The organism is Vibrio sp. 10N.247.311.47, assembly GCF_041467535.1.
GTDB lineage: Bacteria > Pseudomonadota > Gammaproteobacteria > Enterobacterales > Vibrionaceae > Vibrio > Vibrio crassostreae_C.
Genome location: NZ_JBFSUR010000007.1, coordinates 115,344 through 173,014, shown reverse-complemented (window position 1 = coordinate 173,014; position 57,671 = coordinate 115,344). Strand labels below are relative to the sequence as shown.

Here is a 57,671-nt window from a genome sequence, read left to right as displayed (position 1 = left end):
ATGGCCAGATCATTAAAAAGCTATTGGGCGTGATTAATGAAATGGTATGGAAAGATGAGCTTGCGATGTATTTTGATGGTGTGAATGGATGATGAAGTCTCTAATACAAACCTTGTTTATGCTGTCAGCTCTTTTAGTGATTAGCCTTTCAACCATGGCTGAAGATCTGTTTACTGCCAGTAATACAGAGACGAGTATTCAAGTTGAACTGTTTGAGTTTGAAAACCCAGAACAACAGCAGCGCGCTATTACATTGGCAAAAACCCTACGTTGCCCGCAATGCCAGAATCAAAACCTGATTGAGTCGAACTCTCCAATTGCAAAAGACTTACGCCTCGTTGTATTCAATATGGTGAAAGCAGGGAAGAGTAATAGTGAAATTACTCAATATATGACGGAAAGATTTGGTGAGTTTGTACTTTATAAACCGGCAATGACGGCTTCAAATCTATTACTTTGGTTGCTACCGAGCCTATTACTTCTCTTATTTATATATTTATCAGTAAAAAGTGTTAGGAAGAGCTCATAAAAATTGTGTATTACTGTTTACCAACTGACCTGTATTTTGTAACATTAACCGATTATAAAGGCTAAGCACTGCTATATAAGGATGTATCTGTGGATAACGTAATCTCAAATTTAAAGAAAGAGTTCCATACTCATGTCCAGTCAGATAAATGGGCAGAGAGATACAGTGCTAAGTCGAGCATTTCTACGCTTACGCAAGAAGAGCTAACCGAATTAGAGAATGCTTGGGTGCAACTTGTCATCTGGAAGCAAACTCAAGTAAGTTGAGCGTTCTGTAAAAAAGTGTAGTTTTAGCCGCAACTGTTTAATTTATAACCCCATGTTGGTCATCCCAATGTGGGTTTTTTTCTTACTTGAAAAATAATTGTTATATTATAACAATTTGTACAAGGTCGACCTTGAAAAAAATTGTTAACAGCCTCATAGTGTCTATCATTAGATAGTTAGCTACAAAATATTGCCTAGACATATAATGTAGCGTCGTTAAATACATCGAATTTTCAAGTGAGTATAGCTATGGCGGAAGTGCGTGCCAGAATAGATTTCAAAGTAGGGGTAACAAGCAGTATAGATGCTGAACTTCTGTCTTTTCATGGATTGAAAACAGATAAAGAGCATGTTGCTGTGATATTTAAATCAGCAGACAAGACACAAGACATACCTCTTGTTCGTATGCACTCTGAGTGCCTGACTGGTGATGTTTTCCATTCTTCTCGCTGTGACTGTGGCGAGCAGTTAGACGAAACCATTAGAATTATGGGTGAGACGGGTGGGGTGATCCTTTATCTTCGCCAAGAAGGTCGTGGTATTGGCTTGTACAACAAAATCGATGCGTACCGTCTGCAAAGCGAAGGCATGAACACCTATGAAGCCAACAACCACCTAGGTTTTGGCGATGACCTACGCGATTTTACTGAAGCTGCTGAAATGCTACGCGCCTTAGGTACTACAAAAATCCGCTTAGTCACCAACAACCCTAAGAAGATCAATGAGCTAAAATCTTTTGGTATTGAGATTGAAGAAGTGGTGAATACCTCTGCTCATATCAAATCGGGTAATGAAAGCTACCTGAAGGCAAAAGTCTCACACGGTAAGCATAATCTGGATATCTGATTAGCCTCTTTGTTACGCTTAACATAAAAATGTTTAAAGACCTCACATATGTGAGGTTTTTTTGTATTTATCTTGCAATAAAATTGTAAGTTTGTATTATTTCAATCCGTAGTGCAAATGATAATGGTTTGCACTATTACTACGAATAATAATTTAAAGCTCAACAAGGATGCTTCATGACCATTAAATCTTTAGTGACAAAAGCCGTAACTTCGTCACTCCTTTTTGCCTCTGCTTCTTCTTTCGCAGCAGTAACTCAAGATCAAGTTGTAGAACATTACGCAGATATTGCGCATGCAGTGTTTGCAGATTCAGTAATTACAGCAAAAGCGTTGAACTCTTCTATTGATACCTTCTTAGCTTCTCCTTCTGCTGGCAACTTCGAACAAGTAAAACAAGCTTGGCTTGAGTCTCGCGTACCATACCAACAGTCAGAAGTTTTCCGCTTCGGCAACGCTGTTGTTGATGATTGGGAAGGCCAACTGAACGCATGGCCACTAGATGAAGGCCTGATTGATTATGTTTCGACTGATTACCAATATGAACTTGGTAACGAAGGCGCTAGCGCAAACATCGTGGCTAACAAGACTTTCCAAATTGGTCAGACTACCGTTGATGCAACCAACATCACCCCTGAGCTAATCGCAGACTTGAACGAGATCGGTGGTTCTGAAGCGAACGTAGCGTCTGGCTACCACGCAATTGAATTCCTACTTTGGGGCCAAGATTTAAACGGTACAAACAGCGGTGCAGGTGAGCGTGCTTACACTGATTTCGTTGTTGGCGCTGAGTGTACTAACGGCAACTGTGACCGTCGTGGCGCATACCTAAAAGCATCTGCTGAGCTACTTATCCAAGACCTAGAATGGATGGAAAAGCAGTGGGCTGAAGGCGAGAAAGGCAACTACCGTCAAGAGCTTCTTTCAGAATCTAGCGAGAATGGTCTTCGTAAAATGCTGTTTGGCATGGGTTCACTGTCTCTAGGTGAGCTAGCGGGTGAGCGTATGAAGGTTGCACTAGAAGCAAACTCTACTGAAGACGAGCACGATTGTTTCTCTGATAACACGCACAACTCTCACTACTACAACGAGCAAGGCATCTACAACGTTTACACGGGTCTATACAAGCGTGAAGACGGTACTCTGCTTTCCGGCCCAAGCTTGTTCGACCTAGTAGAGCAAAAAAATGAGCAAGCTGCGAAAGAGATTCAAAAGCAGTTTGACCTAGCACGTGCACAAGTAGGCGAATTAGTAACGTCTGCAGAGAAAAACAACCAGCACTTCGATCAGCTAATCGCTGCTGACAACGCTGCGGGTAATGCACTAGTAAACAAAACAATTGTTGCGCTAGTGTCTCAAACAGCGGCTATTGAGCGTGCTGCGGGTGTGATTGGCATTGATAGCCTAAACCCAGACACAGCGGATCACGAGTTCTAAGAACCCGAGCCGACACAAATGTAAGGGCTCTGATTGAGCCCTTAATTGTTTGATCCTCAAGAAAGCCACACCCACATAAAAACTAAAATCAAAAACACAGCAAGGCAATGTATGAAGTCGTATCTCTCAGCCTCACTATTAACCGCACTGTTTTTCGTATCTCCATTACACGCTCATGAAACCTACTCTGGCGGCAAAACGACCGTGAAGAAAGAAGGAGCGAACGCTTTTTCCCTTCCCGCAGCCAATCTACCAATGAGTAAGCGCTTGGATTTCAGCGTAGGTAATAGCTTCTTTAGAAACCCTTGGGTTCCTGCACCGTCATCAACCGATGCTCGTGATGGGTTAGGACCACTATTTAATACTAACGGCTGTCAAAACTGCCACATCAAAGATGGTCGTGGTCACGCGCCAGAAGAAGGAGATGAGAACGCAGTATCCATGTTGGTTCGTTTAAGCATTCCGGCTGAAACGCCTGAGCAGCGACAAGCCTTCATTCGAGATGGTGGAATTCCAGAGTCGACGTACGGCGGTCAGCTACAAGATTTTGCGCTTCAAGGTGTAAAACCAGAGGGCAAAGTGAACATTAGCTACACGGATGTTCCTGTTGAATTCAAAGACGGCACCGTCGTTACTCTGCGTAAACCCACTTTAAATATTACTGAACTTGCTTTCGGCGAGATGCATCCTAAGACCGAGTTTTCAGCTCGAGTGGCGCCGCCAATGATTGGTCTTGGTTTGCTTGAAAGTATCCCACAAGAAACGATTCTTGGATTTGCAGAGCAGCAATTGGCAGACAAACAGGGCGTGTCGGGTAAAGCCAACTATGTTCTTGATGTTCAAACCAATGAAATGGCGCTAGGTCGTTTCGGTTGGAAAGCCGGGCAGCCAAACTTAATGCAGCAAAACGCGGCGGCATTTAACGGTGACTTAGGCCTGACAAGCAGCTTATTTCCGAATGAAAACTGCACATCAGCGCAATCAACCTGTGATGATTTTCCAAATGGTGGCGAGCCAGAAGTCAGTGACAACATCTTAGATTTTGTTGAGTTCTATTCGCAGCATCTCGCGGTACCTGTTCGTCGTAATGTCGATAACCCAGCGGTTGTTCAAGGTAAAAATCTGTTCAAAGAGATTGGTTGTCAAAGCTGTCACCAAGCTGAAATTCGCACAGCAGAACGTGAAGGCTTACCTGCGTTGTCTAAACAGCTAATCAGCCCATATACCGATATGTTACTGCACGATATGGGAGAAGGCTTAGCCGACAATCGCCCAGAGTATCTAGCAAACGGTCAAGAGTGGCGCACCACGCCATTGTGGGGATTAGGCTATACCAAAGAAGTGAATGGTCACACCTTCTTACTTCATGACGGTCGTGCGAGAAATGTTATGGAAGCTGTGCTTTGGCATGGCGGTGAAGCAGAAATGGCGAAACAAAACGTTTTAGATCTTAGTAGCAGCGAGCGTGAAGCACTATTGGCGTTTTTAAACTCGTTATAAGCTGAGTTGAATTCAGTTTAGTTAACGGCTAATGACTTAAGAAAGCCGCTATTAAACCACTTGGCACCGCTGAACTTGTAGCAATACGAGGCCAGCGGTCGTTTCGCATTTAATGAACTCATATAATTAAAAGAAAAATTAGGAAGTAAGGTAACAGCATGACACATAAATTTTTGTTAATGCCTTTGTCGGCATTAATTATGGCAGGCTGCCAATCATCGGGTGAGCAAGCCGCTTCATCTGAGGTTAACGGTGTGTCTTATCAAGCAGACACGACCGACCACATCAGTCGCAGTGTCTATCAACAAGAGTTTGATTCAGCGGTGCTATTCGCGAAGCAATCGAGCGAATTAGAAGCTCTGATGCAAGGTTACTGTGAAACGGATAACGTTGAGTTAGACGCTTTGAAAGATCAATGGCAGATCACAATGAACAGCTGGATGGCACTACAAGGCCAAGAAAGAGGTCCAACAGCAGCGCTTGAAGAGAGCTGGAATGTTCAATTCTGGCCAGACAAAAAGAACACGACGGGTCTTAAGATGCGTCAGTTAACTCAGCAGAACAAAGCTTGGACTCAAGACGAAATCGCGCAGCAGAGTGTGACGGTTCAAGGGCTAGGTGCGTTGGAGTGGTCTCTGTACGACGAGCAATCTCCATTACTGCAAGACAAAGCGTCTGGTTGTCTATCTTCACAAGCGATCGCACAAAACTTGGCAATGAAATCGGCCTCTATTGCTGAGGCATGGCAGGTTAACCCTTGGTTAGCGCTAGACGAGACTCGTTGGGAGTCTGAATACATCGCTTTATTGACCAACCAACTTGATTACAGCATGAAAAAGCTGAGTCGCCCGATGGCGAAAATTGGTCATCCGCGTCCTTACTTCTCAGAATCATGGCGTGCACAAACCTCGATGACTCAACTAAAAGCCAATGTAGCAGCACTTCAGAATTTGTACCTTGCCGGTGGCAATGGCCTAGACGGCTTGTTGAGAGAGAAGGGCTTAAACGACGTAGCTGATCGCGTTGCTGACCAGTTCACATTGACGCTAGATACTTGGCCTACAGACTCAAGCTTGTTTGAGTTATTGCAGAGCAAAGAGGGCTACCGCGAGGTGCTGACTCAATACAACAAACTAGAACGTTTGAAGTACCTGATTCATGAAGAAGTGGCGATAGAGCTTGGCGTGGTAATAGGATTTAATGCTACCGATGGTGACTGATACTACGCGAAGAACGCTACTCAAGGCTGCACTGGGTTGTGCAGCTGTTCCATTGCTTCCGTTTGGCTGCGCTAGCCGCTCTGGTGCTGTGAGCTCATCTAGTGAGCCTCAATTAATCGGTTGTGCGCTGAACGGGCGAGGCCAATATTCAGCGGTTGTGGCTGACGAATATGGAATGCCATTGAGTCAACTGCCGATCCCAGATCGTGGTCATGGCGTCGCAATCTGCCCAACCTCATCACATGCGGTGGTTTTTGCCCGTCGTCCTGGTGACTATTTTATGGTGTTTGACTACAAAAACGGTCAGCAGATCAAAATGGTGGTGAAAGGTAACAACCGCCACTTCTATGGTCATGGCGTTTACTCATTAGACGGCACACTATTGTATGCCACTGAAGGGAAAACCGACACCAGTCAAGGCGTGATTGGCGTTTACGATGTCGCGCAAGGCTATCGTAAGGTCGAAGAGTTCACTGGTTTCGGTATCGGCCCACATGAAGTGATCATCATGCCGGATGGTAATCTCGCGATCGGCGTTGGTGGCGTTCATACTGATGGTAGAACACCGAAAAACCTCGATTCGATGCTGCCGAGCTTGAGTTATGTTTCTCCTGAAGGTGTGTTACTTGATCAGGTTGAATTGTTGGATAAGAAGCTGAGCATTCGACATTTAGCCCATGATGGTGCTGAAACGGTACTTTGTGGCCAGCAATATCGTGGTGAACCAGATGAGTATCCTTCGCTATTGGCGATGCATACTAAAGGCGGCCAGTTTGAATCACTTAACGCAGAGCCAGAGCAATGGGCAAGGTTCAATCACTATATCGCCAGTATTGCGGCGTCAGATGATTGGATTATTGCGACTTCGCCAAGAGGCAACTGCTACGGTATTTGGTCTAAAGAAACCAAAGAATTAGTAGAACTGTCTGCATTATCTGACGCTTCTGGTGCTGTGCTGCTTGATGGTGAGTTTCGATTAAGCTCTGGGGCGGGAAGTGTGGTAAGCCAGAGCAAGCCTTATGAGAAATCAACTCAGCAATCATCGGTCCAGTGGGATAACCATTGGAGTTCAATCTGATTTATAAAGCCTCTTAAAAATAACATGCTTACTCTCATTTCTTTGCCATACTTATGAGATGGTTGGTGATGGAGTTAAGCATGTTCGCAAAATACTTCTGTGGATTATTAGTTCTAGTTTCTGTGCACGCATGGAGCTATACGAGTTCTGACGAGAGCCGATTTATTCCGGCTGATTCAGAGCTCTCTTTTATGCTGATTTATCCAGAGCTTACCCAGAGTATTTATCAAGACTCATCCCTGCCTATTCTTTGGGACTCACCTGAACTTGTTAAGGCGTTTGAATTTCAATTGTCGCTTCTCGAACAAGCTCAAATGGCACCACTCTTCGATCGACAACTCAAGCAAATTCGTCACTATCAATCCCATGCTCAATGGCAAGAGTTGGACATATTACTCACCGATACTTTTATCTACTACCTGAGCTACGTTGAAAATGCGCCGCTTGCCGGTAAAGAGTGGTACTTCTCGGGCAAGCTGCATTCCAAATTACCTGCGCCTTCTCCGCATATTCTGATGAGATTAAAAAGCAGCGTTGCCAATGATTACTTATTGGAGATGGTGTTGTCTTACGCGCCGCCTGTTGGGGATTTTGACCAATTCAAAGCAACCTATTCGGTGTTAGAAACCGCCTCTGAACTCAATATTGAACGATATAGACAGAAAGGTTTGAAGCGCTTGGGTGACGAGCTTTCAGACAAAACGGTTCTTGTTGAGCGCATTGCTTTGGTTGGTGTTGATACCTCGATGATTGCGGTCGATTTACCCGAGTTCGATCGAGATCTGCAAACGGCGATTAAATCATTTCAGCGCATGCACGGCCTTACAGACGATGGGATCGTCGGGCCAGATACGATCAAATGGATCAATATGAGCTTTGATGCTCGATTGACTTCATTGGCTCTGAATGCCGAGCGTGTTCGTTTGTGGCCTAGAGACAGAGACTCTCTCATCGTCGTCAATGTCCCTAGTTTTGATATGAAGTATTGGGAAGATGGTGAAGAGGTCTTTGAGTCCAAAGTTGTCGTGGGCAGAAAGTCGCGAAAAACACCGCTTTTAGAGATAAATCTCGATTCGGTCATCCTAAACCCGACTTGGAATGTGCCATGGAAAATCATGGTCAAAGACATCTTGCCTAAGGTGAAAGCGGACGAAAGCTATCTAGATACACACAACTTCCAAGTGATTGACGGTTGGCGCACTATGGAGACGGTCGACACCACTGAGATCGATTGGCAGACCATCAATTTCAATTCTTTCCCATATCGAATGCGTCAGCAGGCAGGCTCGCGTAATGCATTAGGTTTGTACAAGTTCAACACACCTAACAAGCGAGCGATCTATCTGCACGATACGCCAAGCAAAGGTCTGTTTAATGACGACTTCCGTGCTTATAGCTCCGGCTGCATACGTGTTGAACATGCAGAGGAATTGGCTGAGTTGTTGTTTGCTACCAAGGTAAGGAAAGTACCGAACCAAAATGATGATCTTGCTCCGAATACTAAGGTGCGACTCAAGAAGCGAATCCCCGTACATATCATTTATCAAACCGTATTGTTTGAGGAAGGGGGCATACAGTATCGTGGTGATATCTACCAATATGATAAAGAGGGCGGTTGATTGAAATATGGTCAAGAAAGGTGATCTTGACTGAAAAATGACAACCAAGCTTCTATTGATAAAATTATAATGAGTATCAATAACTAACCGTGCAAAGGTTACAAATACTAACGTTTTGCACGGTTTTTGTACGTTGACGCAGCAAATTCCATTATGTATCGTGCATTTTTCGTTCGATCTAATTGGTTTTTTTGCTGTATGTCTCAAAGTTTATTTTCACGCCGTCAGTTTCTGACTTACGCTGGTGGTACTGCTGTAGTCGCCTCTCTTACTCCTTCTATCGCTTTCGCTTCATACCCGGATCAACCAAGAACGATTAGCATGAACAATCTTCACACTGGTGAACGATTAGAGACTTGTTATTTCGATGGCACTAACTATGTTGGTGACGAGATGGCACGCCTTAGCAAACTGTGCCGTGACTTCCGCCGCAATGAGATTCATCCAATGGATAAGAACCTGTTTGATCAGATCACTCAGATTCAAAATGTACTGGGTATTCAAAAAGAAGTTCAAATCATCTCTGGCTACCGCTCTCCAGCAACCAACGAAGCGTTGCGCTCTAAGTCGAGTGGTGTCGCTAAAAAGAGCTATCACATGCTTGGTAAAGCGATCGATTTTCGTATCGATGGTGTTGATTTAAAGGAACTGAGAGACGTAGCTAAAAGTCTGCAAGCAGGTGGTGTTGGTTATTACGCTCGTAGTAACTTCATCCACATTGATACTGGTCCAGTTCGCAGCTGGTAGAGCTAAGCTGAGTTATTGAGTGATACGGTAGGCACTTGTCAAAGTAGACATCCAATGTCATAGTTTGCCCAAATTTCAGTTTGTTCTAATAATTCGGTTTATTGCTGCTCAGTTTGTTGCTGTTTAGTTTGTTATTGTTGGGTTTGTTGCCAATAACATAGCGATATTCGAGTTGTTCACCAGATTCGCTCTTTAAGGTTTGTATATGTCTCTTAAGTATCAAGTTGTACCTGTTACCTCTTTTTCTCAGAACTGCTCGATTGTGTGGTGTGATGAAACCATGGAAGGCATCGTTGTCGATCCGGGCGGTGATGTTCAACAACTCGCGGCTATCATTGAAGAACTCGGTGTTAAGGTTGTGAACTTGGTACTGACGCACGGTCACTTAGATCATGTTGGCGGTACGGTACCACTTGCTGAGATCTTGAAGGTTGAAATTGTGGGCCCGCATAAGGCAGACAACTTCTGGCTACAAGGTCTAGAGAATCAAAGTCAGATGTTTGGTTTCCCACTGTGTAAAGCTTTTGAACCAAACACTTGGTTAGAAGAGGGCGACAAAGTCACTTTTGGTAATCAAGTGATTGATGTGATTCACACGCCGGGCCACACGCCAGGTCACGTTGTATTGTTCAGTGAGCAAGCTCGTTTAGCGTTTGTGGGTGATGTGTTGTTTAACGGCGCAATTGGCCGTACTGACTTCCCACAAGGTGACTTCAATACGCTTATCGCTTCAATCAAGACTAAGCTTTGGCCACTAGGCAGTGACGTAACATTCGTTCCGGGCCATGGTCCTGAATCGACATTCGGTCGCGAGCGTGCATCAAACCCGTTCGTCGCAGATGAAATGCCTCTGTACTAATTAAATCTTTGATTTTCCAACCGATTATTTGTGTCGATTGATTGAAAATGAAGCTTAGCTTTTGTCCTGAAAGCTAAGCTTTTTTATTGTGTGTGAACTTACTGGTAAACCTTAATCAGAAAGACGTTCAGCGGCAGCCAAGTAGCGTCGAGCCAGCCCCACAAACTCTTCTCCACTCATATTCAAATCATGGGTTGATATGAAAATGTCATAACCGTGGAAGCCCCTTTGATATTTCATTCTGTTGGCAAGCATCGCCTGCAATCCAGAATAGTTTTTAATCACCGCGTTTGGACTGTTTGTCTCATTCGGTGAATCAAGGTTGTCCTGTGATTGGTTATCGTTGAAATTCACGTTGTCGGTATTCTGCGACTCTTTGTATTGGCTTAGTTCGACACAGCCACTTTCAGTACAACGCGCATGGTAATGCGATGAGTCGAGAACCATATCCTCAAAGTTGGACTCTTTGCCTGCTTGTTTGGCTCCTAAGTACAAAAGTGCTCGTTGGCTGAGCAATAATTCACAAGTTATTTTAGGGCAAATCGAATCGAGGTAGGGCGAGTAATCTTTTACTTTAATTCCGACCCAGGGCAGAGGTTGATGCCAACCATCTTGTTCATAAGTGCAAAGACCAATTTTTTGGATGTTACTCCATTTTAAAACCCAACCCCCTTTGTAAAAGTGCTGCTGAAAATGAGTCGGGGTAAGTGTGAACATCACTCGGCTGCGCAGCATCAAATAGTAGCCAGTTCCCAGAAGCGCAATACTGCAAAAAGCACCCACGATCAGTAACTTTGGATTGTCACTGTAGAGCGAAACGATCAAGCAAATGAAGCCTAAAATAATGGCGAGGATACGGTACGAGCGAGTGAATGAAGGCAAAGAGAAATTACTAAGGTGACGAGTGTCCATAGGTAACACCAAGTTTTCATATTTTTGTCTGGATGGATAACCAGTGTATATGACCCTGAATTGATAAGTCGATGTTTAAATAATAGACGCTAGTAGACAATATCGGTATTTTTCGTCGACTTTCGACGCTTCACTCTACAAATAGCTCCTGTTTTTTGGTATAAATCGCGCTTCAAATTTTCACCACTGCGAAAAGAGCAGTGAACTGGAGAAATATTCAATGAGACTTGCTCATAAGCGTAAGGTGCAGGCTAAACTGCAGAAACGCACTAAAGCGGCTGTAGTTAAAGCAGTGGCAACGCCGAAAAAAGCGAAGCCTGTCGCAGAGAAAGTTGTAGCAGAAAAAACTGTAGCAGCAAAACCAGCGGTAGAGAAAGCAGTAGCAGCAACTAAAGAAGTTGCAGTAGCACTGACTCCTAAGCAACAACAAGTTCTAGACATCGTTGTTAGCAATGCTGAAGGCATTAACCCTAAAGGTATCGGCCTAGAAGCTGGTCAAGAAGACGCGAAAGCAGCTTCATGGGCAACAGGCGCATTGAAAAAACTTCTTGAAGAAAACCTAGTAGCGAAAGAGCAGCTAGCAGGTAACAAGGTTATCTACAAAGCTATCTAATCCTGTGGGATTACATTCGCTTCGTTAAGTTTTTAAGCCTCGATTTTCGAGGCTTTTTTGTATCTGGCACATTATGCCAAGTCCGAGCCCAAATCCAAGCCTAAACCTAGGCTCTATAATCTCAATTCCAATTCGATATACGGCTTAACTGATTAGTGTTGTCTCGTGTCAGAGCTTCGAATCAGCAAGCACTAAATTAGGGCGTTAGCTAGGTAGATCAAGAGAGCAAAGCCTTGATTTTTTTCCCTAAAATACAGCAATGAATAGAGCTTCATCACGAAATGGCAATCAATTGTTAAGAGTATTTAATTATTAATACTTAGGTATTTATCAATACGCATTGCCTTGGTGAATATCCAAACTCCTTTGAAATCGACACTATTCAATCATCTCCTACGTAGTTCTACTTAATCCTTTGGTCTAATACGTAACTTTGTTAACGCCATGCGTGCGTGCTCTCCCTGATATCTTGTTGCCTCATCACGGTGCACTCTTATGTTGAATCATAAAAAATGCTCATAGAAAGAGTGTTAACCCAACAAAGGACGTGAACATGAGTCTCATTTCTAACTCCCTCACACGAGTTTTTAAAAACGTTGCAGTAACTGCTGCGGCTTGTTTAGCTTTGGTCGCTACTGGTGCTACAGCCGCTGATAAGGTTTACCGTTTAAAACTTGCGGAAACTTGGGGACCAAACTTCCCAGTTTTCGGTGATGCAACCAAAAACATGGCGGCGATGGCTGAGAAGATGTCGAATGGTCGACTGCAAATCAGAATCGATTCAGCAAACAAACACAAAGCACCTCTTGGCGTTTTTGACATGGTTAAGTCTGGTCAATACGACATGGGTCACTCAGGCTCTTACTACTGGAAAGGTAAAGTTCCAAACACTCTTTACTTCACTTCTATGCCTTTCGGTATGACGCCAGCAGAACAATACGCGTGGTTCTATCACGGTGGTGGTATGGAGTTAATGGAGCAGGTTTACTCTCCACATAACTTGATGTCTTTCCCTGGTGGTAACACGGATATCCAGATGGGGGGTTGGTTTCAAAAAGAGATCAACAGCGTTGAAGATCTACAAGGTCTGAAAATGCGAATCCCGGGCTTTGCAGGCGAGATTCTTGCTGAGCTAGGTGCTAAACCGACGAACATTGCCCCAGGTGAACTTTACACGTCTCTAGAGCGTCGCACGATTGATGCACTAGAGTGGGTAGGTCCATCGCTGGATTTACGAATGGGCTTCCACAAAATCGCGCCTTACTACTACACAGGTTGGCACGAGCCGGGTTCAGAGCTTCAATTCCTAGTGAACAAGCGTACATGGAACAAGCTGCCTGAAGACCTACAAGAAATCTTACGTGTTGCAATGCGTACTGCGGCTTACGACATGTACACACAAGCAACGCACGAAAGTGGTAAGAACTGGGTTTCAATGAAGACAGAATACCCAGATGTACAAGTGAAAGATTTCCCACCAGAGGTTATGTCTGCTCTGAAAGAAGCGAACGATCGCCTACTGGCTGCACATGCTGAGAAAGATGAGCTAGCAAAAGAGATTCAAGCTTCACAAGCAAGCTACCTAGAGCAAGTACGTTCATGGACGGATATTTCACATAGAGCTTATCTAAATAGCCAAGCGAAATAATCGACAGTTGTTGAACTGAATCTAAATGAACCCGAAGCTTTTCTTATTGAGTATTTAAGAGTGAATAAGCCGAGGGTTCATTTAAAACATAATAACTAAGCAGGATAAATCCTGTATTACGCTCAAGAACCTTTTCTACGTCCTACAGCTCGTTACCTCAGCTGCGCGATGTCTTTTCAAATTCCATGGAGTCGGGAATGCGAAGTCTAATTTATATTGAACGCCTGTTTAATCGTATCGGTGACGCACTGGGATGGCTTTCCAGTATGTTGTTTATTCTACTTATCGCCAACGTTGTGTATGACGTTGTCATGAGATATGCCTTCAACGATGTCTCTATCGCTTTCCAAGAGATGGAGTGGCACCTCTTCTCAGCCGTTTTCCTATTAGGTGTTCCTTATGCCATCAAGGCTGGTGGTCATGTGCGAGTGGATGTGTTCTACGAGCAACTGAGCTTCAAGGCACAAGCGATTATTGACCTGCTCGGCACGCTTATCTTTCTACTTCCGTTTTGCCTGCTGGTGGCTTGGTTTGGTATCGATGTTGCCAAAGAGAGTTATGAACTGGGTGAAACCTCAGGCGATCCCGGTGGCCTGCCGTATCGCTGGATCATCAAAGCTATGATCCCGCTGTCATTCTTTTTGATGGCACTCAGTGGCGTAGGTTTGATCCTGCATTCACTGAATAAGATTTTTAATCCGCATCTTATCCATGCAAACAATATTCATACAAAAAACAAGTAGAGGCTGAACATGATTGGAATAGTAATGTTTTTCGTAGCCTTGTTTGCGCTTTTACTTGGCTTCCCAGTGGCGTTTACCTTTGGTGGTATCGCGTTAATCTTTGGTGTTTGGGCTGAGGGCATTGAAATGTTTGCCTTCATGCCATATCGAATTCAATCCATTATGGAAAACACGGTTCTGATGGCCGTTCCATTGTTTGTTTTTATGGGGCTCGTTCTACAAAAGACCAAGCTTGCTGAGCAGTTGCTTGAGTCTATGGGGCGACTGTTTGGCGGCGTTCGTGGTGGTATCGCGATTTCAACCGTATTAGTAGGTTCACTACTTGCGGCTTCTACTGGCGTGGTTGGTGCTTCTGTTGTTGCTATGGGACTTATCTCCCTACCTGTAATGCTCAAGTACAATTACGACAAAGGCTTAGCCTGCGGCACTATTTGTGCGTCTGGTACGCTAGGGCAGATCATTCCACCCTCCATCGTATTGATTCTATTGGGTGATGTTCTAGGTGTTCCTGTAGGCGACTTGTTCCAAGCGGCGATTTGGCCGGGCGTGATGCTGGTCGGCGCGTACATCGTTTATATCTTGATATACGCAAAGCTACACCCTGAAGCGGCTCAACCTATTGAACGTGATGACTCCATCAGCCGTAAGCAGGAAGTGTTTAATGCACTGAAAGCGATTCTTCCGCCTCTAGCGTTAATCATTGTTGTACTGGGCTCTATCTTCGCAGGTGTTGCTACGCCAACAGAGTCAGCCGCATTAGGTGGCGCGGGTGCGATGATACTTGCACTGCTTTACGGTCAATTTAGTTGGTCGATGGTGTACGAGGCGTCGAAAGAGACGGTGAAAGTAACGGCGATGGTATTTGCTATCTTGTTGGGTGCAACGGCATTCTCAATGGCGTTTACCTACACTGGTGGCGACTATCTGGTTGAAGAGTGGATGCTACAACTGCCAGGTGAAAAATGGGGCTTCCTGATCATTACCATGCTGGTGATTCTGATTCTGGGTTTCTTCATCGACTTCGTAGAGATCTGTTTCATCATCGTGCCGATCATTGCGCCAGTTGCTGAACTGATGGGCATCAACATGACATGGTTCGCTATCCTTATTGCGATGAACCTACAAACTTCCTTCTTAACGCCGCCATTTGGTTTTAGTTTGTTCTATTTAAAAGGCGTAGCACCGAAAGGCGTGACGACTAAGGACATCTACCGAGGTGTGATGCCGTTCATTCTGATTCAAATCCTCGTACTTGGATCACTTCTCGCTTTCCCATCTTTCTATGGAATGTGAGTGAAGCCAAGAATGTGAATGATATGTTTCGACGGCTATCTATAAATTGCTAAAGTAAAACGGCTTATTGATGTTCAGTAAGCCGTTTTTTGTGAGGGAAAGGAATGCCTCTAAAAGCCAAGCTGATTTTGCTGACGTTGCTCCCGTTGCTGCTGGTAACGGCGAGTATTAGTTGGATCTCGCTGCACCAGACTAAGACGTTAGGCGCTAAAGAAGTCGAGATCTTTAGAGACAGCCTAATCAAGTCGCGTGAAAACGCCCTCAAAGACACGGTTGATCTCGCGTTCGACGCCATAGAACACGTCTATAACGATCCAAATATCCAAGAAGCCCAAGCCAAAAAAAAAGTTCGAACCATATTGTCTAAACTTAGATATGGCTCTGATGGGTACTTCTTCGCATACGATCGCCTCGGGACCAACTTGGTTCATCCAATTCAGCCAGAATTGATAGGCCAAAACCTACTCCAACTGCAAGATGAAGATGGCGATTTTCTGATAGAGGCTCTGTTAAGAGAAGCGCAAACCGGAGGCGGGTTTCACCAGTATTTGTGGCAAAAACCGTCGACGGGTGAGGTGGTGTCTAAGCTGAGCTACGCCGCTTGGTTAGAGCGTTGGGACTGGATGATTGGCACCGGCTTGTATATTGAAGACGTACACCAAGAAGTGGCTTCGATGCAGGCTGCGATAAATAAGAATATTGAAACCACGTTCTTTTCGATTGTGGTGATTTTGAGCGTAACGGTCGCGGTCATCATCGTGCTGACCTTGGCTATTAACATGCATGAACATCGGATTGCTGATAACAACTTAAAGGAGCTGGCGCATAAGACGGTGATGTTCCAAGAAGACGAGAAGAAGCATCTAGCGCGTGAGTTGCATGATGGTATTAACCAATTATTAGTGTCGAGTCGTTGCCATTTGGAACTGCTCGGTAATAAGCTACAAAATGAAGACCTTAAAGCACATTTGAATAAGTCGCAGCATTCACTGATGCGAGCGATCGAAGAAGTGAGGCACATCTCGCATCAACTTCGTCCAAGTTCATTGGATGACATAGGCTTAGAAGCGGCATTGTCTTCATTACTGTTAGATTTTCAGGCGCACTCGGGCATAGAAGTCGAGACCATGTTTGCTACTCAACCTGGTAAGTTAAAATCAGAGGCGGCGACGACCCTATATCGAGTCGTGCAAGAGTCGCTGAATAATATAGAAAAACATGCACAAGCGACCAAAGTAACGGTTATCGCTCAGCAAATTGGTAATGTGTTGCAACTACTGATTCAAGATAACGGTGTCGGTTTCAACACCTATAAAGCGATGGAAAAACGAGGGATCGGGCTGCGTAACATGAGAGAGCGAGTGGAGTTCATCGGTGGTGACTTTGAATTGATGAGTGAGATTGGCCTCGGAACGGAAATTACAGTGTTACTGACACTAGAGGGATTAATGAATGAGTGAAGTTATTCGAGTTGTGATTGCTGATGATCACCAAGTGGTACTGGATGGCTTTATGGCGAGATTGGAACTCGAGCCAGATATTAGCGTGATAGGTACCGCCAGCAATGGACTAGAAGCGGTAGAGGTCGTTAAGTCTCTGCGCCCTGATGTGGTGTTGATGGATATCAGCATGCCTATCATGAATGGCATTGATGCCACCCATCTGATTAAAGAAGAAGACCCAGAAGCCAAGGTACTGATGCTGACCATGCATAACAACCGTGAATACATCATGAAGGTGATGCAGTCGGGTGCTGTCGGTTACATGTTGAAAGAGATTTCGGCTGAAAAAATGGTACAGGCAATCAAAACGGTCAATCAAGGATCGACCTATTTCTGTGAAAAAGTCACGCAGAATTTGTTTACTCAGCCGATTACTCCCACGCCATCTGTCAAGAATCCATTGAGCAGACGTGAAGAGGCTGTGCTGAAATTAGTCGCAAAAGGGGAGAGCAGTAAAGAGGTCGCAAAGGCGCTGAATATCAGCTATCGAACGGTAGAAACCCACAGACAAAACATCAAGCATAAACTGGATATTCACTCTACGGCAGAGCTTGCTAAGTACGCTGTCAATTCGGGGCTTGTGGAGTAATCGTACGCTAAATAACGTTAAATGTGTAATTTACGCCTCCTTTATGGAGGTTTTTTTAGTATTTTTGCGACAGGTTGATATTCTTCTTTTCGAAATTTAAGCGCCGAATGCAATGTTGCAAACTGTGCGCTGCAAATTAGAGAGGAAGCATGGAGCCTGTAAAAGATAGGTATAGTATTGAAAATACCGATTATACAGTAGGACAAGATAACGTTCAGAAATGGGGTTTTGATGTTCATAACCCAGTATTTGGAATCAGTGCAGGGGCGATCATTATCTTCCTGTTGGCACTTCTAGTCGCAGACCCTGAAACCGCAAAAGCGGCGCTTGATGGAATCAAATGGAAAGTCATTGGTAACTTCGATGGTTTCTTCATGTGGGCAGCAAACATCTTCGTAATTTTCTGTTTTGCCCTCATTGTCTCCCCGTATGGCAAGATACGTATTGGTGGCAATGATGCCAAAGCAGAGCACTCAAACCTATCTTGGATGTCGATGTTATTCGCCGCAGGAATGGGTATTGGCTTAATGTTCTGGGGTGTTGCTGAGCCAGTAGCTTATTTCACTGGCTGGTATGAAACACCACTAGGTGTTGAAGCTTACTCTCCTGAAGCGGCGAAGTTGGCTCTTGGTGCAACCATCTACAACTGGGGTCTGCACGGTTGGGCGATTTACGCGGTTGTTGCTCTAGCGCTTGCCTTCTTCACCTTCAATAAAGGTTTACCTCTATCAATCCGCTCTATTTTCTACCCTATCTTGGGTGATAGAACTTGGGGTTGGTTTGGTCATATTGTTGATATCGTCGCTGTGCTTGCAACGCTATTTGGCCTTGCAACTTCATTGGGCTTAGGTGCTCAACAAGCGACCAGTGGTATTAACCATGTATTTGGTACCGATGGCGGTATTGGCATGCAGCTGATTGTTATCGCAGTGGTTACTTTCTTAGCGACAATGTCCGTGGTTCGTGGCATCAACGGTGGTGTAAAGCTTCTGAGTAATGTGAACATGCTGGTTGCTTTGGGCTTACTTATCTTCGTTACCATCGCTGGTGGCATGGCGGGTATTAAAGCAATCCCAACCGCGCTAATGGGCTACATTGAAAACTTCATTCCCTTAAGCAATCCTCACGGTCGTGATGACGCAACGTGGATGCAAGGTTGGACGGTATTCTACTGGGCGTGGTGGATGTCTTGGTCACCATTCGTAGGCATGTTCATCGCTCGTATCTCTAAAGGTCGAACGATTCGTGAATTCATCGTTGCTGTATTGTTCATCCCAACGACAGTAATCATCATCTGGATGGCTATTTTCGGTGGCATCGCGATTGATCAAGTGGCGAACAAGGTGGGCGAGATTGGCATGAATGGTCTACAAGATATTACACTTTCGCTGTTCCACACTTATGATGCGCTGCCAATGAGCTCTGTTTTATCTGTGGTGTCGATTGGCTTGATTATGGTGTTCTTTATCACCTCTTCAGACTCGGGTTCACTAGTGATTGATAGTATTACCTCTGGCGGTAAAGTGGATTCACCTGTTCCTCAACGGGTTTTTTGGGCGTTGATGGGCGGTGCGATTGCTGCGGTTCTATTGTGGGTTGGTGGCACAGAATCTATCCAAGCATTGCAAGCTGGAACGGTATCGATGGCGCTACCATTTGCCTTCATATTATTGCTTATGTGCCTAAGCTTATTGCTAGGTTTACGAACTGAAAATCAATTGGTTAAGCACCAAAATGCTTTGAGTTAAAAGTATTTTTGATAAAAAGGTCGACAGGGTCGACCTTTTTTTCGTCATAAACTTGAGTAATTACGTGAATGTTGTTTGAAATTCCATCGAACCGATTCTAGTTTACTGAAAACAACAAGTTAACCTGCTAAACTTCAGACATCCAAGTATTTGAATAATTGTGATAACAACTTGTACTGCTTGGATCGTTCGTTCGAGTTTTGACTAGGTCACAGGTAAATAAGGGATATTGAGGTTAATAGACCCTATTAATATTCCGTAGAGAGGGATAATGACTAAAGGTATAGATAAATACAGTATCGACAGTACGGATTACACTGTCGGTCAAGATAATGTCCAAAAATGGGGTTTTGATGTTCATAACCCAGTATTTGGTATCAGTGCGGGACTTATTGCTTTGTTCCTCATCGGTGTTCTGATTACAGATACCGCTTCAGCAAAGGCTGCACTAGATGGCGTTAAAGGCCAGATTATCAATTCGTTTGATTGGCTCTTCATCTGGTCGGGTAATATTTTCGTAATTTTCTGCTTAGGCTTGATTGTTTCTCCGTATGGTAAAATTCGCCTTGGTGGTGTTGATGCGACGGCAGATTACTCCTTTATGTCTTGGCTATCGATGCTGTTTGCCGCAGGTATGGGTATCGGTTTGATGTTCTGGAGTGTGGCTGAGCCTGCTGCTTATTATACAGGCTGGTACGAAACTCCGCTTAATGTTGCAGCGAATACACCAGAAGCGGCTAAGTTGGCGCTAGGTGCAACCATGTATCACTGGGGTCTGCATCCTTGGGCGATTTATGGCGTAGTAGCATTGTCACTTGCTTTCTTCTCTTACAACAAGGGGTTGCCGCTTTCGATTCGTTCTATCTTTTACCCAATTTTAGGTGATAGAGCTTGGGGTTGGGCGGGTCACATTGTTGATATTCTTGCTGTACTTGCAACGCTATTTGGTCTGGCGACATCGTTAGGTCTTGGTGCACAACAAGCGGCAAGTGGTATTCAGCATGTATTCGGCATTGAAGCGGGCCTAGGTCTGCAAGTTATTGTGATTACAGCGGTGACTTTATTGGCGGTAGTATCAGTACTTCGTGGTATTGATGGTGGCGTTAAAGTTATCAGTAACATCAACATGTTGGTGGCTTTCCTACTGCTTATCTTAGTGGCTCTAATCGGCTACGCGGTGACTTTAGGTTCTATCCCAACGACATTGATGGCATACATTGAAAACATCATTCCGTTGAGTAACCCTCACGGTCGTGAAGATGAAACGTGGATGCACGGTTGGACTGTATTCTACTGGGCTTGGTGGATCTCATGGTCTCCATTCGTAGGTATGTTTATCGCACGTGTTTCTAAAGGTCGTACCGTTCGTGAGTTCATCACAGCAGTACTGATTGTACCGACTACAGTGACTATCATTTGGATGTCAGTATTCGGTGGCATGGCGATTGACCAAATCGTGAATAACGTTGGTATTCTTGGTCAAGACGGCCTAACAGATGTATCACTAGCAATGTTCCAAATGTTTGATGCACTGCCGTTCGGGACTCTGCTTTCAATCATTGCGGTTGTATTGGTTCTAGTCTTCTTCATTACATCGTCTGACTCAGGCTCTCTAGTAATCGACAGCATCACCGCGGGTGGTAAAGTTGATACGCCTGTGCCTCAACGTGTGTTCTGGGCGTTCCTAGAAGGTGCGATTGCTGTGGCTCTATTGTGGGTTGGTGGTACTGAAGCAGTACAAGCTCTACAAGCGGGTGCAATCTCTACAGCATTGCCATTCACCATCATTCTATTACTGATGTGTGTGAGCTTGCTAATGGGTATGCGTACAGAAAAACGCTAGGCTTTATAAGCTGAAATCTACTGCAATTTATACGCAGTAGAACGGTAAATAATATGAAGGCAGAAGAGGAAACTCTTCTGCCTTTTTTGTTTCCTCTTTACCGTGTTTTCTTGTCTCTTTTAAGCATGTGAAGTGCGATAAAAATGTTAATAACCGTAGAGACAACACCGCCTTAAATTTGGCGATAAGCCAAGGATTTGACATTACTTAAGCTTATGGTTTGCTTAAAATTATATTCCAATATTAAATTGTGAAATCGCTCGAATTTAATACTAATATTGGGTAGTATGCGCGAGATTTCCCACCACTCGTGAAACTTTGACATGAAACTAACACTAAAGCAGAAGTTGATAGGCGCTAGCCTATCTGCTGTTGTCGTTATGGCTACAGCGTTGACTTGGTTGTCAGCAAACCAATTATTTGAACAGACTCGTAATGGCGTATACCTACGAGCTGAAAGCGTATCTGAAGCAGCATCTGAAGGTATTAAAAACTGGATTGATATCCGTACTGATATCGCATCAGCATTTAATGACTTTTCACGAGAGGATGATGTTGTTCCTTTCCTTAGACAAGCTCGTGTAGCGGGTGGCTTTGACGATATCTTTTTAGGTACTCCAGAAGGTGGAATGTACCGTTCACATCCTGAACGTAATCGTGCAGATTACGATCCTCGTCAACGTCCTTGGTACCAAGAAGCAAACGCTGCAGGTAAGCAAATCATTACTACGGCTTACCAAGATGCAATCACCAAAGCACTTCTAGTAACGATCGCAGAACCTGTTCGCCACAATGGCCAACTTGTTGGTGTTGTTGGTGCAGACGTACTGATCGACCAGTTGGTTAACGATGTAATCAGCCTTGATGTTGGTGACAACGCTTACGCAATGCTAATTGATGCCTCTGACGGCACATTTCTAGCACACCCAGATTCAGCACTAAGCTTGAAGCCGGTAAGCCAGCTTTCAAACGATATCTCTATGCCTATCATCGAAAACGCAGTGCGTACGGGTAGCATCGAGATCATCAAAGAGCGCGGCGCAGACAAGCTGCTTTACTTCACGAAGGTGCCTAACACTAACTGGATCTTCGCGGTTCAGATGGACAAAGCAACAGAAGAAGCGAACCACTCAACGCTACTTACTCAGCTGATCATCACTGCTGTCGTTATTACGCTCATCGTAATCGTACTCGTGTCTTGGTTAGTAAGCTTCCTATTCCGCGACCTAAACCGCGTTTCAGCAGCACTTGAAGAAATTGCTTCAGGTGAGGGCGATCTTACTCAACGCCTTGAGCCTAAGAGCGACGACGAAATTGGTCAGCTTGCAGCAAACTTCAACCGCTTTGTGGGTAACATGCACACCATGGTGATCAAGCTAAGCGAAGTATCTGCTGCGCTAGGCAACCAAGCACGTCAAACGGCTTCTCAAGCTGAAGAACGTAGTGCTCGTATCCAAATGCAACAAGACGAGATCAACATGGTAGCAACAGCCGTTAATGAAATGGCTGCAGCAACACAAGAGATCGCAGGTAACGCAGACCACACTGCACAGAACTCATCTGAAGCGGTTGGCGCGTGTGAGCACGGTACTGGTCAAGTGACACAGACTCAAAGCTCTATCCAAAACCTTGCTCAAGAAGTTCAAATCGCAACTAACGTGATTCTCGAGCTTGAAGAGCACGGCAACAGCATCAACGCTATCTTGTCTAACATTCAAGGTATTGCAGAACAAACGAACCTACTTGCACTTAACGCCGCTATTGAAGCAGCACGTGCCGGTGAGCAAGGTCGTGGTTTCGCAGTAGTAGCGGATGAAGTTCGAGTTCTGAGCCAACGTACACACGGTTCAACGCAAGAAATTCAACAAACGATTGAGTTGCTGCAAGGTACAACAGGCAAAGCGGTTAACATCATGAACGATAGCCGTACACTTGCTGAAACCAGTGTTGATGACGCGAACTCAGCGGCTGCAAGCCTAACGCAAATCCATGCTGCTGTTGAACGCATCAGTGACATGGCAACACAGATTGCTTCTGCTGCAGAAGAGCAAGCGTCAGTAACGTCTGAGATCACTCGTAACACTGAAGGAATCCGTGACGTATCTAACGAGCTAGCAGACGAAGCACACCAAGCTGCAGAGCAAGCTGCGCAGCTTTCTGAACTGTCTCACGAGCTAGAAAGCGAAATCAGCCGCTTCAAGCTGTAATCGAAGCCAATATAACAAAGCCCCGACTTAGGTTGGGGCTTTGATGTATCTGTACAATCTAGACTAACGAGTTATTTAAACTCAAACTTGCCCTTCATGATTGCCCAGTGGCCCGGGAATGAACATAGGAAAGAGTAGTCGCCACCGGCTGTCATTTTCTCTGTGCTGAAAGTGATTGAGGTTGACTCGCCACCACCGATAACACGAGTGAAGGCGTAAACGCGGCTGTCGTCAGGTTTTACGTAGTTATTGTCGATACCTGCCGACATACCATCGATGCCTACTGCTTGTAGCGACGCAGTGTCTGTTATAACGACGTTGTGACCCATTGATTGGGCTGGCATAGAACCAGTATGGTTTAGCGTCAGCTTCACTTCTTTACAGCTCGCTGGAACGCTTAATGTGTCAGTTGAAAATTTCATTTGATCACTAGCATCAATCGATACTTCACATTCCGAGCTCGCTTGAGCGGTAAAGCTAGCACCTACAAGCGCTATCGTTGTTGCGATTAATCGTAAAGACATACACTGTTCTCCATTATTTTAGGGGGAGGTTATTCCATGAGGTTGATCGATACGTATTATCCTAGAAAGATGATCATAGTAATGTGCTACGACTTGAATTGTGTGCAACTCGTTGCTTTGTAAATGGTAAGTTTTTGTAGGAAAGGGCAAAACTAATCAGCGCATGAACAACCGTTTAGGGGGGAATGGTTGCTCGAGACTAGAATCGCAGACAACAAAAAGCCCGAGCATAAACTCGGGCCTTGAATAGTTTTCTTTATAGCTTAAGGGGAAGCTAGATTGCCTGACGAAGTTGGAAATAACGTCCTTCTTCGTTTAACAGCTTCTCGTGAGAGCCGTTTTCAACAATCTCGCCTTGTTCAATCAGAACGATAGAATCCATCGATTCCAGACCAATCAAACGGTGTGTAATGAAGATAACCGTCTTGCCTTCGAAGTGCTTCTCGAACAGCGTCATGATGCTTTGCTCTGTTTGCTTATCTAAGCCTTCTGTTGGCTCATCAAGAAGCAGGATAGGGGCATCATGAAGGATTGCACGTGCAATACCAATACGGCGCTTCTCACCACCAGACAGTTGACGACCACCGTCACCCAACCAGCTATCAAGCGCGTTATTCTCCAGCAGCTTTTCTAGACCAACATCTTTTAGGATATTCGCTAAGTGATCATCGGTCGCTTCTGGTCTTGCAATCAACAAGTTGTCACGCAAAGTACCATTTAGAATGTCGACACGTTGGCTTACCACACTGATTGATTCACGAAGCTGTGATTCGTTCCACTGAGTCAGTTCAATGCCCGCGATTGAGATGTAACCCTTTTTAGGATCCCAGTAGCGAGTCAGAAGCTGAATCAGTGTCGATTTACCAGAACCCGTTTGACCAACAATCGCAACCTTGTGCGTGGCAGGGATCGTTAGGTCAACAGCGTTCAGAACACTGCGCTCAGAGTCAGGGTAGTTGAACGTCACGTTTGAGAACGTAATATCAAGCGGCTTGTTGATGTCGAGTTTCTCTTCAGCAAACTGAACTTCAGGTTCTGACAGAATCACTTCATTCAAGCGACGTGCAGAAGACAGAGTCTGACCTAAATGCTGGAACGCGCCTGCGATTGGCATCAATAGCTCAAAACTTGCCATGGTTGCGAACGCCATTAGCGCGATGAACGGGTCTGGAGCATTACCGCCCACGCCATCTGCCGCAAGCCAAAGCATAAGAACCAGCGTCAAACCGTTGAACAGCATTAGCGCTGCTGAAGCCATACCGGTTAGGTTAGCGTTCACAAACTGATTCGCCATCAGCTTGCGTTGCGTTTCTAGAATTGCATTGCGGTAACGCTCTTCAGCACCGAACAGAGTCAGTTCGCTGTAGCCTTCAATCCAATCTAGCGTGGTCACACGAAGATCCGCTTTGTTTTGTGTTAGCTCACCACCGTTACGTTTACCCAGCTTGTAGAACAAGATTGGCCAAACCAACAGCATGATAAGAAGGATAGAACCTAAGATTAAACCTAGTGAGCTATCGAACCACATTAAGAACAGAGTTAGGAAGAAGATCCCGAACACACCCACCGTCACAGGGCTTACTAAGCGCAAGTACACGTGGTCCATGGCGTCGACATCAGCAACCAAACGGTTGAGAAGGTCAGCGTCACGAAGGTTTGAAATACGACCTGGGATCAGCGGAGCCAGCTTCTTGAAGAAGAAGATACGTAAATCAGTTAACAGTTTGAATGTCGCATTGTGGCTCACAACACGTTCACCCCAACGACCCGCAGTACGGCTCATTGCCAAACCACGTACGCCACCACCCGGTAGCATGTAGTTGAAGGTTTCACGTGCAATCGTCAGGCCAGCAACCGCGGAAGCTGAAATAAACCAACCTGATAGCGTTAACAAGCCGATAGAAGCCGACAGAGTAGCAAAAGCCAATAGCATGCCTAGCGATAGGCCAAACCAATGCTTTTTATAGAGTTTCAGGTAAGGCAGTAAATCACGCATCTAAATTACCCTTATTATCTTGTTGAGCTAAGTTCGCGTTAAGCATCTCTTCGAATAAACCACCCGCAGTCGAAAGCTGAGAGTAATGACCTTGTTCAACCAGACCACCATCGCGCATAACCAGAATGTTATCGACCGATTGAAGCGGAGCGAGTTGGTGCGTCACAAGCAGGGCAGTGCGGCTTTCGATGTTGCTATTGATGCCTTTCATTACCAACTGTTCACTGCGAGTATCTAGGCTGGCAGTAGGTTCATCTAACAACCAGAATTGGCCGTCTTGAATCATTGCACGAGCCAAAGCCAAACGTTGAGATTGACCCACAGACAGGCCGCCAGAGCGATCAGAGATCATGTAATCCAAGCCGTGCTCATTTACGAATTCGTTAGCAAAAGACTGCTCAAGTGCGTTCTCGACAACTTGGTCAGTGATATCGTGCTTACCTAGAGTGACGTTGTCACGAATTGTGCCATGCAGTAGCAACGGGTTTTGACCAACCCAGCTAATGGTTTTACGCCAAGAGGCCAAGTCTAGGTCACGCAGTTCAACGCCATTGATTTTCAAGCTTCCTTCATAAGGCATGAAACCAAGAATGGCGTTGATCAAACTTGTTTTACCCGCACCACTTGGGCCAACTAACGCAGTCGATTGGCGAGTGTTCAAGGCGAACGAAATAGGGCCAACCAATTGAACACCTTCAGGGCTTAACACTTTTAGGTCGGTAGCTTCAATATTGATGCCTTGAGCCGGGTCGAGCTGAGTGTTGCCTGATTTAACCTTAGTGATGTCTGTTTCTAGGAACTCGACAATACTTTCGGCTGCGCCAACCGCTTGTTGTTTCGCATGGTAGAAAGTACCTAAGTCACGCAGAGGTTGGTAAAACTCTGGCGCCAAGATAAGGATAAACAAACCTGCGAATAGCGTAATGCCAACGCCGTAGTGGCCGAAGTTAAGCTCACCGATGTAGGTGAAACCAAAGTAAACCGCTGTCATTGCGATAGAGATCGACGTGAAAAACTCAAGTACAGCAGAAGACAAGAAAGCGATTTTCAACACATCCATGGTACGCGTTCTGAACACTTCAGATGCACCTTTAAGTACCTCTGTTTCAGCGTTGCTGCGATCAAATAAACGGATGGTTGTCATTGACTGCAAACGGTCGTAAAAGTGACCGGAAAGACGTTGCAGTGCTTTGAAGTTTTTACGGTTTGCATCGGCTGCTTTCATACCCACAAGTGCCATGAACATCGGCACCAGTGGAGCAGTAATCAAGAAGATCAGTCCTGCTGCCCAGTTTACTGGGAACACCACAACCAAAATAATGAATGGAATCATTACCGATAAAGACATCTGAGGTAGGTAACGAGAGAAGAAGTCTTGCATGTCCTCTACTTGTTCTAGCAACAGGGTTGCCCACGTACCCGCAGGTTTGCCTTTGATATAAGCAGGGCCTAATTCACGTAACTTATCAAGGATGAGTTGCCTTATGTAGACACGGATTTGTTCACCACAGCGATAACCTGCGATTTCACGTCCCCATGTACAGCCAGCACGGCCAACGACCGATAATGCCAAGCCTGCGAAATGACCAACCAGTTCAGATTTATCGACATTCTCGATGATCAGCTGGTGAAGAATAGAGGCGAGAAGAGCTGCTTGAGCAATTAAAAACACGCTTGAAAGTACGCCAAGGCTAATCGCAATCATAAGCCAGCGTTTCGCTAACTTACTCTGTTGCTTAAGCCACTTGTTCAAGCTGCGTTGTTTTTTCTTATCCATTATGAAGGCTTAATGATAATTATTATTTGTTGAGGGCGGGTAGTATACAAAAGAAAGCCCAGTGGATATACCGCTGGGCTCTAGGGATTTACAACAAAATGTGATGACGCCCTGCATCTACTAAGGCGAGAGCGTCGATAATCAAATCTGCAATCTCAGATTTACTTATCGTTAAGACCATCTAGGAAGCGTTCAGCATCCAATGCAGCCATACAACCCGTGCCTGCAGAAGTAATTGCTTGACGGTAGTTGTGGTCCATTACATCACCCGCAGCGAACACGCCTGGGATGCTGGTTTGTGTCGCGTTACCTTCAAGACCAGACTGAACGATGATGTAGTCATCTTTCATATCCACTTGGCCTTTGAAGATTTCAGTGTTCGGCTGGTGACCAATAGCGATGAACGCGCCCATTACGTCGATATCCTCTGTCTTGTCAGACTGAGTATCTTTAATACGAACGCCAGTCACGCCCATGTCGTCGCCTAGAACTTCGTCTAGCGTGCGGTCAGTGTGAAGAACAATGTTGCCGTTCTCTACTTTGTCCATTAAACGCTTCACTAGAATCTTTTCAGCGCGGAACGTGTCACGACGGTGAACTAGATGAACTTCAGACGCGATGTTAGATAGGTAAAGTGCTTCTTCAACAGCCGTGTTACCACCACCAACAACTGCAACTTTCTGGTTGCGGTAGAAGAAACCATCACATGTAGCACAAGCAGAAACGCCACGGCCTTTAAATGCTTCTTCAGACTCCAAACCTAGGTACTTAGCCGATGCGCCCGTTGAGATGATCAACGCATCACACGTGTACTCGCCAGAATCGCCTTTAAGACGGAAAGGGCGGTTTGAAAGGTCTACTTCGTTAATGTGGTCGAACAGGATCTCTGTTTCAAAGCGCTCTGCGTGCTCTTTCATGCGATCCATCAGTGCTGGACCCGTTAAACCTTCAGCATCACCCGGCCAGTTTTCCACTTCTGTTGTGGTTGTAAGCTGACCACCTTGCTGCATACCCGTAACAAGTACTGGGTTTAGGTTTGCACGAGCAGCGTAAACTGCAGCTGTATAGCCAGCAGGGCCAGAACCAAGAATCAATAAATTACAGTGCTTTACGTCGCTCATTAGGACTCCGAAATTGAATTTGTTTTAATTTATAATCGCTTAGGATTGTATGGAAAATATGGAGGCAATAAAAGGTTAAACAAGGGCAGAAGTGTAATTAATCGTTATACGTTAGAACATAACCGAACTAAATGATGGTCTTGTAATCCTGTGTCTTAGATCAATAGCGATAAGTCAAGGAAAGTGCTCTTGCAAACAGCTATGCATATTGCTCACTTTTAGGGCCTTCTTGATCATGGTGTTTCTATAGCAGTATTTACTTTTTTTCGTATACATTGATGAGTAGAAAAACAAGAGAACCTGAATCCTATGTTTTATTTTAAAAAGTTTGCGTTAAAAGACGCTGCAAGAATTCATCAAAATTAGCGTGCAGATAAGCGACCACAAGACGCACTTTTAGTATGAACGGCATGATTACAAACAGGTGTAATGTTGGTTAATACTTGAACTGTTGAGCGTTTCTCAGTTGTTATTTTTTTGTATGTGTTATTATTGATATTTATATATTGCGCGGAATCATTTGAACTCTATGCAGATTCTAATCCTTTTTATCAATGTGTTTATTGTGTGCCTGAATTCGGTTTTTGCTTCTCCGCTGCAGGTCAGCGGGGAACAATCTGTGTTAGCTAATGAAGCTGTAAGATGGTATGAAATGCCTTTGTTATCTGATCCAGTCGATTTTCCCATATTAAAAAAACACATTGAATCCTCTCCAAGGATTGAAACGATATTTGGTGGTGAAGGGGCGTTTGGGTTGAGAGTTGATTTGGCCAACTCCGATATCAAGTCGTCACAACAAATAGTTACACTCCGTGCAAACTATTTGGATCAAGGTTGGGGGTACTGGCAATCAACAAATGGTCAAGTAAGGCGAATACTTGATTTTGGCCAATTAAGTAACAAGAGTATCTTGCATCTGCATAGGCAAAGCTTCCCGTTAATATTGAATGCGGAGGAATCTGGAACACTTTGGCTCTACTTGGAAGCAAAGAAATTTCCAAAGGCAGTTAACTTCACTCTTCAACCTGAATATCCATTTTATATTCACGTTTTCCGCAACAATACGCTCACATTAGCTTCTATTACTGTCATGCTAACGTTGGGAGTTTTCGCTCTTTTTTGTTACTTTCAAACTAAACATCCAGTCACACTGGCTTGTGCTGGTTATGTTGGGCTACATGGCCTGGGATGGTTCGCCGCTTCAGGCGCTTGGGGGTACTTATTATCAAGCCAAAGCTGGAACCCAGTTTATTTTGGAATGGTATTGTTTCCGTTTGCGGTTGCTTTTTCTTGCTATTACACAAGATTATTGTTTGGATTTCCGCAGCATTTTATTCGTATTAATCTTACCTTTCAGGCCTTTAGTTGGCTGTGTGTCATTATCGGGTTTATTAATGTCTTTGCCCCGTTTTCGTTGACTTTTGTTATGTCCCATTTAATTGCGGCAATCTGGGTGCCGACAATGATAGTGACTGGCGTATTGATGGTTTATCAACGAAACTTTGTCGCTAAATATTATTTGATCGGTGGTCTTTGTTATGGCACGGCTTTGGTATATTACATTTTTGCGCATTTTGCACCATTGCCGACTCAGAGATCGACAGAAGTCATCGTTGTTGTTGCATTAGCAATAGATTGTACCTGCATTTTATTGTCACTGACTGAATGGTTGCGGATTCAACAACATCAACATCAGAAAACCTATATCCAGTCGAGGGTGGATAGTTTAACGGGGCTTGGAAACCGGCTGGATTTTAATGATGCGAGTAAACAATTAGTACATCATTCCTATTGTATCGTCTTCATCGATTGTGATGGCCTTAAATCGATTAATGATACTTATGGTCATGATGAAGGGGATCGCTTTTTAGAATACACCAGCCGCATGATGCGAGAAAAATTTACAGACCTTGGAATGGTTTATCGAGCTGGTGGCGACGAATTTATCTGGTTGTTGAAAGTGGATAAAGAGAAACAAGTTGAGGCTCTCTATTCTCAGATTGAGCTTAGAGTGACTCAGGTGGAAGAGCAAATTCGCAGTGCTGATTGGCCTCAGTCTGGCCTCAGTTTTGGAAGCGCATCTAGTTTTGAATGTGTCAATTTTTCTGAGTGTTTGAGCTTAGCTGACCAGCGAATGTACCAGCAGAAGCGCTCGAAGAACGGTTTTAAAAATCAGTCCAGTGAAATTGAGTGTTAGCTAAATTCCCTATTTTCTAAGTGAATCGTTTTAAGTCTAGTTAACTTATTTTCGTTTTGACTTTTGGTGTAAATGTCACCAAAGGTGGCTCTTTTAGCAACCAACCTTTCAAGCTTGCTTACCCTCTCATCTGTTTTATGTAGAACATTCCCAATCTTTATAGTCGCCTATTTTTAACGAATTCTAAGTTAGGACATAAAGGCAGACCATCATATTCCAAATAAACGCATCATTTATAATTGTAGGTTTTATTAGAAAGCACTCTATTTGGGGCGGCCGAGTTCCCCCCGAACTCGACCTGTTCCAGACGCGCAAGCAAAGGCGTTTGGTTTCTGGCGTACTCATAAATTAACCAATTTCAGTTTGTTGTGTAAATAATCAATAGCTTGGCAATTGATAGGTAGGTCGTATTTTGCTGTGCAAAAGCATAGAAATGAATGATGGTGAGCGTGGTGCTTGAGTTCATGCAAGGAGGCTGGCGTATTGAAGTGCAAGGGCTAACACAATATGAAACATGGCTTACCAGTTAATAATATCGTTAAATTTAAATTTGTAGGGATTTATAACTAGCTAGTGGAGTGTGCTAGTTTTAAGAGTTGGTCATCTTTTATTCTGGTGTTATACACTGCTTTTTGATTTCAGGTTGGATTTAGTGTCTGAATTATTAGATCTGACGGGATAAATGATTGTTTAATGTTGATTTGGCAAGATCTTCAAGTATCCTTTATGTAAACAAAACGTTAAATATAGAAAGTTTATTAACAATCATTAAGGAGTCGATGATGTTACATGCTCACGAAAATACCCTACATATTACCCACCTCAGTAACCACGCAGTTGAGGAGTTGTCACCGTCATTCTCTAAGCTTCCAAGCACAGAGCATGCGGATGGTCAGTTTCGATTGAGAAGGTACTCGGTGGTTCAATTCAGTAATGGACAAGTCGTAGAGCTAGACAAACATAACTTTGTTCAGTCTGAAGACATTAATCACTTTCAAGGTGACGTTGTTCGTCAATTCGAGCCGATTGAAGCACAAATTCTAAGCAGCGAAGGCATGCAAGAGATGTGTGAATTGTTTATTGAAACCAACGGGCTTGAAGACGGACAAGAAATCGAAATCCATCAAATCCGCATTGCCGCTATTTTTGAAGAAACTCAAGTTGCACCAGAAGGTGTTCACCAGGACGGTTTTGACCACATCGCGATCATTGGTGTTACTCGCCACAACATTGTGGGTGGTGAAGTGATGCTTTATCAAGATAGCCACGAAGCACCGTTCTTCAGAAAAGTGTTAGGCGATGGTGAAGTGGCAATGCTTGCTGATAGTAAGCTTTGGCACAATGCACAACCGATTCGTACCATAGACCACGGCGAGATGGGCTACATGGATGTGTTTGTTCTAACGGCTAAGGATGCGCGCAATGTCCTTCACTCTTAATGATGTGCGCCAGCAGTTTAGCGCGCTAGGCCAATACCATAACGGTAAGCCTGTGACCTTTTTTGATGGGCCGGGTGGCTCTCAGGTTCCTGAAAATGTTTTAGCTTCAATGACCGAATACCTAGGGCATTTCAATTCAAACCTAGGCGGGCACTATTTTTCTAGCCAAAAGACCACAAGCTTAATGCAGCAAGCGCGAGAAGCGGCGCAAGCACTGCTTAATGCGGAGTCTTCTGGCAATGTTGTGTTCGGTGCGAACATGACATCGCTGACCTTCCAACTGAGCCGAGCGATCAGCCGAGATTGGAAAGAGGGCGATGAAGTTATCGTCACGGCTTTAGATCATTATTCGAACGTGTCGAGCTGGCAGCAAGCGGCAGACGACAAAGGCGCGATTGTTCGCCAAGTCCGTGTCGACGAGTCGGATTGCAGTTTGGATATGGCGCATTTTGAGTCTTTGCTGAACGAGAAAACAAAGCTTGTCGCGGTGACGTTTGCTTCGAATACGACTGGCTCTATTGTCGACATGGCAAAAGTTATTGAGCTTGCACATCAGCGTGGTGCGCAGGTTTATGTCGATGCCGTTCATTACGCACCGCATCACTTGATCGATGTTCAGCAATTGAATTGTGATTTCTTAGCGTGTTCAGCGTATAAGTTCTTCGGCCCGCATGTGGGCATTGCTTATGTTGCGCCTCAATGGCTACACACGTTAAAGCCTTACAAGGTTGAGCCTGCAACCAATATCGGCCCAGGCCGTTTTGAGACAGGCACACAAAGCTTCGAAGGCCTTGCCGGTGTGATTGCGGCGGTGGATTACTTGGCGCAGTTAGGTGATCCCGCCGATTCGTTGCGTTCTCGTTTAGAGCAAAGCTACGCACTTTATAATAAGCATGAAAGCCAACTCAGTGAGTATTTCCTTAAACGTTTGGCCGACCTTGAAGGGGCAACGCTTTACGGGAAAACCGAATTTGATTCGAATCTAAGAACCCCAACGTTTGCGATTACCTTTGATGACCATTCTCCGGAGTTCATCGCTAAGAAGCTGGGTGAACATAATATCTGTGTGTGGAACGGACATTTCTACGCATTAGGTTTGGTGAAACAGTTGGGTATTGAAGAGCAGGGCGTGGTACGTATTGGTTGTATGCATTACAACTCGATTGAAGAGATCGACTTGTTGTTCAATGTGCTTGAAGGGATCTTGCGAAGTAACTAATAAGAAGCGACTAGCAAGAAGTCACTAGCACATTAATAGCTACAGAATTAGAAAAGAGCATGCTTCTCTCAAGAATATTGAGTAGGAAGCATGCTCTTTTTGTTTGATTGAGCTTATTTGATCAACGCCAGTTATTCGAATAAGCCCTTGATTTAACTAAGATAGGTGCTTAACCAGAGTTGCACCTACAGCGTGCGCGCTGGTTGGGTTTTGACCTGTAATCACTCGTTCATCAACAATCACAAGCTCTTGCCAAGGTTGAACCTTGTTGAAACGCGCAGCGCTGCGAGCAAGAGACTCTTCGAGTAGGAATGGAATGTCGTTGATGGTGCCAAAGTCGATCTCTTCTTCACGTGTAAAGCCAGTCACCGATTTAGAACTCAGTAATTTCTCACCGTTGCTCAGAACTATTGGAAGCAGCGCCGCAGGGCCGTGACATACTGATGCAATCACACCGCCATCTTCATAGTGCTTTGCTGCGATGCTAGCGAACTGTTCATTGGTTGCTAAATCTGAAAGCAAACCGAATCCACCTGGGTAGAAGATAGCATCGTAGCTTTCAGTATTGATTTGGCTTACTGGAATCGTATTGTTGATGCGGTTCTGGAAGTCATCATCCGCCAAGATATCAGCGTTAACCACATCTCCTTCAATATCCGTTCCGTAGAGTGGGGCTTTGCCACCATTGATAGAAGCGATGTCGTATTCGAATCCAGCAGCCATGATCTCTTTGAGAGCATGAGTCAGTTCAGGCGCATAAGTACCATTCGCTTGGTCTGTATCGCCAAGTGTTGCGTGGTTAGTTACTGGAATTAGTATTTTTTTCATGATTCATCCCTTTGAGCTGCTGTTTTTTTATTTAGAAACGATGCCTGTAATTAGATGCTGACGCTTTTCGTTAAGCGCTAGGTATCGTGTTGTTACTTAGCTATCGCCGTCTTGTTGTATCTAATACTAGTTCCAAACCAATTAGGTGATAATATACTAAACAGGCAAAACATTGTTGCTATATAGCAAAGATAAGATACGGGTAGATTAAGTATGGACAGCTTTGAAGGTATTAATGAGTTTGTTGCGGTAGCCGAGTGTCACGGCTTTTCTGCAGCAGCAAAACAGTTGGGTTGCAGTACTAGTCATGTCAGTCGCCAAGTTTCAAGGTTGGAAGAGAGAGTTGGCGTGGCGTTGCTTGCGCGTTCAACACGGATGGTGAGCCTGACCGAATCGGGTCATACCTATTATCAGCAGTGCAAAGACTTGGTCATTGGGCTGCAACAAGCGAATGAACAAGTCACGTCTCAACAAACTCAGCTTAGCGGTACATTACGTGTTAGTGCTGCGGGTGCATTTGCAGAAAATCATGTTGCGACAGCGCTGATGGAATTTGCCAAAGATCATCCTGAACTCACCATAGAAATGAACTTCAATACTAAGATGGTGAACTTCATCGAAGATGGCATTGATTTCGCGATTCGTTATGGCCGATTGGACGATTCAGGATTGGTGGCAAGAAAGCTCGTCGATCGCCCGATGGCGGCAGCAGCCAGTAAAGACTACATAGAGCAATTTGGTACGCCGACTCATCCAGAGCAGTTAAAAATGCACAGCTGTATTATCGCCAACAGTGATCAGTGGCTGTTTGAGAAAGATGGCAAGCCGTTAAATGCAGTAAGAGTGCATGGACGTTGGAAGAGCAATAATTCGAGCGCGGTACTTAAAGCTTGTGAAGAGGGACTTGGCATTGTTTACCTCCCTAAAAGCAGCTTCAATGGCGGTCTTGCCAATGGAAAACTGGTCCCAGTATTAGAAGAGTATTGGGGAGCAGGAACCAGCAGTTGGGTCGTATATCAAAACCGCCGTTTTTTACCCCAGAGAGCAAGATTAGCGATCGACTTCTTAGTCGCTTACTTTTCGGATTGGAATGAATAACCGACAAGGTTTCAAGCTAACAGCCAACAAGATAGAAGTGAATAATGAACGGATTTGAAAAGAGTTGTGATTAGCGCTAGCTACCTATTTGAAAGCGGAAAACAGAAAAGCTAATGCTTACATAGATATACGATATCTTTTTTTGTTTTTTGACGCGAGTAATAGGATTGAGATACTTGTCTACTTTTAGTGACTCGTGTTAGCGATAGAATTGTAGAGAAGCCTGTAGCAGTACGATATACTAGATACCATATTAATGCCCTAACGCGTGAAAGATTGTGTGGAAGCGTTGGCAGGATGTGTTGTTATGCTCCAGTTTGTGGAGTATAGCGAGAGTGCGGAGTTGGCAATGTCTTCAATAAATTTCGAATCCACGTACGGTGTAATAACTATTCAAGATATGAATGTAGTTAGTGTTGACGCTAATTATGCTCGCATCTATGGATACCAATCACCCGAAGAACTACTTACTAATATAGATAGCTTCCTAGATCTAATCTCAGAAGAATACCATGTTTTAGCCTATCAAAATTACCTTGAAACGATCAGTGGTCAACGCGATCCGCAGGTCCACACCTATGTTAATGTTGATCGCAATGGTCGAGAGTTCACAGTGTTCTCTATTGACCATGTGACAGAGTGGCAAGGTCGGCCTGCACTGCAAGTCACGGTGATCGATCTTTCCCCTGCGATTCAGCTGCAAAATGCGGTACGTGAACAAGATAAGATGTATCACGATATGATCATGCAATCAGGGCAGGGCATCTTGGTTCATCGAGAGTTCAAACCGCTGATGGTCAATCAATCTTGGGTCAACATGCAAGGCGCGGCTTCCATCGAGCAAGTATTAGAGCTGGACTCTATCCTTGAACTGGTACCAAAACAGAATGCCGATGGCATCAGCAAGCACTATCACGCGATCGTATCAGGGGAGTTGTCAGGTACTAGTACCGTGGTTGAAAACATTGGCTTTGACGGCGTTCATCGGTTCTTCAATATTTACGACAATGCGATTACTTGGAAAGGTCAGCCAGCCGTTCAGGTTGTGCTCGAAGATGTGACTCAAAAGGTGATGCTGGAAAAGCAGTTGGTACACCAAGCGAACTTCGATGAAATGACCGACTTACTTAACCGCAGAGCGATTTATGAGTGGTTGAGAGAGCACATGTCCTCTAAAAACTACCTTGTTTGTATGCTGCTAGATATCGATGATTTTAAGTCGATTAATGACACTTACGGTCATATGGTCGGTGATGAGGTCATTTGTGCTTTGGCTAATATTACCAAGCGCAGTGCCGAGAAAGCCGGCGGAGTCGCAGGCCGTTGGGGGGGCGAAGAGTTCATTATATTTATCCCAAACACGTCTCTTGAAACAGCACACGAAGTGTCAGAAGAGATTCGCCAACAGTTCAATCAAGTTGAATTCAGAATCGATGAACAGTTACGATTTAATTCGAGTGTCAGTATCGGAATCAGTGATAGCCAAGCCTGTGAAGACGGTGTCACGATTGATGCACTCGTGAATTTAACCGATCAATCTCTCTATCGCGCGAAAGCCAACGGCAAGAATTGTGTAGACGGAGATGTGGTTGCGCTCTAACGCCTAAAATCGTCATCGAAAGCGAATAGGATCGACAACGAAAAATGCCCTCAAGTCATCACTTGAGGGCATTTTATTTTTTGGCTATTCACTAAGCGCTTCTAACTATAAGAAACGTTTAAGTTCTACAAGTTATGCAGACACTTCCACTTCGTAAGAGCCAAATTTACGGATGTTAATCACGCCCGTATCTAAGATTAGGTATTGGCCTTTAATACCTTGCAGCACACCAGATACTTCAGGGTTCTTGTCAAAGTTGTGCGACACAATCTTCACTGGGTGCTGTTCAACTGGGTAGCTCAATGAAGTGATGTTTTCGCTCAGAATCTCGATAGCATCATCACCAAACTTCGCTCTGATCTCTTGGATTTTATCCTCAACCAACGGCAACAGTTCTTTGGCTTCTTCTACCAATTCCATATCGTCGCCGTCGCCTTTAAGCAGCGTGCGCCAGTTGGTTTTGTCGGCAATGTGTTTGGCTAACTCAACTTCAATCAGGCCAGAAATCTGACGTGTTTTTACCTTCAAGATCGGTAGGCCTTGAGTGGCACCTTGGTCAATCCAGCGAGTAGGAATTTGAGTGTGACGAGTGATACCCACTTTTAGGCTTGATGTGTTCGATAGGTAAACGAAGTGATCAACCATGCAGTTCGCTTCACCCCATTGAGGCTCGCGACACGTGCCTTCATCGTAGTGACAAGTCTCTGGCTTCATGATGCACATGTCGCAGCTTGCTAGCTTTTTCATGCACACAAAACAGTGGCCTTGAGAGTAGCTCTTCTTAGTTTTCTTACCACATGAGCAGCAAAAAATATTGCCGGTGTGAGTGAGGTTGATGGTTTTACCAATCAGAGGGTTTAGCTCTACAAACTCTTCGCCTACAGGCAAACGGTAGGTAACCGCGCCATCAAGGGAAGCACTCATCTTTTTGAGTGTTCCTTTTGCTAATAAAGACATGACATTACTCGTTGTATTTTGATTATTATTTCGTCGACTCGATTGCGCTGTGAGCAGGCAGTACGGTTAACGATGATTATGCGATGAGTATAACAAATAGAGCCTGTTTTTATACGCAATATTACTTGATTCTCGCCGTGAATAATCAACAGCAAATACATGCATTAAAATATAGTATGACATTTTGTTCGGGCGTGATATAACGTTTTTTAGTGATTTATTGGTATCAAGATCACTAATTTATCTAACTTGTTTTTTATCGTGAAATCCCAACTATAGGGATATTAAGCAGGAAGCTTAGACGTGAAGTGGATCCATAAGATTGTTATCTTTCTAGTTATCGCAACGCTTGCCATTGTGCAGTATTACCGTGTGAGCGGAAATCGTGTGATAACGGCAATTACCCCTGATAAATATGAATTTATCGCGACCAGTGATCAAGTTGATAGGGGAGTCAGTACGTCCCAGTTATCCTATGAAAATGGACAGTACACTCTCGATTGTGAACTTAAAGAATCTGAGTATCCGTGGCCTTACTGTGGGCTGTCGATTCGTATCAACCCTGACATCACCTCGGGCCTTGACCTTTCTCAGTACCACACCTTTAGAGTGAACATTGATTACCATGCGGAGGCTGACTCTAGTGGCCGTTTGAGAACCTATCTACGTAACTACAACCCTGCTTATTCAGTTCCTGATGACGAGTACACGCACAAGTACAATGGGATGGAGTTTTCTCCAGGAATCGATGGTGGTGTGATTGAAATCCCGATCAAAAATCTGCAAGTGATGACATGGTGGCTGGCTGACAACGACATTGCGTTAGAGCATTCGGCCCCTGAATTTTCGAATGTGAATATGGTTGAGTTTGCTACTGCGTCTGGAGCGAAACTCGGTCACCACAGAATCGTCATCCGCAGTATTGAGTTCGAAGGTTCGTATATCACCGCAGAAAGCTTGTTCATGATCCTACTGTTTGTGTGGGTGGGGACGGGCACCGTATTCTTGCTGTCAGAGTTAAACCGTTCAAGAAAACGCATGGTGATCGCAGAGAAAAGACATCACCACTTAAAGAACGTCAATCGCGCACTGAGAGAACAGAATTTTGAATTTTCAGAGATGGCCCATCGTGATGAGTTAACCGGAATACTAAACCGCCACGCGATTCGTGATTGGTTGAAAATGCAGTCACAACATGTGAAGCAAGGACATGGCAAGCTGGGTATGTTGTATCTCGATATCGACTACTTCAAGAGTGTAAATGACAAGTACGGACATCAAATGGGTGACCATATTTTACGCGAGTTCAGCATGGTGGTGGGCAGTTCGATCAGCGCTACCGACAAGTTGGTGAGATGGGGTGGTGAAGAGTTCATTGTTTTTTGCCCTGAGACCGAAGCCGGAGAGGCGCAGATAAAAGCTGAACGCATTCGATTATTGGTTAGCCAGCACCTTTGGGTTCATGGCGATCCGCTGACATGCAGTATCGGTGTTGCCGAGATGAAGCAAGAGCGAGTGACAGAGACCATTGCTCGCGCTGATGAAGCTTTATATCAAGCAAAGCATTCAGGTCGAAACCAGGTGATCTTGAGTCACTAATCTGAAAATTGTTTTGATGAGTTTATAAGCCACACGTGCATATGTGACGTGTGGCGTTTTTATGGTTCTTCTCCCAAAAGCCAAAACAAAAAAGGTGGCGCGGGGCCACCAAAAGGGAAAGCGTTTCTTGTTTTTATATGCCCGTTCAGTGCTTGCTTACGCTGAACGGGCATTTTTGTCTTGGTTGAACCGGGGGAAGTTCAACCAGTTTAGGGGAGCATTCCTGTAAGCATGCGCTTATAGAACGTTAGTGTTTACCAGAAGATCCAAGCGAACAGAGTCAGAACTAGGATACAAACTAGGTTCAACACCATACCGATTCGCATCATCTCTTTCTGCTTGATGTGACCCGAGCCAAACACGATTGCGTTTGGTGGTGTTGCAACAGGAAGCATGAAGGCACAAGACGCAGCGACAGCGATCAGAGCAGACAAAATAACTGGCGACATACCCAGCGCTTCAGCAATCGTCGCGAATACAGGGACAAGCAATGCCGCACTCGCTGTGTTACTCGCAAATTCCGTTAGGAATACCACGAACGCTACCACGGCTAGAATCGTAAGCAGTACGCCAGCTGTTTCTAAAAATCCGCTTAGTGAGTGTGCTAGGAATACGCTGGTTCCTGTCGCTTTCAGAATGTTACTTAAACAGATACCGCCACCGAACAGGATAAGAACACCCCAGTCCGTTGTCTTCTCGACGTCTTTCCATTCCACCGCTCTAGAAGCGCCAAGCAGTACAATTGCGCCAATCGCTACCAAGCTATCAAATTTAGAGAATCCGCCAATCATTGCGTTGATTGGTTTACCGAATATCCAAAGCGTTACGGTTAGAAGGAAGATAGACAGTGTGATTTTCTTGCTGTTTGTCCATTCAACTGGGGCATGGTCTAGCTCGAATTTGTGGTCAAGCTTCGGCTTAGTCATCACGTAAAGAATAATCATCGCGATTGGCAGTAAGATCATTGAGATTGGTAGGCCAAGTGCCATCCACTCTGTGAAGCTCAAGCCAACTTCTGCCGCCGCAATTGCGTTTGGTGGGCTACCAACCAAGGTTGCGATACCACCGATTGAAGCACAGTAAGCAATACCCAGTAGTACGAACACGTAGGTGTTGCGGTCTTCACTTTGGTCAACCTTGTTCATGATGCCAAGAACAAGAGGAAGCATCATTGCTGTGGTGGCTGTGTTTGAGATCCACATTGATAGACCTGCACTCACACCGAACAACATGAACACAGCGACCGACATTCTGCCTTTTGCTATCAGCAGCACTTTGTCAGCTATCGCTTTATCTAGCTCTTGCTTGTTCAGTGCAGCTGCTAATGCGAAGCCACCCATGAATAAGAAGATGATCGGGTTTGAAAAGTTAGCCAGCGCTGCGGGCGTATTGAACACACCAAACAAGACAGCCAAGAGTGGAACGAGCAGAGCGGTGATGCTGACATGAATAGCTTCGGTTAACCATAGAACCGCAACGAACACGAGAATACTCAAACCAGTATTGACTTGTGATTCGAAAGGAAGGGTGTTGAGCAAGAGTGCGAATAGCGTGAAATTACCAATTAATATCATGCTGTTGCGGGTGAACAACCAGTGTTTCAGTGTAGTAACAAGTGCCGTCATAAGACGCTCCTTTTGTTATCCTCGTTTTATTGGTGCACGACTTCATTGAGTCGTGCTTATTATTTTCGAGGTATATAGCTTGATGTAGGGTCAGACTTTGTTGGGAGAATGTTACTTAAGTTAATAAAGGCGTGTTGGTGTGTTTTTGTGTAACAGTGGGGAAATGTGAGGCAACAAATTCAAAATGTGTAGTTTTCTACACATCTGTCTCTGCTGGGTCTGCAATAGGGTTTGTTGTAGGATCTACAACAGGGTTTACAGAGGGGTCAGTCATAGGGTTTGGAATCGGAAATGATTCCGGTTTTGGACTCGATTGAATGGGCTCTTTAGGTCCAAGGAACTTTGGCGTTGTCCCCATAATATACAAATCTAAGAAGGCTTTGGTACGCGCAAAAACTTCACGCAAACGGATAGAGGTGCCTGAATGATGAGTAGGGCCTGAAACCGCTAAACATTGTGCATGAATATCGTAAGAATTAGCGATAAATAGTGCTCTTTCACAGTGGAATTTCTGAGTAATGATCAGGAAGTTGTCGGTGTCGAAGATCTTTTTAGCGCGAACAATCGAGTCTAAGGTTCTAAAGCCTGCGTAATCGAGGTTAATGCGTTCATCGGGTACACCCGCTTTCAGCAAGTCGCGTTTCATCGTCCACGGCTCATTGTAAGAGCGATGAGCGTTATCACCACTTAACAGAAACTGGTCGACTTTTTCACGGTCGAACAGCTCAATCGCGGCTTCGATTCGGTGCTTATAATAGTCGTTGAGTGTTCGACCCAAATATTTGCTCGTGCCAAGCACAACGGCGACCTCAAGCTCGGGCACTTCATCTATATCGTAGATGATGCGATCTTCCGCTTGCCATGAAACCCAATAATCGATCGCAATAACCGCAGCGCTGCCTACTAAGAACACGAGGAAAGCGCCAAACAGAAAACCTTGCAGTTTTTTGTAAGCTTTTTTTATGTAGCTACGGGTAATGTGAGAATCAAATTTCACTCTCGGTATGGTCCTTTCACTGAGCATTAATTTTTGAGTGCTCGATAATACCAAATAAAAATGAGAAAAATCAGTTAAAAAGACAAGACAGTTTAAAGAAAAAAGCCCCTGCAATTGCAGAGGCTCATATAAGAGTCGTTAACGCTCTTTATTCCAAGCGCAGTACGCTTTATTAGAATGCCGTGCGCTTGTAGCGACGGTAAACCGGTTGCCAGAAATGTTGGTCAATTGCTTGTTGAAGAGCTTCATCTGTGATCTCTAACGCAACACCTTGTTCAATGGCTTTCTTACCAACGGCAAGAGCAATCTTCTTAGATACGGTGTGAATCTCTTCCAATGGTGGAAGTAACGCACCTGAACCATTGATGGCAAGTGGAGAACACGTAGCAAGTGCACGGCTTGATTCCATTAGCATTTCGTCAGTGATGCGTGAAGCATTCACAGCCAATACACCAAGGCCAATACCTGGGAAGATGTAGCTGTTGTTACACTGAGCGATTGGGTAAGTTGTGCCGTTGTGAACGACTGGCTCAAATGGGCTACCTGTCGCAACAAGTGCTTGGCCATCAGTCCAACGAATAATGTCGTTTGGAGTTGCTTCAACACGGCTTGTTGGGTTCGACAGTGGGAACACGATAGGGCGTTCACTGTGTAGGTTCATCTCTTTGATGACTTCTTTGCTGAATAGACCTGGAGCACCAGACACACCAACCAATACGGTTGGTTTCGCGTGGCGAACTACGTCTAGTAGAGAGAAACCAGTGCCATCGCTTTCCCAGTCTTTGGTGTTTTCGTTGGTTTGAACCAGACGCTGTTGGAAATCAAGCAGGTTTTGCATGCCTTCTTGTAGCAGACCCCAACGGTCAACCATGTAAACTTGAGAGCGAGCTTGTGCATCGCTGATACCTTCAGACACCATTTGGGCAATGATAGCTTCAGCAATACCACAACCTGCAGAACCCGCACCTAAGAAGGTGATGCGTTGATCTGAAAGTTTGCTGTTTGCTGCTTTACATGCTGCAAGTAGAGAACCAACCGTTACGGCTGCTGTGCCTTGGATATCATCGTTGAAACAACAGATGCGATCTTTGTAGCGCTCAAGCAGTGGCATTGCGTTCTTTTGTGCGAAATCTTCGAACTGAACTAATGCATCAGGCCAACGGCGTTGAACCGCTTGGATGAACTCTTCAACGAATGCATCGTAGTCAGCACCCGTAATACGAGGATGACGCCAGCCCATGTACATTGGGTCAGCAAGACGTTGAGGGTTGTTAGTACCCACATCGAGCACGATTGGTAGCATGTAAGCTGGGCTGATACCGCCACAAGCTGTATAAAGTGCTAGCTTACCAATTGGAATACCCATACCACCGATGCCTTGGTCTCCCAAACCAAGAATACGCTCACCATCCGTAACCACGATAACTTTAACGTTGTGGTTTGTCGCATTATTCAGTAGGTCATCGATACGATCGCGGTTCGGGTATGAGATAAACAGACCACGGCCACGACGGTAAATATTTGAGAAGTTCTCACATGCTGCGCCAACTGTTGGCGTATAAATGATAGGCATCATTTCAGAGATGTGGTTTTGAACTAAACGATAAAAAAGCGTTTCATTAGTGTCTTGGATGTTACGAAGGTAGATATGCTTATCCATATCACTTTCGAAGTTACAATATTGTTTGTATGCACGTCCTACTTGCTCTTGGATTGTTTCGGTTGTTTCCGGTAACAAACCTTCAAGGTTGAAAGAACTGCGCTCTTCAGCAGAGAATGCGCTGCCTTTGTTTAGAAGAGGTGTACTTAGTAGAGCAGGACCAGCATAAGGGATATATAGAGGGCGTTTATCGTTGTTCATTGGATGCCTAATATGGGAGAAAGGGTAACTAAAAAATGATAACGGTTTAGTTATTCAATTGTAAATAGTTTCTCCGCGATCTGAGCAAACAAAATGATATTCTTACCTCTGTCCCACACTTATCGAATTTCAACACGATAATTCGTTATACTTTGCTCACACTTTTTCGCTACTCGCCATTTTATGTCATTACTTCCCATCGATGCTTATCAAAACGTATTCCACGAACAAATCGCTAATTCTCACCTTGTCGTAGAGGCGGAAACCGGATCAGGTAAATCAACGCGCCTGCCACTTTGGGCTTCTCAGCATGGACGAGTGCTGGTGGTGGAACCAAGACGTATCGCGTGTACGTCATTGGCTAAATACCTCGCACAGCAATCGGGTGAGAAGCTTGGTAGCAAGGTTGGCTATGCGATTAAGCTTGAGTCAGAGTATAACGAGCAAACTAACGTTGTTTTTGTGACGCCCGGTATCGCGCTGCGTTGGTTATCAGAAGACGGATTAGCCAGTTTTGATGTGATTGTGGTGGATGAGTTTCACGAGAGGCGCTGGGACATTGATCTGCTGGTGGCGATTCTGAAACAAAAAGAGAGCCATCGCTTGGTGATCACTTCAGCAACCATTGAAGGGGAGCGTCTTGCTGATTACTTGGATGCGAATCGAATTAGCTGCGAGGGGCGAACTTATCAAGTTGAGATTGAACACAGAGCGAATGAATCCAGAACACTGCCTGATAGTCGACATCTAGGGCAGCGCATCGTGGAAGAAGTTAATCATCAGTTGATCGCTTCTTCTGGCGATATGTTGGTTTTTCTACCGGGTAAAAAAGAGATCGTGCAATGCGAACAAGCCTTAGCGAAAAATCCAGATATCCAAGTTGTTAAATTGCATGCGTCGGTCAGTGATAAAGAGCGAGATTCAGCGTTATCGGGTCGGAATATCCATACTGAAGGTAATGGTTTGAGAAAGGTCATCCTTGCGACCAACGTTGCAGAAACCTCATTAACCATTCCTGACATTGGCGTGGTGATAGATTCAGGATTAGAGAGACGCACCGTTCAGCGTAATGGCAGAACCACACTGATGCTTAAATCCATATCACGAGCGAGTGCCAAACAACGAGCTGGCCGCGCGGGTAGGGTAATGGACGGCGTTTGTGTGCGTCTATATGGAGAGCATGCGGCGTTAGAGTTAGTCACACCGCCTGAATTGCAGCGTGAAGAGCTGACCGAACCTATGTTGGCCGCAGCATGTTGTGGATCTCCGCTTGAGAGCTTGTCCTTCCTTGACCCTATTCCAGAGAAATCACTCAACAGTGCAACTCAAACCTTGCTGACGATGGAAGCGATTAACGCCGACCATCAAGTTACCGAGCATGGTAAAAAGCTGTATCCGTTGCCGATTGATGCTTTGTATGCCGATATCGTTACTCGAATCAAAACCAAAGCATTAAAAGAGGCGATGGTTGATCTCACTGCGGCGCTGTCCGTTCCTGCTCGCTTGTATCAGTTACCAAACAATGCAGAACATCTTGAAGCGCTCGCGCAACAAGAGAAGGAAGGGTGTGATTTAAGCCTGTTGATTCAGATTGTGCGCGGTCGAGAATATCCGCATTTAGACATCGACCAACAGGCTCTGAATGAAGCTCAAGGATTGGCGAAGCAAATGCGGGAGGTATTTGAACTTCCTCAGCTAGAAGTCGCGTCACGTTTCCAACGCATTGAATTGCTCAAGACCATTGTGAATCTGCATCCTGAACTGGTGTTTGTGCGCCGACTGAAAAGGAAAGAAGCCTTTGCCAATGGTGTTTTAGAAGTGGTGCTCGGTCGTCAGAACCGTTTCCCTGATAATGCACAAGCGATGTTGGTGTTGGATACTCACAGCTTGCCGGGAAGAGGCGTTAAGCAAACACTGACCTTAGCGACGGTCACGACACCCATTCCTCTTGAGCTTCTCATTGATGCTGAACTAGGAGAGTGGGAGCAAGGCGAAACCGTTGTGAATGATGATGGTGTTTTTACCGAGATGGCATTGGTGTACGCAGGCCGCACGATTACAACCAAACTCGTCGCCGCTGAAGGGCAACTATCGTTAAAACCTATCGTCGACCTTGTGTTAAATGGAGAGCAGCTTCCCGGTTTTGCAAAGGCTCGCACTCAAGAAATCAAACACTGGCAGTTGTATGTGAAACTTGGTCTCGATGAACAAACTAAATACACACCAGAAATTGAGAACATTAACTTTGAGCTATGGTTTATAGAGCAGCTTGAAGTACTAGGTGTTACTGATGTCAGCGAATTGGAAATGTTCGATCATGCAGACATACCGTTCGATGGCATTCCAACTTGGCTCTACTCAGAATTTTCGGAAAAATACCCGTTTGCATTGAGCCTTGCCGACTTGCAACTCGATGTTGAATACTTGCCCGCAAGAAAGCTGATTTACGTCCATTATCAGTCGGGTAGCCGAAAGTTATCGCCAAAACGTTGGGAGCTACCGACATGGTCTGGTTGGCGTATTCAGTTCAAAAAAGCGAGTCGAATAATTGATATCAAATAGATGGATAAGTTTTATCTCTAAAATATTAATCAAATAGATGCATATATGATTTTTCAGTGCTTATTTTGTTACAAGTTTGATTTTTATATGCCTTTTTAACCAATCAAAAGGTCATAAAAGACTATTCTTCTATATCCTATTGCTATAAAGAAAGAGTTGATAGATATTGAGTATATTGTGTTGCCAAAGTGTCGGGGGACATCATGGATAAACAGGAAGAGACGCGTGTAGAGTTCGATTACACAACATTTCTTGGCGCCTCATGCAGTAAAAAATGGACTTTTCTGGAAGCACTCACCACAATTGCGCCAGTGTTCAGTACCGTCTGGCGAGATAGCATTAAAGAGTTGGGCACCCCAGAGGATCGTTTATGGCAGATGGCATTGAAATCAATGTCGACGCGTAAAAGTGATGAGTCGAACATTGTTACCTTACTCAAGCTCGCTAAGCTGGAAGGGATCAATGAGCTCAAAGTGGTGATGCCATATTCACTTGAAGAAGAGCAGATCGAGTATATTGAATCGCGCAGTCATTTAGTGATTGCGGGTAATTCTGGAGAAGAGTTCACGATTAAGCTGTAACTTCAGCTCGCCTATAATCTCTCTCGAGGAATAGTAAAAACGTACACGTAAAAAGGGCCTCAAATATTGAGGCCCTTTTAGTATCTAAAACTTGAGTCTACGAGCTTATTAGCTTTCGAGCTTTTTATTTTGAGATTAAGCGATTAAGCAATTAGCAATTAAGCGACTAGTCGATTAGACCATAGTCAGCGCGCAGTACATCGATGATCTCTTGCTTAGGATTTTCGCTCAGTACGATCTCCGCACCTGTGATTTTCGCTGCGATATCAAGGTAAGTGCGAGACAGAGACATTAGAGAATCCAGTGGAAGTTCATTGTCACGAGCCAATGCTTCACGTTCTGGCATACGCTCTTTATTCAAAAGAATGTCGGCATCAGGGAAGTAGTTAAGCAAGAACTGACGGAAGCCTTCTTTTGAATTCTCAACGATGTTGCCGTTGTTATATTCCTGAGTATCCCAAATGCGAGATGAATCTGGAGTACCGACTTCGTCCATGTAGATAAGCTTTTCTTTGCCTTGAGCATCGTTGACGTAGCCAAACTCAAATTTGGTATCAACAAAGGTTTGGTCTACTTTTGCTAGCGCTTGGCTGATTACGTTGAAGCCTTCTTTAAGAAGTTTTTCGTAATGCGCGATGTCGCTTGCTTGAGTAAAGTTGAATGCTGCGAAGTTATCTTCGATGTTGTTGCGTGTGATGTTCACATCGTCAGCTTCTGGAACGCCAGGAATACCTTTCAGAATCCCTTTTGTTGAAGGCGTGATCAGTAGCTCAGGCAACTTCTTGTCTTTCTCAAGGCCTTCAGGCATCTCGATACCACAGAATTCACGTTCGCCGTTTGCGTATGCACGCCACATTGAACCAGTGATGTATTGACGACAAATCGCTTCGATCATGACTGGGCGAGCTTTTTGTACAATCCATACGAACGGGTGAGGGATATCAAGAATATGACTGTCAGCAAGTCCGTTGTCTTTAAACAATTTGAACCAGTGGTTAGAGATAGCATTCAGAGCCGCTCCCTTACCTGGAACACCTTTAAGATTCCCTTCACCACGCCAGATACAATCAAATGCAGAGATACGGTCACTGATCACCATGATTGCTAAAGGCGCATCTGGTGCTACATCGTAGCCTTTCTCTTTAATTAGTCGTTGGCTATCTTCTTCAGTTAACCAGTAGACCGAACGAACCTTGCCACTGTGGACAGGTTTATCAGTACGGATTGGTAGGTCATCATTTACGGCAAGAACTTGATCAGCAAGGCTCATTTAGACATTCCTATCTTTTATCAAACGTCATACAGAGAAGTGCGGTGTGCACATGATTAGACGGGCATTATACCCAATCTACTATTTGCTTCCAGAGAAAAAGCAAACGATTGCTAAATCTGTTGTTTAAATAAAAACCCCCGCCTAACAATCCGCTAAAAAATGGGCGAATTGTAGGGCAGGGGAAGGCAGTATGTTTGGACTGTGTTTTGGCGAATTGTTTCTTAAGTTAAATTAAGTTTGTTAGCTAAAAGATTAAGCTATGTTTGTGGACCATGTTTTTGAGCCAAAATGTTATTAAGCCAACATGTTATTAAGCAAGGTGGCTTAGTGAATACGCTCTGAATTTGCATCCATAAAGAAGACTTCACATTGAAAGCGTAACCCTAATGTTCTTAGGTACTGTTGGCTGAACTGATCAATCGATGCACTTGCAACAATCGCGCTCGCATTCTTAGAGCGGATTGCTTTCTCGACAGTCTCTACCTCAGTCATTTGATGAGAGGCTTTCATATGAATAACGCGTTCGCAGCAAACATTATGTTGCTTAAGCTGCTTAGCCGATGGTCTTGGTGTTTGAGCCGTAAACAGTAACCACTGATGTTGATTGGACAGCAACGCCATTCTTGCAAACAACGCTTCCTCGTTTGAATTTTTGCTTTTACGAGAAACTGATGTAAATGCGCAGTGAACTAGCGGGCTAGAGTGTTGTGCTTTAACGTGTGCTTGAATCATTTTGCTGTCCTTATATACATGCTGTATGTGTATACAGTAGTTTTAGTTGCTTATAAGATCAAGCGTTTTTTGCGGGATTATTGGACGATTTCGTCTGAGGTTATGGATGGTAAATGATTAAATCATTGAAAGTATTCGATAAATTAAATTTGAATGAATCTGCTGTTTTGTATCATAAGTTGAATAAATGTGAGCTTTATACAGGTGTATACACTGGTTTTTGCAGAAAAGTACTGTATATACCTGTATAGAAGAGAGAACAAAGAAGAAAGAAGAAAGAAGATCTAAAACCACAGGCACAAAAAAAGCGCCTTAGGCGCTTTCTTATATTTCACGGTGTTGCTTATCTCAATGTCGCTTGGGAGAGTTTTGCTCTCATTTCCATTTCACCAATATTGAACTGGCGAACATCAATGGTTGCAATATCATTGCACTCGTTACATGCATGATGACACTTACCATCTAGGTAGTCGTGCTTTTTAACTAGGCTTGGCTTTTTGCACCAATCACAAACGCCTTCTATTGTGAACATATTCTCTCCTCACCTGTTTAAGTCAGGTGTATTTTCGGCGCAAATTATGACACAAGTAAGACCCATTAGTTAATAGTTTGTTACCCATTTTTGAGAGGGGGATCGATTGCAACACCAATAAAATCGATATCTTTGAGATCTAGGAAAATGAAGATGTGTGTTTGTTTACGGTTTTGTAACATTTTGTAAAATGGTTTTTAGCGCATTGTTCAAACGTTTCATTTCTTCGTCACATCCGTGACCATCTGGATGGTAGATCTTTGATAGCTGTTTGTATCGGATCTTGATGCTTTTCTGGTCGGGGATTGAGCTAGGTGTGTAGCCAAATAGCGCGCAGGCCACCTGCAAATTACTCAGACCTTTGCTGTTTTTCTGCTTCTTCAATTCGTGGAACATAGTGTTCAGCTGGCGTTTTTGCTGCTTAATCGTAAGGTCCTTCGAGCTAAGCTGCGCTTCAAGTGATTGTTGTTGCTGTCGCGAATCACCCGACTTTAGAGCTTGTCTTTTTCTTGAGATAACGAGCGTCGCAATAATGCTGATGATTGAAATCAACACGGCCAACGCAGCACCAATCATATAGTCAGAGCTAGTTAGGTTAGAACTGGAGAGGTTAGAGCGTGATGCTTGGTTAGATTGAACGTGCTTAGATACCCCCTGACTGGTGTCTATTTCAGAGTCGATGCTGTCATCGAGCTGTTCTATTGAAGAGATCTGTTTTGCACGTTGCTGGTTGAATTGTGCTTCCAAAACGCGGTTGTAGCCGTCTTCTGCTTGTGGATTATCTTTTAAGGCTGCTTCATACCATAGCTGCGCTTTATCTAATGGTTGAAGGAGGTCTTGTTCTAGCGAGGATTCGTAGAGTTTTGCTACCTCGATAGGCGCGCGCTGGTTACCTTGCAACGCTGCTTTGATAAACCATTCCAAAGCAAGTTTGTTACTTTGTTCAACACCTGTTCCTGCCAAGTACCATTCACCCAGTCTAAATTGCGCGTTTGGGTTGCCGTTTTCTGCTGACTGCGTGTACCAATACAATGCATCACTGGTGCTAACAGGAACGTCGACACCCGATTCATAAGCTTGAGCCAATTGGTATTGAGAAACTGGATCTTGAGGTTGTGATTCTAGTGAAAATTCATCACTGCTTGCTGCGTGCACGAAATGTGTGGTGGACAGTTGAATCGTGGAAAAGATGAGGGCTAGAAATAGTGTTCTAAGAAATGATGATGACAGAATGTTGGATAGGATCAGCAAAAGATAAGTCTCGTAAAAAAGCCCAGAATCGATATGTCAGTATGAATACGCTTTATGGTCGTTGATTATTATTATCACGTTAAATGAGTAACATAACTGATAAACAACTATATAGAGGTTAATTCAATAGATAAAGATGGACTGGGCTTTAATCGTGCTACTTAAGCGGCAAGATTTGAATTTCTACGCGACGGTTACAAGCACGACCTTGAGAGGTGTTATTGTCACATAGAGGGTAGCGCTCACCGTTACCACGAGCAATAGCACGACCTGCAGCAACGTCTTGAGAGATCAAGAATGCACGAACAGATTCAGCTCGACGCTCAGAAAGGATTTGGTTCGTCGATTCGCTGTCAGTGTGACCTTCAATCACTAGGCTAGTGTCTGGGTATTCAACTAGGATGCGAGCAACGCCGCGAAGGGTATTGTGAATGCTTGATTCCAAAGCGTAAGAGCCAGAATCAAAACCGATGCCGTTTTCTAGGCGAAGTAGAAGTTGGTTCTCACCGACACGTTCAACTTGAACGCCTGAATTCATTAGCTCTTCACGAAGGGCAGCTTCTTGTCGGTCAAAGTAGTAACCAATACCACCACCAACAGCGGCGCCACCGGCAGCACCAATAAGTGCACGTTTACCACGGTCTTTAGAGTCACCAGTTGCAGCACCAGCAACGGCACCAGCGAGTGCACCAATTAGAGCGCCTTGAGTTGCAGAGTTAGCCTCAGATTCGCCAGTTGTCGCGTTTTGGCGTTGAGTTGCCTGACAACCCGTTAAAGCGATAGTAAGCGCTAGGGCTAGTGTGATTTTTTTAACGTATTTCTCCATCATGTACTTCTGTCAAACGAATGAATCCGAGTGACAAACATAGTCCTGTAAATCTTATTGATGGTTTTTATCAATACGTCGAAGCAATGTAAAGTGGCTCTATGATTTAGTTATCTTTTTAGCTGCCTGGGTACCGCCAACTGGTCGATTAACAGACAATTTACGACCTTTCTTCAAACCAACTTCATAATCGGCGGTGAGGTTTTTCATCGCTTCTCTCAGTTGCTGCTTGAACGTTTCACGGTCGATATTTTTGAATTCTTTATCAATGTAGTTATTGATTTTGTTGTTTGATTCGTCGTCGGGAGTAATGGTTGGTAGCTTTTCAAGCGCACCTTCAACCCAGCCTGAAACAAACGAGTTCACGCGGCGTGTCACTTCTAAGGACCCTGTGCCAGAGCCAGCAAAGCTATTTCTGAATTGGCCGGTGTGTTCATTCAGTTCACGATAAATGATATCGAAAGCGAACGCTGCGAAGATCGCGCGGTCGGCTTCACCAATGAACTCAACACGCTTGAGGCCTTTATGATTCAGCAATACGGCTTCTACGCCAAATTTGGTGTTGATACCGCGAATAACACGCAGCAGTGTAGAACTGATATTTGCAGGTAACAGGTGACTGGACTGAGTTTTCCCCATCTTGATAAATTCAATATCGTCTTTTTCGAGACCATATTTCAGCATCAAGTTATGCGCCATTTTTATCGCATTGGCAGCTTCATTGACGTTCGCAGAATTTCCAAGCTCAAGACACTTGGCAATTTTCTTTAGGGCTTTTTTCTTATCCATCGACAATTTAATCAGTACCGCAAATTTTTAAAAGTCCAACATTTTACATGTTTTCGCGGGTAACAGAAAGGCAAAACTGGTTTGATGAACAAGGAAGGCGGTGAACATTGAACTGCATGAGCCCAGTTGGCGGTAAAAACAAAAACGCCATCAAGCGTATTGATGGCGTTAGTGACACGTTTTTTCAATATGTCTAGAGCATTCGTAAACTAGATACCCAGTTCATCGAGTAGATCTGCCGCAGAATCATTGCCAGAGCTTTGAGCTGGCTTGTTCGCTTCTTGCATTTTTTTCTGAGTCGCCTCAAGAATGCTATCTGGACATTCGTCTTCTGCGATTTCAAATTCTTCTAATTGAATGAACTCAGTCTTATCCATCGCAAGCTCAAGGTAGAAGATGTTGTTATTAGCGGTAGAGAAGGTCACACGACGAGCTTGTGGACGGTCGAGATTGGTATCAACAGAAAGGTTAACTTGCTTGTTCAGAGCCAGCATTTTCGGTTGGTTTTGTGTGATGTTGGTTTGCAGCTCTTTGCGGATTTTATTGGTGAAATCGCCAACTAATTGGTTCATCAACTCACCCAATACATCACCCACTTCGTCTGAAGTATGAAGCACAGCAAGCTCGTTTTCAGGCATGCCCATATTGCGCATGTAATTGGTGTAGATCTCTAGCGCTGCTTTGGACGTAAAATTAATAACAACGAGACCAGAAAAGCCGCCGTCAAACAGAACGAAGCAACCAAAATCTGGCTTTAGGCTTGTCTTGTTGATCTTTTGAACCATGGCTGAATAGGACACCTGAGAAGCCGTCGCTGAAGTCAGTACGCTTGAGACTGATTGGCATAGTTTAAGAAGGATATCTTCAGTTGTGACTGTTTTGTTTTTTTTCATTGTGATGTGCTCGTGGAGATGCCTTAAACAAAATGTTATTCAGTATATTGTTACTGAATTAAGACGAAAGTGACTATTTCTCCATTCTTGCACTGAGATTCTGATTTGATCACCTTTTTATATGATCTTAATAGTAGTAAAGTGACGAAATTCAAAGAAAATTATTAAAAATCTCAGATAACCCAATGCTGATAGGATCAGCGAAGTAGGGGCAGGAAGCAAATGTTACCAAGACTTCAACTCAATGCTGATGTCGATCCAGTTGTCGTACGCTTTTTAGATGAACTAAAAACAGCGGGCTTTACTGGCGACATTGAATCTCAATATTCTAGCCGTTTGGCTGTGGCGACTGATAATAGTGTCTATCAGCAATTGCCGCAGGCGGTCATCCTTCCTAAAACAACGCAAGACGTTGTGCTTATCGGTAAAGTGGTTTCTAAATCCGCTTACGAACGCGTGACTTTTTCCCCTCGTGGCGGCGGTACCGGAACCAACGGACAATCTTTAACAAAAGGTGTCGTGGTTGACCTGTCGCGATACATGAATAAGGTTCTTGAGATTAACGAGAAAGAGGGCTGGGTAAGAGTTCAGTCTGGTGTCGTTAAAGATCAATTGAACGACGCTGTTCGCCCTTATGGTTACTTTTTCTCTCCAGACCTTTCTACCAGTAACCGAGCAACCTTGGGTGGCATGATCAATACCGATGCTTCGGGCCAAGGGTCATTGAAGTACGGCAAAACGTCTGACCATGTATTGTCGCTGCAAGCGGTGTTCGCAGATGGTTCATGTCTAGAATCTGATTTATCACACGGCTTACCTGTAGAGGGTGAATTCGCTCACCATGCACTTACGGTGACAGAGGCGGTTTGTCGAGACAAACGCGCTCAAATCTTAGATAAATTCCCTCCGCTGAATCGCTTCTTAACAGGCTATGACCTAAAGAATGCAATCAACGAACAAGATGACAGCTTTGACCTAACTCGCGTTCTATGTGGCGCTGAAGGTTCTTTAGCATTCATCACGGAAGCAAAGTTAAACCTAACCAAGATTCCAAAAGCGCGCACACTGGTTAACGTGAAATACAACACGTTTGATTCTGCGCTGCGTAATGCGCCGTTCATGGTGGAAGCGAAAGCACTGTCTGTTGAAACGGTAGATTCAAGAGTATTGAACCTAGCGAAGCAAGACATCGTTTGGCACACCGTGAGCGATTTGCTGACTGATGTTCCGAACAAAGAGATGCTTGGCATCAACATGGTTGAGTTTGCAGGCCAAGATGAAGCGGAAGTTGAACAGCAAGTTCAAGCGCTGACTGCACGCCTTGAAACCATGGTTGAAAGCGAAGAAGCCGGCGTGATTGGTTTTCAAGTTTGTAGCGATTTGGCGAGCATTGGCCGAATCTACAACATGCGTAAGAAAGCAGTGGGTCTGTTAGGTGCGGCGAAAGGCCGAGCTAAGCCAGTCGCTTTTGCTGAAGATACTTGTGTACCACCAGAAAACCTCGCGGATTTCATCTCTGAATTTAGAGTGTTACTCGATTCAAAAGAGTTGAATTACGGCATGTTTGGTCACGTTGACGCGGGCGTATTACACGTTCGTCCAGCATTGGATCTGTGTGACCCGATGCAAGAAGCATTGATGCATGAAGTCTCTGATGAAGTGGTTAAGCTGGTGGCGAAATACGGCGGTTTAATGTGGGGCGAGCACGGTAAAGGTTTCCGTTCTGAGTATGGCCCAGACTTCTTTGGTGAAGAGCTGTTTACCGAATTAAGACGTATTAAAGCAGCATTCGACCCGCACAACAAGATGAACCCAGGCAAGATCTGTACGCCTTTAGAAAGTGACGCTGAATTGGTGAAAGTCACCGATACCAAGCGTGGTTTCTACGACCGTCAGATCGACGTACAAGTTCGTGACAGCTTCAAGCAAGCAATGGAATGTAACGGTAACGGCTTGTGTTTCAACTACGATACTAGCTCGCCAATGTGTCCTTCAATGAAAGTTACGGCTGACCGACGTCACTCACCCAAAGGCCGCGCAGGCTTGGTAAGAGAGTGGTTGCGTCAACTGACTGAACAAGGCGTTGATATTCTCGACCTTGAGCAAGAAGCGTTGAAAGACAACACACCCGTTAAGACTATGATTGAGCGTGTTCGCAATACGATGAACAAACGCCATGAGTACGATTTCTCGCATGAAGTTCATGAGGCGATGAACGGTTGTTTGGCGTGTAAAGCGTGTGCGAGTCAATGTCCGATCAAAGTCGATGTGCCGAGTTTCCGTTCTCGATTCTTGAACATCTATTACTCGCGTTATCAGCGCCCAGCAAAAGACTATTTAGTTGCCAACATTGAAACCATGCTGCCGTTAATGGCGAAAGCACCAAAGGTTGTTAACGCAGCATTGGGTCAAAAGTGGATACAAACCGCAACGGCTAAAACAGTCGGTTATGTTGATGCACCATTGATGTCGGTGCCTACGCTAAAAAATCGTCTGGCGAGTAAAGAATTGCAACTCTTCGACTTACAGTACTTAGAAGGCTTGTCTTCTGAGCAGAAGAAACAGCATGTACTTATCGTTCAAGACCCGTTTACTAGCTTTTATGATGCAGAAGTTGTTGAAGACTTCGTTACCTTGGCTCAGAAACTTGGTAAAACACCGGTACTGCTGCCGTTCAAACCCAATGGAAAAGCGCTGCACATTAAGGGCTTCTTAAATCGTTTTGCTCGTGAGGCGAAATCTACATCGGATTTCTTGTCGATGGTGGCGGATATCGGTATTCCTTTGGTCGGTGTTGATCCTGCTCTGGTACTTTGTTATCGCGATGAATACGTCGAGATCTTAGGTGACAAGCGTGGCGACTTTGATGTGCTTACCGTGCATGAATGGTTAATGCAATCGCTAGGTGAGTTCGAAGCGCGCTCAGCAAATGAAGAGATGTGGTACTTGTTCGCTCACTGTACAGAGAAGACCAAGATGCCAAATGCGGAAAAAGAGTGGGGCGCTATCTTTAAACACTTTGGTGCTGCGTTAACCAGCGTTCCTGTCGGCTGTTGTGGTATGGCGGGTACTTTCGGCCATGAAGTGGATAAACTGCAAATGTCGAAAGACATATACGGTTTAAGCTGGAAACCTCAAATGCAGGACTTACCAAAAGATCGTTGTTTGGTGACGGGTTATTCTTGCCGTAGCCAAGTGAAGCGCTTTGAAGGTGAGAAGCTTGCTCACCCATTACAGGCGCTAGCAAAAATTCTTTAATACATTTAGCCCAGCAATTGCTGGGCTTTTTTCTAAACTAACAAAGGAATGTTAATAAGGAAAAGTATGAAATTTCTAGAATTAAAAGTACCACCCGTTGCACTGTTTATTATTGTATTCGCAGCATCATACTTCTGCGCTCAGCAGTTGAGCCAAGGGGCACTGGCATTACCTTATGGAATGGTTGTGCTAGGCATCGGGATCATATTGAGTGGTGTGATTGGAATATCAGGCATATGGGAATTCCGAAAACAGAAAACCACCGTTAACCCGATCAAAGTCGAAACCGCGTCTGCAGTCGTGGACAGTGGAATCTTTGGCTACACGCGAAATCCAATGTATCTAGGGCTATTCATCCTACTGTTTTGCTTTGGCTACTTCTTCCAAAACCTATTCAGTGTTTTGCTCAGTTTTGTATTCGTAATCTACATGAACCAGTTCCAAATTAAGCCAGAAGAACGCGCTCTAGAGCAATTGTTCGGTGCGGAATATGTTGATTACAAACAAAAGGTTAGGCGCTGGATTTAGTTTTGACTTGAGTGCAGGCTTGAGTGTCTTCGTGTAGTCAGGGATCGTACTAAAAAAGCCCAGCTTGAGATTATCAAGCTGGGCTTTTTTGATCTTATTCTAGAGCTTATTTACATCGAGATGTGTAAATAAGGATGCTGATTAAGCGGCAGCTGCGAACTGAGCTAGAAACATCTCTTTACGCTCATTGAAGCGGTTAACTAGGTCGTCGACAGAAGCTTGGTCGTATGGCTTAAGGCCACTTGCTACCATGCGCTTCACGCCTTTACCGACAACTTCTCCGTCTTCTTTAAAGTCAAAGTTTAGTGTCACTATGCCACGCTTGCCTTCAACATCAAAAGTCGCGCCAGAGAATTCAACTTCTGGGTGAGACAGGTCTAGGCGAGTAAATTCAACTTCCATGCTCTCGT

The 57,671-nt window shown here is 44.5% G+C and carries 47 protein-coding genes and 2 pseudogenes (2 of these 49 cut by a window edge); 30 read left to right on the top strand and 19 right to left on the bottom strand.

Features of this window, described 5'->3' with window-relative positions:
- The 11 genes from AB6E51_RS07275 to AB6E51_RS07225 all read left to right on the top strand — a co-directional run.
- Positions 1-92 carry the end of a DsbE family thiol:disulfide interchange protein gene (locus tag AB6E51_RS07275; protein WP_102332079.1) on the top strand. Its footprint begins 463 nt before the window's first position, so the window shows 92 of its 555 coding nt (coding positions 464-555); its start codon lies off the left edge, out of view; its stop codon occupies positions 90-92.
- Positions 89-529: a heme lyase NrfEFG subunit NrfF gene (gene nrfF / locus AB6E51_RS07270; protein ID WP_372058007.1), complete on the top strand. Its 441-nt coding sequence runs from the start codon at positions 89-91 to the stop codon at positions 527-529. The genes AB6E51_RS07275 and nrfF overlap by 4 nt, the downstream gene beginning before the upstream one ends.
- Positions 530-618: 89 nt before the next feature.
- Entirely contained in the window at positions 619-795 is a 177-nt protein-coding gene (locus AB6E51_RS07265) for a hypothetical protein (protein ID WP_017060980.1), read from the top strand.
- A 249-nt stretch (positions 796-1,044) separates the two neighbouring features.
- Positions 1,045-1,641 carry a GTP cyclohydrolase II gene (gene ribA / locus AB6E51_RS07260; protein WP_009848836.1) on the top strand — a complete coding sequence of 199 codons (597 nt, stop codon included), beginning with the start codon at positions 1,045-1,047 and terminating at the stop codon, positions 1,639-1,641.
- Positions 1,642-1,817: 176 nt separating this feature from the next.
- Positions 1,818-3,077, top strand: a complete 1,260-nt coding sequence (locus tag AB6E51_RS07255) for an imelysin family protein (RefSeq protein ID WP_372058008.1) — start codon at positions 1,818-1,820, stop codon at positions 3,075-3,077.
- A 111-nt stretch (positions 3,078-3,188) separates the two neighbouring features.
- On the top strand, positions 3,189-4,577 hold the full coding sequence (locus tag AB6E51_RS07250; protein ID WP_372058009.1) for a di-heme oxidoredictase family protein: 1,389 nt from the start codon (positions 3,189-3,191) through the stop codon (positions 4,575-4,577).
- A gap of 158 nt (positions 4,578-4,735) precedes the next feature.
- The gene (locus AB6E51_RS07245) at positions 4,736-5,797 is read left to right on the top strand and encodes an imelysin family protein (protein ID WP_372058010.1); all 1,062 of its coding nucleotides are present in this window, start codon (positions 4,736-4,738) and stop codon (positions 5,795-5,797) included.
- On the top strand, positions 5,787-6,875 hold the full coding sequence (locus AB6E51_RS07240) for a DUF1513 domain-containing protein (RefSeq protein WP_372058011.1): 1,089 nt from the start codon (positions 5,787-5,789) through the stop codon (positions 6,873-6,875). The genes AB6E51_RS07245 and AB6E51_RS07240 overlap by 11 nt, the downstream gene beginning before the upstream one ends.
- An 80-nt stretch (positions 6,876-6,955) precedes the next feature.
- A complete protein-coding gene (locus AB6E51_RS07235) occupies positions 6,956-8,494 on the top strand; it encodes a murein L,D-transpeptidase (RefSeq protein ID WP_372058012.1) in 1,539 nt (512 codons plus the stop codon).
- A gap of 198 nt (positions 8,495-8,692) precedes the next feature.
- Positions 8,693-9,241, top strand: a complete 549-nt coding sequence (locus tag AB6E51_RS07230; RefSeq protein WP_017060953.1) for a YcbK family protein — start codon at positions 8,693-8,695, stop codon at positions 9,239-9,241.
- A 205-nt stretch (positions 9,242-9,446) separates the two neighbouring features.
- Positions 9,447-10,100 carry an MBL fold metallo-hydrolase gene (locus tag AB6E51_RS07225; RefSeq protein ID WP_017060954.1) on the top strand — a complete coding sequence of 218 codons (654 nt, stop codon included), beginning with the start codon at positions 9,447-9,449 and terminating at the stop codon, positions 10,098-10,100.
- 111 nt (positions 10,101-10,211) lie between these two features.
- Here the strand turns inward: AB6E51_RS07225 and AB6E51_RS07220 are convergent, their stop codons facing one another.
- The gene (locus tag AB6E51_RS07220; RefSeq protein ID WP_017060955.1) at positions 10,212-11,012 is read right to left on the bottom strand and encodes a DUF2982 domain-containing protein; all 801 of its coding nucleotides are present in this window, start codon (positions 11,010-11,012) and stop codon (positions 10,212-10,214) included.
- Positions 11,013-11,232: 220 nt separating this feature from the next.
- Here AB6E51_RS07220 and AB6E51_RS07215 point away from each other — a divergent pair, with 220 nt between their 5' ends.
- From AB6E51_RS07215 to AB6E51_RS07175, 9 genes are all read left to right on the top strand, one after another.
- A complete protein-coding gene (locus AB6E51_RS07215; protein WP_017060956.1) occupies positions 11,233-11,625 on the top strand; it encodes a hypothetical protein in 393 nt (130 codons plus the stop codon).
- A gap of 553 nt (positions 11,626-12,178) precedes the next feature.
- Positions 12,179-13,273 (top strand): TRAP transporter substrate-binding protein, encoded by a 1,095-nt coding sequence (locus AB6E51_RS07210; protein WP_017060957.1) that lies wholly within the window; start codon positions 12,179-12,181, stop codon positions 13,271-13,273.
- Positions 13,274-13,470: 197 nt separating this feature from the next.
- On the top strand, positions 13,471-14,016 hold the full coding sequence (locus AB6E51_RS07205; protein WP_017060958.1) for a TRAP transporter small permease subunit: 546 nt from the start codon (positions 13,471-13,473) through the stop codon (positions 14,014-14,016).
- Positions 14,017-14,025: 9 nt separating this feature from the next.
- Complete coding sequence (locus tag AB6E51_RS07200) at positions 14,026-15,309, top strand: TRAP transporter large permease subunit (protein WP_029235146.1); 1,284 nt, start codon at positions 14,026-14,028, stop codon at positions 15,307-15,309.
- A 104-nt stretch (positions 15,310-15,413) separates the two neighbouring features.
- The gene (locus AB6E51_RS07195) at positions 15,414-16,769 is read left to right on the top strand and encodes a cache domain-containing protein (RefSeq protein ID WP_017063573.1); all 1,356 of its coding nucleotides are present in this window, start codon (positions 15,414-15,416) and stop codon (positions 16,767-16,769) included.
- Positions 16,762-17,400, top strand: coding sequence for a response regulator (locus AB6E51_RS07190; RefSeq protein WP_372058013.1), 639 nt, complete (start codon positions 16,762-16,764; stop codon positions 17,398-17,400). The genes AB6E51_RS07195 and AB6E51_RS07190 overlap by 8 nt, the downstream gene beginning before the upstream one ends.
- Positions 17,401-17,549: 149 nt before the next feature.
- Positions 17,550-19,148 (top strand): BCCT family transporter, encoded by a 1,599-nt coding sequence (locus AB6E51_RS07185; RefSeq protein WP_372058014.1) that lies wholly within the window; start codon positions 17,550-17,552, stop codon positions 19,146-19,148.
- 271 nt (positions 19,149-19,419) lie between these two features.
- Positions 19,420-20,991: a BCCT family transporter gene (locus AB6E51_RS07180; protein WP_372058015.1), complete on the top strand. Its 1,572-nt coding sequence runs from the start codon at positions 19,420-19,422 to the stop codon at positions 20,989-20,991.
- A 323-nt stretch (positions 20,992-21,314) separates the two neighbouring features.
- Positions 21,315-23,198, top strand: coding sequence for a methyl-accepting chemotaxis protein (locus AB6E51_RS07175; protein WP_017070254.1), 1,884 nt, complete (start codon positions 21,315-21,317; stop codon positions 23,196-23,198).
- 71 nt (positions 23,199-23,269) lie between these two features.
- On the opposite strand, the gene azu is transcribed toward AB6E51_RS07175, so the two are convergent.
- The 4 genes from azu to trxB form a co-directional block, all read right to left on the bottom strand.
- Complete coding sequence (gene azu, locus AB6E51_RS07170) at positions 23,270-23,722, bottom strand: azurin (RefSeq protein WP_017063577.1); 453 nt, start codon at positions 23,720-23,722, stop codon at positions 23,270-23,272.
- Between the two features lie 274 nt (positions 23,723-23,996).
- Positions 23,997-25,718, bottom strand: coding sequence for a heme ABC transporter ATP-binding protein/permease CydC (gene cydC, locus AB6E51_RS07165; RefSeq protein ID WP_372058016.1), 1,722 nt, complete (start codon positions 25,716-25,718; stop codon positions 23,997-23,999).
- Complete coding sequence (gene cydD, locus AB6E51_RS07160) at positions 25,711-27,495, bottom strand: heme ABC transporter permease/ATP-binding protein CydD (RefSeq protein ID WP_372058017.1); 1,785 nt, start codon at positions 27,493-27,495, stop codon at positions 25,711-25,713. The genes cydC and cydD overlap by 8 nt, the downstream gene beginning before the upstream one ends.
- A 161-nt stretch (positions 27,496-27,656) precedes the next feature.
- Positions 27,657-28,616, bottom strand: a complete 960-nt coding sequence (gene trxB / locus AB6E51_RS07155) for a thioredoxin-disulfide reductase (RefSeq protein WP_052879097.1) — start codon at positions 28,614-28,616, stop codon at positions 27,657-27,659.
- Between the two features lie 529 nt (positions 28,617-29,145).
- On the opposite strand from trxB, the gene AB6E51_RS07150 reads away from it, so the two are divergent.
- The 3 genes from AB6E51_RS07150 (at position 29,146) to AB6E51_RS07140 (ending at position 33,471) form a co-directional block, all read left to right on the top strand.
- A complete protein-coding gene (locus tag AB6E51_RS07150; protein ID WP_017059753.1) occupies positions 29,146-30,813 on the top strand; it encodes a diguanylate cyclase in 1,668 nt (555 codons plus the stop codon).
- 782 nt (positions 30,814-31,595) lie between these two features.
- Positions 31,596-32,252 carry a 2OG-Fe dioxygenase family protein gene (locus tag AB6E51_RS07145; RefSeq protein ID WP_371709971.1) on the top strand — a complete coding sequence of 219 codons (657 nt, stop codon included), beginning with the start codon at positions 31,596-31,598 and terminating at the stop codon, positions 32,250-32,252.
- On the top strand, positions 32,236-33,471 hold the full coding sequence (locus AB6E51_RS07140) for a cysteine desulfurase-like protein (protein ID WP_372058018.1): 1,236 nt from the start codon (positions 32,236-32,238) through the stop codon (positions 33,469-33,471). Before AB6E51_RS07145 ends, AB6E51_RS07140 begins: the two co-directional genes overlap by 17 nt.
- A 156-nt stretch (positions 33,472-33,627) precedes the next feature.
- Here the strand turns inward: AB6E51_RS07140 and AB6E51_RS07135 are convergent, their stop codons facing one another.
- Positions 33,628-34,299, bottom strand: coding sequence for a type 1 glutamine amidotransferase domain-containing protein (locus tag AB6E51_RS07135; protein WP_372058019.1), 672 nt, complete (start codon positions 34,297-34,299; stop codon positions 33,628-33,630).
- Between the two features lie 213 nt (positions 34,300-34,512).
- Here AB6E51_RS07135 and AB6E51_RS07130 point away from each other — a divergent pair, with 213 nt between their 5' ends.
- Both AB6E51_RS07130 and AB6E51_RS07125 read left to right on the top strand, forming a co-directional pair.
- Positions 34,513-35,397, top strand: coding sequence for a LysR family transcriptional regulator (locus tag AB6E51_RS07130; protein ID WP_372058020.1), 885 nt, complete (start codon positions 34,513-34,515; stop codon positions 35,395-35,397).
- Between the two features lie 307 nt (positions 35,398-35,704).
- Positions 35,705-36,997, top strand: a complete 1,293-nt coding sequence (locus tag AB6E51_RS07125; RefSeq protein WP_372058021.1) for a diguanylate cyclase — start codon at positions 35,705-35,707, stop codon at positions 36,995-36,997.
- A gap of 132 nt (positions 36,998-37,129) precedes the next feature.
- Here the strand turns inward: AB6E51_RS07125 and AB6E51_RS07120 are convergent, their stop codons facing one another.
- Complete coding sequence (locus AB6E51_RS07120) at positions 37,130-37,954, bottom strand: DUF2797 domain-containing protein (protein ID WP_372058022.1); 825 nt, start codon at positions 37,952-37,954, stop codon at positions 37,130-37,132.
- Between the two features lie 303 nt (positions 37,955-38,257).
- Between AB6E51_RS07120 and AB6E51_RS07115 the strand changes: the two genes are divergently transcribed.
- Positions 38,258-39,553 carry a GGDEF domain-containing protein gene (locus tag AB6E51_RS07115; RefSeq protein ID WP_065585186.1) on the top strand — a complete coding sequence of 432 codons (1,296 nt, stop codon included), beginning with the start codon at positions 38,258-38,260 and terminating at the stop codon, positions 39,551-39,553.
- Between the two features lie 254 nt (positions 39,554-39,807).
- Here AB6E51_RS07115 and AB6E51_RS07110 read toward each other — a convergent pair whose 3' ends face one another.
- The 3 genes from AB6E51_RS07110 to AB6E51_RS07100 all read right to left on the bottom strand — a co-directional run bounded on the left by AB6E51_RS07110 (position 39,808) and on the right by AB6E51_RS07100 (position 44,036).
- A complete protein-coding gene (locus AB6E51_RS07110) occupies positions 39,808-41,178 on the bottom strand; it encodes a DASS family sodium-coupled anion symporter (RefSeq protein ID WP_017059762.1) in 1,371 nt (456 codons plus the stop codon).
- 196 nt (positions 41,179-41,374) lie between these two features.
- A complete protein-coding gene (locus AB6E51_RS07105; protein WP_372058023.1) occupies positions 41,375-42,175 on the bottom strand; it encodes a vancomycin high temperature exclusion protein in 801 nt (266 codons plus the stop codon).
- A gap of 172 nt (positions 42,176-42,347) precedes the next feature.
- A complete protein-coding gene (locus AB6E51_RS07100; protein WP_372058024.1) occupies positions 42,348-44,036 on the bottom strand; it encodes an NAD-dependent malic enzyme in 1,689 nt (562 codons plus the stop codon).
- 183 nt (positions 44,037-44,219) lie between these two features.
- Here AB6E51_RS07100 and AB6E51_RS07095 point away from each other — a divergent pair, with 183 nt between their 5' ends.
- Both AB6E51_RS07095 and AB6E51_RS07090 read left to right on the top strand, forming a co-directional pair.
- A complete protein-coding gene (locus AB6E51_RS07095) occupies positions 44,220-46,598 on the top strand; it encodes a helicase-related protein (RefSeq protein WP_372058025.1) in 2,379 nt (792 codons plus the stop codon).
- A gap of 203 nt (positions 46,599-46,801) precedes the next feature.
- The gene (locus AB6E51_RS07090; RefSeq protein WP_017059766.1) at positions 46,802-47,179 is read left to right on the top strand and encodes a hypothetical protein; all 378 of its coding nucleotides are present in this window, start codon (positions 46,802-46,804) and stop codon (positions 47,177-47,179) included.
- Between the two features lie 166 nt (positions 47,180-47,345).
- On the opposite strand, the gene AB6E51_RS07085 is transcribed toward AB6E51_RS07090, so the two are convergent.
- From AB6E51_RS07085 to AB6E51_RS07050, 8 genes and pseudogenes are all read right to left on the bottom strand, one after another.
- The gene (locus AB6E51_RS07085; RefSeq protein WP_017055177.1) at positions 47,346-48,449 is read right to left on the bottom strand and encodes a phosphoribosylaminoimidazolesuccinocarboxamide synthase; all 1,104 of its coding nucleotides are present in this window, start codon (positions 48,447-48,449) and stop codon (positions 47,346-47,348) included.
- Positions 48,450-48,776: 327 nt separating this feature from the next.
- Complete coding sequence (locus tag AB6E51_RS07080) at positions 48,777-49,184, bottom strand: SulA-like leucine-rich domain-containing protein (RefSeq protein ID WP_050652187.1); 408 nt, start codon at positions 49,182-49,184, stop codon at positions 48,777-48,779.
- Between the two features lie 343 nt (positions 49,185-49,527).
- On the bottom strand, positions 49,528-49,716 hold the full coding sequence (locus AB6E51_RS07075) for a hypothetical protein (protein WP_017059767.1): 189 nt from the start codon (positions 49,714-49,716) through the stop codon (positions 49,528-49,530).
- A gap of 165 nt (positions 49,717-49,881) precedes the next feature.
- Positions 49,882-50,319, bottom strand: a pseudogene (locus AB6E51_RS07070) (hypothetical protein); the annotation flags it as partial.
- Positions 50,320-50,399: 80 nt separating this feature from the next.
- Positions 50,400-50,967: pseudogene (locus AB6E51_RS07065) on the bottom strand (tetratricopeptide repeat protein); the annotation flags it as partial.
- A gap of 157 nt (positions 50,968-51,124) precedes the next feature.
- A complete protein-coding gene (locus AB6E51_RS07060; protein WP_372050980.1) occupies positions 51,125-51,793 on the bottom strand; it encodes an OmpA family protein in 669 nt (222 codons plus the stop codon).
- Positions 51,794-51,892: 99 nt separating this feature from the next.
- Entirely contained in the window at positions 51,893-52,582 is a 690-nt protein-coding gene (locus AB6E51_RS07055) for a DUF2786 domain-containing protein (RefSeq protein ID WP_017059769.1), read from the bottom strand.
- A gap of 209 nt (positions 52,583-52,791) precedes the next feature.
- Positions 52,792-53,475 (bottom strand): DUF3334 family protein, encoded by a 684-nt coding sequence (locus AB6E51_RS07050; protein WP_017059770.1) that lies wholly within the window; start codon positions 53,473-53,475, stop codon positions 52,792-52,794.
- A 222-nt stretch (positions 53,476-53,697) separates the two neighbouring features.
- Here AB6E51_RS07050 and AB6E51_RS07045 point away from each other — a divergent pair, with 222 nt between their 5' ends.
- Both AB6E51_RS07045 and AB6E51_RS07040 read left to right on the top strand, forming a co-directional pair.
- The gene (locus AB6E51_RS07045) at positions 53,698-56,733 is read left to right on the top strand and encodes an FAD-binding and (Fe-S)-binding domain-containing protein (protein WP_372058026.1); all 3,036 of its coding nucleotides are present in this window, start codon (positions 53,698-53,700) and stop codon (positions 56,731-56,733) included.
- A 66-nt stretch (positions 56,734-56,799) separates the two neighbouring features.
- A complete protein-coding gene (locus AB6E51_RS07040; protein WP_102495568.1) occupies positions 56,800-57,261 on the top strand; it encodes an isoprenylcysteine carboxylmethyltransferase family protein in 462 nt (153 codons plus the stop codon).
- A 141-nt stretch (positions 57,262-57,402) separates the two neighbouring features.
- Here the strand turns inward: AB6E51_RS07040 and AB6E51_RS07035 are convergent, their stop codons facing one another.
- Positions 57,403-57,671: the end of a DUF3581 domain-containing protein gene (locus AB6E51_RS07035; protein WP_010438254.1), read on the bottom strand. Its footprint extends 457 nt past the window's final position; 269 of the gene's 726 nt are visible here — the last part of the coding sequence; its start codon lies beyond the right edge, outside the window; it ends in the stop codon at positions 57,403-57,405.

What these genes read in the sequence shown, in the direction of transcription:
- AB6E51_RS07180 (WP_372058015.1), top strand. Translation starts at nt 19,420, where the DNA reads ATGACTAAAGGTATAGATAAATACAGTATCGACAGTACGGATTACACT.
- AB6E51_RS07045 (WP_372058026.1), top strand. Translation starts at nt 53,698, where the DNA reads ATGTTACCAAGACTTCAACTCAATGCTGATGTCGATCCAGTTGTCGTA.
- AB6E51_RS07060 (WP_372050980.1), bottom strand. Translation starts at nt 51,793, where the DNA reads ATGGAGAAATACGTTAAAAAAATCACACTAGCCCTAGCGCTTACTATC.
- azu (WP_017063577.1), bottom strand. Translation starts at nt 23,722, where the DNA reads ATGTCTTTACGATTAATCGCAACAACGATAGCGCTTGTAGGTGCTAGC.
- AB6E51_RS07150 (WP_017059753.1), top strand. Translation starts at nt 29,146, where the DNA reads ATGCAGATTCTAATCCTTTTTATCAATGTGTTTATTGTGTGCCTGAAT.
- cydD (WP_372058017.1), bottom strand. Translation starts at nt 27,495, where the DNA reads ATGGATAAGAAAAAACAACGCAGCTTGAACAAGTGGCTTAAGCAACAG.
- AB6E51_RS07050 (WP_017059770.1), bottom strand. Translation starts at nt 53,475, where the DNA reads ATGAAAAAAAACAAAACAGTCACAACTGAAGATATCCTTCTTAAACTA.
- AB6E51_RS07055 (WP_017059769.1), bottom strand. Translation starts at nt 52,582, where the DNA reads ATGGATAAGAAAAAAGCCCTAAAGAAAATTGCCAAGTGTCTTGAGCTT.
- AB6E51_RS07095 (WP_372058025.1), top strand. Translation starts at nt 44,220, where the DNA reads ATGTCATTACTTCCCATCGATGCTTATCAAAACGTATTCCACGAACAA.
- AB6E51_RS07125 (WP_372058021.1), top strand. Translation starts at nt 35,705, where the DNA reads ATGCTCCAGTTTGTGGAGTATAGCGAGAGTGCGGAGTTGGCAATGTCT.
- cydC (WP_372058016.1), bottom strand. Translation starts at nt 25,718, where the DNA reads ATGCGTGATTTACTGCCTTACCTGAAACTCTATAAAAAGCATTGGTTT.
- AB6E51_RS07245 (WP_372058010.1), top strand. Translation starts at nt 4,736, where the DNA reads ATGACACATAAATTTTTGTTAATGCCTTTGTCGGCATTAATTATGGCA.
- AB6E51_RS07195 (WP_017063573.1), top strand. Translation starts at nt 15,414, where the DNA reads ATGCCTCTAAAAGCCAAGCTGATTTTGCTGACGTTGCTCCCGTTGCTG.
- AB6E51_RS07235 (WP_372058012.1), top strand. Translation starts at nt 6,956, where the DNA reads ATGTTCGCAAAATACTTCTGTGGATTATTAGTTCTAGTTTCTGTGCAC.
- AB6E51_RS07175 (WP_017070254.1), top strand. Translation starts at nt 21,315, where the DNA reads ATGAAACTAACACTAAAGCAGAAGTTGATAGGCGCTAGCCTATCTGCT.
- AB6E51_RS07230 (WP_017060953.1), top strand. Translation starts at nt 8,693, where the DNA reads ATGTCTCAAAGTTTATTTTCACGCCGTCAGTTTCTGACTTACGCTGGT.
- nrfF (WP_372058007.1), top strand. Translation starts at nt 89, where the DNA reads ATGATGAAGTCTCTAATACAAACCTTGTTTATGCTGTCAGCTCTTTTA.
- AB6E51_RS07185 (WP_372058014.1), top strand. Translation starts at nt 17,550, where the DNA reads ATGGAGCCTGTAAAAGATAGGTATAGTATTGAAAATACCGATTATACA.
- AB6E51_RS07130 (WP_372058020.1), top strand. Translation starts at nt 34,513, where the DNA reads ATGGACAGCTTTGAAGGTATTAATGAGTTTGTTGCGGTAGCCGAGTGT.
- AB6E51_RS07220 (WP_017060955.1), bottom strand. Translation starts at nt 11,012, where the DNA reads ATGGACACTCGTCACCTTAGTAATTTCTCTTTGCCTTCATTCACTCGC.
- AB6E51_RS07085 (WP_017055177.1), bottom strand. Translation starts at nt 48,449, where the DNA reads ATGAGCCTTGCTGATCAAGTTCTTGCCGTAAATGATGACCTACCAATC.
- AB6E51_RS07190 (WP_372058013.1), top strand. Translation starts at nt 16,762, where the DNA reads ATGAGTGAAGTTATTCGAGTTGTGATTGCTGATGATCACCAAGTGGTA.
- AB6E51_RS07040 (WP_102495568.1), top strand. Translation starts at nt 56,800, where the DNA reads ATGAAATTTCTAGAATTAAAAGTACCACCCGTTGCACTGTTTATTATT.
- AB6E51_RS07225 (WP_017060954.1), top strand. Translation starts at nt 9,447, where the DNA reads ATGTCTCTTAAGTATCAAGTTGTACCTGTTACCTCTTTTTCTCAGAAC.
- AB6E51_RS07080 (WP_050652187.1), bottom strand. Translation starts at nt 49,184, where the DNA reads ATGATTCAAGCACACGTTAAAGCACAACACTCTAGCCCGCTAGTTCAC.
- AB6E51_RS07100 (WP_372058024.1), bottom strand. Translation starts at nt 44,036, where the DNA reads ATGAACAACGATAAACGCCCTCTATATATCCCTTATGCTGGTCCTGCT.
- trxB (WP_052879097.1), bottom strand. Translation starts at nt 28,616, where the DNA reads ATGAGCGACGTAAAGCACTGTAATTTATTGATTCTTGGTTCTGGCCCT.
- AB6E51_RS07075 (WP_017059767.1), bottom strand. Translation starts at nt 49,716, where the DNA reads ATGTTCACAATAGAAGGCGTTTGTGATTGGTGCAAAAAGCCAAGCCTA.
- AB6E51_RS07205 (WP_017060958.1), top strand. Translation starts at nt 13,471, where the DNA reads ATGCGAAGTCTAATTTATATTGAACGCCTGTTTAATCGTATCGGTGAC.
- AB6E51_RS07110 (WP_017059762.1), bottom strand. Translation starts at nt 41,178, where the DNA reads ATGACGGCACTTGTTACTACACTGAAACACTGGTTGTTCACCCGCAAC.
- AB6E51_RS07240 (WP_372058011.1), top strand. Translation starts at nt 5,787, where the DNA reads ATGGTGACTGATACTACGCGAAGAACGCTACTCAAGGCTGCACTGGGT.
- AB6E51_RS07200 (WP_029235146.1), top strand. Translation starts at nt 14,026, where the DNA reads ATGATTGGAATAGTAATGTTTTTCGTAGCCTTGTTTGCGCTTTTACTT.
- AB6E51_RS07255 (WP_372058008.1), top strand. Translation starts at nt 1,818, where the DNA reads ATGACCATTAAATCTTTAGTGACAAAAGCCGTAACTTCGTCACTCCTT.
- AB6E51_RS07135 (WP_372058019.1), bottom strand. Translation starts at nt 34,299, where the DNA reads ATGAAAAAAATACTAATTCCAGTAACTAACCACGCAACACTTGGCGAT.
- AB6E51_RS07140 (WP_372058018.1), top strand. Translation starts at nt 32,236, where the DNA reads ATGTCCTTCACTCTTAATGATGTGCGCCAGCAGTTTAGCGCGCTAGGC.
- AB6E51_RS07250 (WP_372058009.1), top strand. Translation starts at nt 3,189, where the DNA reads ATGAAGTCGTATCTCTCAGCCTCACTATTAACCGCACTGTTTTTCGTA.
- AB6E51_RS07215 (WP_017060956.1), top strand. Translation starts at nt 11,233, where the DNA reads ATGAGACTTGCTCATAAGCGTAAGGTGCAGGCTAAACTGCAGAAACGC.
- ribA (WP_009848836.1), top strand. Translation starts at nt 1,045, where the DNA reads ATGGCGGAAGTGCGTGCCAGAATAGATTTCAAAGTAGGGGTAACAAGC.
- AB6E51_RS07120 (WP_372058022.1), bottom strand. Translation starts at nt 37,954, where the DNA reads ATGTCTTTATTAGCAAAAGGAACACTCAAAAAGATGAGTGCTTCCCTT.
- AB6E51_RS07090 (WP_017059766.1), top strand. Translation starts at nt 46,802, where the DNA reads ATGGATAAACAGGAAGAGACGCGTGTAGAGTTCGATTACACAACATTT.
- AB6E51_RS07145 (WP_371709971.1), top strand. Translation starts at nt 31,596, where the DNA reads ATGTTACATGCTCACGAAAATACCCTACATATTACCCACCTCAGTAAC.
- AB6E51_RS07210 (WP_017060957.1), top strand. Translation starts at nt 12,179, where the DNA reads ATGAGTCTCATTTCTAACTCCCTCACACGAGTTTTTAAAAACGTTGCA.